57 protein-coding genes and 3 tRNA genes (2 of these 60 only partly in view) are annotated in these 54,981 nt (G+C 71.0%); 24 read left to right on the plus strand and 36 right to left on the minus strand.

All coding sequences use genetic code 11. From position 1 onward, the window contains the following. The 3 genes in view from N912_RS0140660 to N912_RS0140670 are tightly spaced (at most 1 nt apart) and all read right to left on the minus strand, a layout consistent with a single transcriptional unit that may run on beyond the window. On the minus strand, positions 1–614 hold the 5' end (the start) of the coding sequence (locus N912_RS0140660) for an MCE family protein (RefSeq protein ID WP_028926956.1). 916 nt of this gene lie to the left of the window's left edge; 614 of the gene's 1,530 nt are visible here — the first part of the coding sequence; its start codon is at positions 612–614; its stop codon lies beyond the left edge, outside the window. Beyond that, complete coding sequence (locus N912_RS0140665; protein WP_028926957.1) at positions 614–1,441, minus strand: MlaE family ABC transporter permease; 828 nt, start codon at positions 1,439–1,441, stop codon at positions 614–616. Before N912_RS0140665 ends, N912_RS0140660 begins: the two co-directional genes overlap by 1 nt. Before the next feature lies 1 nt (position 1,442). Then, positions 1,443–2,228 carry an MlaE family ABC transporter permease gene (locus tag N912_RS0140670; protein ID WP_028926958.1) on the minus strand — a complete coding sequence of 262 codons (786 nt, stop codon included), beginning with the start codon at positions 2,226–2,228 and terminating at the stop codon, positions 1,443–1,445. Between the two features lie 236 nt (positions 2,229–2,464). On the opposite strand from N912_RS0140670, the gene N912_RS0140675 reads away from it, so the two are divergent. Both N912_RS0140675 and N912_RS0140680 read left to right on the plus strand, forming a co-directional pair. Continuing rightward, on the plus strand, positions 2,465–3,571 hold the full coding sequence (locus tag N912_RS0140675; protein ID WP_028926959.1) for a CaiB/BaiF CoA transferase family protein: 1,107 nt from the start codon (positions 2,465–2,467) through the stop codon (positions 3,569–3,571). A gap of 101 nt (positions 3,572–3,672) precedes the next feature. After that, positions 3,673–4,290, plus strand: a complete 618-nt coding sequence (locus tag N912_RS0140680) for a TetR/AcrR family transcriptional regulator (protein ID WP_028926960.1) — start codon at positions 3,673–3,675, stop codon at positions 4,288–4,290. A gap of 93 nt (positions 4,291–4,383) precedes the next feature. On the opposite strand, the gene rplL is transcribed toward N912_RS0140680, so the two are convergent. From rplL to N912_RS0140715, 7 genes are all read right to left on the minus strand, one after another. Beyond that, on the minus strand, positions 4,384–4,773 hold the full coding sequence (rplL, locus tag N912_RS0140685) for a 50S ribosomal protein L7/L12 (RefSeq protein ID WP_028926961.1): 390 nt from the start codon (positions 4,771–4,773) through the stop codon (positions 4,384–4,386). A gap of 52 nt (positions 4,774–4,825) precedes the next feature. After that, the gene (gene rplJ / locus N912_RS0140690) at positions 4,826–5,356 is read right to left on the minus strand and encodes a 50S ribosomal protein L10 (protein WP_028926962.1); all 531 of its coding nucleotides are present in this window, start codon (positions 5,354–5,356) and stop codon (positions 4,826–4,828) included. Between the two features lie 332 nt (positions 5,357–5,688). Then, positions 5,689–6,405 carry a 50S ribosomal protein L1 gene (gene rplA / locus N912_RS0140695; RefSeq protein WP_028926963.1) on the minus strand — a complete coding sequence of 239 codons (717 nt, stop codon included), beginning with the start codon at positions 6,403–6,405 and terminating at the stop codon, positions 5,689–5,691. A 74-nt stretch (positions 6,406–6,479) separates the two neighbouring features. After that, entirely contained in the window at positions 6,480–6,914 is a 435-nt protein-coding gene (gene rplK / locus N912_RS0140700) for a 50S ribosomal protein L11 (RefSeq protein ID WP_028926964.1), read from the minus strand. A gap of 51 nt (positions 6,915–6,965) precedes the next feature. Then, positions 6,966–7,838 (minus strand): transcription termination/antitermination protein NusG, encoded by an 873-nt coding sequence (gene nusG, locus N912_RS0140705; RefSeq protein ID WP_028926965.1) that lies wholly within the window; start codon positions 7,836–7,838, stop codon positions 6,966–6,968. Positions 7,839–7,899: 61 nt separating this feature from the next. Then, on the minus strand, positions 7,900–8,199 hold the full coding sequence (gene secE / locus N912_RS57730) for a preprotein translocase subunit SecE (RefSeq protein WP_169748044.1): 300 nt from the start codon (positions 8,197–8,199) through the stop codon (positions 7,900–7,902). Between the two features lie 58 nt (positions 8,200–8,257). Next, positions 8,258–8,330: transfer RNA gene (locus N912_RS0140715), tRNA-Trp, on the minus strand. Positions 8,331–8,523: 193 nt separating this feature from the next. Between N912_RS0140715 and N912_RS0140720 the strand changes: the two genes are divergently transcribed. Next, positions 8,524–9,759, plus strand: a complete 1,236-nt coding sequence (locus N912_RS0140720) for a pyridoxal phosphate-dependent aminotransferase (protein WP_028926966.1) — start codon at positions 8,524–8,526, stop codon at positions 9,757–9,759. Between the two features lie 54 nt (positions 9,760–9,813). Here the strand turns inward: N912_RS0140720 and N912_RS57735 are convergent, their stop codons facing one another. Continuing rightward, on the minus strand, positions 9,814–11,523 hold the full coding sequence (locus N912_RS57735) for a BCCT family transporter (RefSeq protein ID WP_084211681.1): 1,710 nt from the start codon (positions 11,521–11,523) through the stop codon (positions 9,814–9,816). 257 nt (positions 11,524–11,780) lie between these two features. Next, positions 11,781–11,990: a hypothetical protein gene (locus N912_RS0140730; RefSeq protein WP_028926967.1), complete on the minus strand. Its 210-nt coding sequence runs from the start codon at positions 11,988–11,990 to the stop codon at positions 11,781–11,783. Between the two features lie 186 nt (positions 11,991–12,176). Between N912_RS0140730 and N912_RS0140735 the strand changes: the two genes are divergently transcribed. Continuing rightward, positions 12,177–12,653: a nuclear transport factor 2 family protein gene (locus N912_RS0140735; RefSeq protein WP_028926968.1), complete on the plus strand. Its 477-nt coding sequence runs from the start codon at positions 12,177–12,179 to the stop codon at positions 12,651–12,653. Here N912_RS0140735 and N912_RS0140740 read toward each other — a convergent pair. From N912_RS0140740 to N912_RS0140760, 5 genes are all read right to left on the minus strand, one after another. Further along, complete coding sequence (locus N912_RS0140740) at positions 12,650–13,111, minus strand: MaoC/PaaZ C-terminal domain-containing protein (protein ID WP_028926969.1); 462 nt, start codon at positions 13,109–13,111, stop codon at positions 12,650–12,652. The genes N912_RS0140735 and N912_RS0140740 overlap by 4 nt on opposite strands. Next, a complete protein-coding gene (locus N912_RS0140745) occupies positions 13,108–13,530 on the minus strand; it encodes an FAS1-like dehydratase domain-containing protein (protein WP_245645779.1) in 423 nt (140 codons plus the stop codon). Before N912_RS0140745 ends, N912_RS0140740 begins: the two co-directional genes overlap by 4 nt. 32 nt (positions 13,531–13,562) lie before the next feature. Then, positions 13,563–13,727 (minus strand): 50S ribosomal protein L33, encoded by a 165-nt coding sequence (rpmG, locus tag N912_RS0140750; protein ID WP_028926971.1) that lies wholly within the window; start codon positions 13,725–13,727, stop codon positions 13,563–13,565. A gap of 43 nt (positions 13,728–13,770) precedes the next feature. Beyond that, positions 13,771–13,846: transfer RNA gene (locus N912_RS0140755), tRNA-Met, on the minus strand. Positions 13,847–13,907: 61 nt separating this feature from the next. Next, positions 13,908–13,980: transfer RNA gene (locus N912_RS0140760), tRNA-Thr, on the minus strand. Between the two features lie 161 nt (positions 13,981–14,141). On the opposite strand from N912_RS0140760, the gene N912_RS57740 reads away from it, so the two are divergent. Next, positions 14,142–15,914, plus strand: coding sequence for a metallophosphoesterase (locus tag N912_RS57740; RefSeq protein ID WP_064745529.1), 1,773 nt, complete (start codon positions 14,142–14,144; stop codon positions 15,912–15,914). Positions 15,915–16,175: 261 nt separating this feature from the next. After that, positions 16,176–17,186, plus strand: coding sequence for a TAXI family TRAP transporter solute-binding subunit (locus tag N912_RS0140770; protein ID WP_245645781.1), 1,011 nt, complete (start codon positions 16,176–16,178; stop codon positions 17,184–17,186). Here the strand turns inward: N912_RS0140770 and N912_RS0140775 are convergent. After that, entirely contained in the window at positions 17,183–18,457 is a 1,275-nt protein-coding gene (locus tag N912_RS0140775) for an ATP-binding protein (protein ID WP_028926973.1), read from the minus strand. The two genes, N912_RS0140770 and N912_RS0140775, sit on opposite strands and share 4 nt — an antisense overlap. Positions 18,458–18,627: 170 nt before the next feature. Here N912_RS0140775 and N912_RS57745 point away from each other — a divergent pair, with 170 nt between their 5' ends. The 5 genes from N912_RS57745 (at position 18,628) to N912_RS64135 (ending at position 24,416) form a co-directional block, all read left to right on the plus strand. Further along, entirely contained in the window at positions 18,628–19,188 is a 561-nt protein-coding gene (locus N912_RS57745) for a tautomerase family protein (RefSeq protein ID WP_084211683.1), read from the plus strand. A 49-nt stretch (positions 19,189–19,237) separates the two neighbouring features. Continuing rightward, positions 19,238–20,011 (plus strand): 5-formyltetrahydrofolate cyclo-ligase, encoded by a 774-nt coding sequence (locus N912_RS0140785; RefSeq protein WP_028926974.1) that lies wholly within the window; start codon positions 19,238–19,240, stop codon positions 20,009–20,011. 57 nt (positions 20,012–20,068) lie between these two features. Further along, on the plus strand, positions 20,069–21,352 hold the full coding sequence (locus tag N912_RS0140790; protein WP_037069119.1) for a cytochrome P450: 1,284 nt from the start codon (positions 20,069–20,071) through the stop codon (positions 21,350–21,352). After that, positions 21,349–22,959: a class I adenylate-forming enzyme family protein gene (locus tag N912_RS0140795; protein WP_028926976.1), complete on the plus strand. Its 1,611-nt coding sequence runs from the start codon at positions 21,349–21,351 to the stop codon at positions 22,957–22,959. Before N912_RS0140790 ends, N912_RS0140795 begins: the two co-directional genes overlap by 4 nt. A gap of 110 nt (positions 22,960–23,069) precedes the next feature. Then, positions 23,070–24,416: a hypothetical protein gene (locus N912_RS64135; RefSeq protein ID WP_156994328.1), complete on the plus strand. Its 1,347-nt coding sequence runs from the start codon at positions 23,070–23,072 to the stop codon at positions 24,414–24,416. Between the two features lie 27 nt (positions 24,417–24,443). On the opposite strand, the gene N912_RS0140810 is transcribed toward N912_RS64135, so the two are convergent. After that, the gene (locus N912_RS0140810; protein ID WP_245645783.1) at positions 24,444–24,662 is read right to left on the minus strand and encodes a hypothetical protein; all 219 of its coding nucleotides are present in this window, start codon (positions 24,660–24,662) and stop codon (positions 24,444–24,446) included. A gap of 204 nt (positions 24,663–24,866) precedes the next feature. On the opposite strand from N912_RS0140810, the gene tenA reads away from it, so the two are divergent. Together tenA and N912_RS0140820 are read left to right on the plus strand one after the other, a co-directional pair. After that, positions 24,867–25,538, plus strand: coding sequence for a thiaminase II (tenA, locus tag N912_RS0140815; RefSeq protein ID WP_037069122.1), 672 nt, complete (start codon positions 24,867–24,869; stop codon positions 25,536–25,538). A gap of 63 nt (positions 25,539–25,601) precedes the next feature. After that, the gene (locus N912_RS0140820; protein WP_028926980.1) at positions 25,602–26,918 is read left to right on the plus strand and encodes a cytochrome P450; all 1,317 of its coding nucleotides are present in this window, start codon (positions 25,602–25,604) and stop codon (positions 26,916–26,918) included. A gap of 1 nt (position 26,919) precedes the next feature. Here the strand turns inward: N912_RS0140820 and N912_RS0140825 are convergent, their stop codons facing one another. From N912_RS0140825 to N912_RS0140835, 3 genes are read right to left on the minus strand one after another with little or no spacing between them, the layout of a single operon-like run. Beyond that, the gene (locus N912_RS0140825; protein WP_028926981.1) at positions 26,920–27,750 is read right to left on the minus strand and encodes an SDR family NAD(P)-dependent oxidoreductase; all 831 of its coding nucleotides are present in this window, start codon (positions 27,748–27,750) and stop codon (positions 26,920–26,922) included. A 1-nt stretch (position 27,751) separates the two neighbouring features. Continuing rightward, positions 27,752–28,153 carry a phage holin family protein gene (locus tag N912_RS0140830; protein WP_211261573.1) on the minus strand — a complete coding sequence of 134 codons (402 nt, stop codon included), beginning with the start codon at positions 28,151–28,153 and terminating at the stop codon, positions 27,752–27,754. Then, positions 28,153–29,382 carry a serine hydrolase domain-containing protein gene (locus N912_RS0140835; RefSeq protein ID WP_028926983.1) on the minus strand — a complete coding sequence of 410 codons (1,230 nt, stop codon included), beginning with the start codon at positions 29,380–29,382 and terminating at the stop codon, positions 28,153–28,155. The genes N912_RS0140830 and N912_RS0140835 overlap by 1 nt, the downstream gene beginning before the upstream one ends. Before the next feature lie 66 nt (positions 29,383–29,448). Here N912_RS0140835 and N912_RS0140840 point away from each other — a divergent pair, with 66 nt between their 5' ends. Further along, positions 29,449–29,838: a hypothetical protein gene (locus N912_RS0140840; protein WP_037069124.1), complete on the plus strand. Its 390-nt coding sequence runs from the start codon at positions 29,449–29,451 to the stop codon at positions 29,836–29,838. Here the strand turns inward: N912_RS0140840 and N912_RS0140845 are convergent. Next, entirely contained in the window at positions 29,835–30,713 is an 879-nt protein-coding gene (locus tag N912_RS0140845; protein WP_028926985.1) for a DMT family transporter, read from the minus strand. The two genes, N912_RS0140840 and N912_RS0140845, sit on opposite strands and share 4 nt — an antisense overlap. 240 nt (positions 30,714–30,953) lie before the next feature. Here N912_RS0140845 and N912_RS66145 point away from each other — a divergent pair, with 240 nt between their 5' ends. The 4 genes from N912_RS66145 (at position 30,954) to N912_RS57765 (ending at position 34,444) form a co-directional block, all read left to right on the plus strand. Further along, a complete protein-coding gene (locus N912_RS66145) occupies positions 30,954–31,310 on the plus strand; it encodes a nuclear transport factor 2 family protein (protein WP_028926986.1) in 357 nt (118 codons plus the stop codon). Positions 31,311–31,427: 117 nt separating this feature from the next. After that, positions 31,428–32,267, plus strand: a complete 840-nt coding sequence (locus N912_RS57760) for an SDR family oxidoreductase (RefSeq protein WP_084211689.1) — start codon at positions 31,428–31,430, stop codon at positions 32,265–32,267. A 111-nt stretch (positions 32,268–32,378) separates the two neighbouring features. After that, positions 32,379–33,824, plus strand: a complete 1,446-nt coding sequence (locus N912_RS0140860) for a glucose/sorbosone family PQQ-dependent dehydrogenase (RefSeq protein ID WP_028926987.1) — start codon at positions 32,379–32,381, stop codon at positions 33,822–33,824. After that, positions 33,821–34,444, plus strand: coding sequence for a M15 family metallopeptidase (locus tag N912_RS57765; protein ID WP_064745530.1), 624 nt, complete (start codon positions 33,821–33,823; stop codon positions 34,442–34,444). The genes N912_RS0140860 and N912_RS57765 overlap by 4 nt, the downstream gene beginning before the upstream one ends. Here the strand turns inward: N912_RS57765 and N912_RS57770 are convergent. After that, positions 34,365–35,813 carry a purine-cytosine permease family protein gene (locus tag N912_RS57770; RefSeq protein ID WP_051581489.1) on the minus strand — a complete coding sequence of 483 codons (1,449 nt, stop codon included), beginning with the start codon at positions 35,811–35,813 and terminating at the stop codon, positions 34,365–34,367. The two genes, N912_RS57765 and N912_RS57770, sit on opposite strands and share 80 nt — an antisense overlap. 53 nt (positions 35,814–35,866) lie before the next feature. Then, entirely contained in the window at positions 35,867–36,562 is a 696-nt protein-coding gene (locus N912_RS0140875; protein ID WP_028926988.1) for an ArsR/SmtB family transcription factor, read from the minus strand. A gap of 65 nt (positions 36,563–36,627) precedes the next feature. Between N912_RS0140875 and N912_RS57775 the strand changes: the two genes are divergently transcribed. After that, positions 36,628–37,023 (plus strand): nuclear transport factor 2 family protein, encoded by a 396-nt coding sequence (locus N912_RS57775; RefSeq protein WP_051581506.1) that lies wholly within the window; start codon positions 36,628–36,630, stop codon positions 37,021–37,023. Here N912_RS57775 and N912_RS0140885 read toward each other — a convergent pair. Then, on the minus strand, positions 37,020–38,063 hold the full coding sequence (locus N912_RS0140885; RefSeq protein ID WP_051581490.1) for a methyltransferase domain-containing protein: 1,044 nt from the start codon (positions 38,061–38,063) through the stop codon (positions 37,020–37,022). The genes N912_RS57775 and N912_RS0140885 overlap by 4 nt on opposite strands. A 511-nt stretch (positions 38,064–38,574) precedes the next feature. Here N912_RS0140885 and N912_RS61185 point away from each other — a divergent pair. After that, the gene (locus N912_RS61185) at positions 38,575–39,573 is read left to right on the plus strand and encodes a hypothetical protein (protein WP_051581491.1); all 999 of its coding nucleotides are present in this window, start codon (positions 38,575–38,577) and stop codon (positions 39,571–39,573) included. Between the two features lie 43 nt (positions 39,574–39,616). Here the strand turns inward: N912_RS61185 and N912_RS0140895 are convergent, their stop codons facing one another. From N912_RS0140895 to N912_RS0140905, 3 genes are all read right to left on the minus strand, one after another. Further along, positions 39,617–40,519 carry a 1-aminocyclopropane-1-carboxylate deaminase/D-cysteine desulfhydrase gene (locus tag N912_RS0140895; protein ID WP_245645785.1) on the minus strand — a complete coding sequence of 301 codons (903 nt, stop codon included), beginning with the start codon at positions 40,517–40,519 and terminating at the stop codon, positions 39,617–39,619. A gap of 63 nt (positions 40,520–40,582) precedes the next feature. Continuing rightward, positions 40,583–41,317, minus strand: coding sequence for an SDR family oxidoreductase (locus N912_RS0140900; RefSeq protein WP_028926991.1), 735 nt, complete (start codon positions 41,315–41,317; stop codon positions 40,583–40,585). Beyond that, positions 41,310–42,623, minus strand: coding sequence for an MFS transporter (locus N912_RS0140905; RefSeq protein ID WP_028926992.1), 1,314 nt, complete (start codon positions 42,621–42,623; stop codon positions 41,310–41,312). The genes N912_RS0140900 and N912_RS0140905 overlap by 8 nt, the downstream gene beginning before the upstream one ends. A gap of 125 nt (positions 42,624–42,748) precedes the next feature. Here N912_RS0140905 and N912_RS0140910 point away from each other — a divergent pair, with 125 nt between their 5' ends. After that, entirely contained in the window at positions 42,749–43,642 is an 894-nt protein-coding gene (locus N912_RS0140910) for an oxidoreductase (protein ID WP_028926993.1), read from the plus strand. Here N912_RS0140910 and N912_RS0140915 read toward each other — a convergent pair whose 3' ends face one another. Further along, positions 43,643–45,055 carry an amino acid permease gene (locus tag N912_RS0140915; RefSeq protein ID WP_156994329.1) on the minus strand — a complete coding sequence of 471 codons (1,413 nt, stop codon included), beginning with the start codon at positions 45,053–45,055 and terminating at the stop codon, positions 43,643–43,645. Positions 45,056–45,173: 118 nt separating this feature from the next. Here N912_RS0140915 and N912_RS64755 point away from each other — a divergent pair, with 118 nt between their 5' ends. After that, positions 45,174–45,584, plus strand: a complete 411-nt coding sequence (locus N912_RS64755) for a VOC family protein (RefSeq protein ID WP_028926995.1) — start codon at positions 45,174–45,176, stop codon at positions 45,582–45,584. A gap of 10 nt (positions 45,585–45,594) precedes the next feature. On the opposite strand, the gene N912_RS57785 is transcribed toward N912_RS64755, so the two are convergent. Genes N912_RS57785 through N912_RS57795 form a run of 3 tightly spaced genes read right to left on the minus strand, consistent with a single transcriptional unit; the run spans position 45,595 to position 49,570 of the window. Further along, positions 45,595–46,671 carry a mandelate racemase/muconate lactonizing enzyme family protein gene (locus N912_RS57785; RefSeq protein ID WP_051581493.1) on the minus strand — a complete coding sequence of 359 codons (1,077 nt, stop codon included), beginning with the start codon at positions 46,669–46,671 and terminating at the stop codon, positions 45,595–45,597. 23 nt (positions 46,672–46,694) lie between these two features. After that, a complete protein-coding gene (locus tag N912_RS57790) occupies positions 46,695–48,428 on the minus strand; it encodes an ABC transporter permease (RefSeq protein WP_051581494.1) in 1,734 nt (577 codons plus the stop codon). A 2-nt stretch (positions 48,429–48,430) separates the two neighbouring features. Then, complete coding sequence (locus N912_RS57795) at positions 48,431–49,570, minus strand: ABC transporter ATP-binding protein (RefSeq protein WP_051581495.1); 1,140 nt, start codon at positions 49,568–49,570, stop codon at positions 48,431–48,433. A 151-nt stretch (positions 49,571–49,721) separates the two neighbouring features. Between N912_RS57795 and N912_RS0140940 the strand changes: the two genes are divergently transcribed. Then, on the plus strand, positions 49,722–50,459 hold the full coding sequence (locus N912_RS0140940; RefSeq protein WP_028926996.1) for an IclR family transcriptional regulator: 738 nt from the start codon (positions 49,722–49,724) through the stop codon (positions 50,457–50,459). Positions 50,460–50,508: 49 nt separating this feature from the next. On the opposite strand, the gene N912_RS57800 is transcribed toward N912_RS0140940, so the two are convergent. From N912_RS57800 to N912_RS57805, 3 genes are read right to left on the minus strand one after another with little or no spacing between them, the layout of a single operon-like run. Next, positions 50,509–52,242, minus strand: a complete 1,734-nt coding sequence (locus tag N912_RS57800) for an ABC transporter permease (RefSeq protein ID WP_051581496.1) — start codon at positions 52,240–52,242, stop codon at positions 50,509–50,511. A gap of 2 nt (positions 52,243–52,244) precedes the next feature. After that, a complete protein-coding gene (locus N912_RS0140950) occupies positions 52,245–53,306 on the minus strand; it encodes an ABC transporter substrate-binding protein (protein ID WP_028926997.1) in 1,062 nt (353 codons plus the stop codon). Between the two features lie 36 nt (positions 53,307–53,342). Next, on the minus strand, positions 53,343–54,536 hold the full coding sequence (locus N912_RS57805; RefSeq protein ID WP_051581497.1) for an ABC transporter ATP-binding protein: 1,194 nt from the start codon (positions 54,534–54,536) through the stop codon (positions 53,343–53,345). Between the two features lie 179 nt (positions 54,537–54,715). Between N912_RS57805 and N912_RS0140960 the strand changes: the two genes are divergently transcribed. Beyond that, positions 54,716–54,981, plus strand: the 5' end (the start) of a protein-coding gene (locus N912_RS0140960) for a nucleotidyltransferase domain-containing protein (protein ID WP_028926998.1). It continues 487 nt past the right edge of the window; 266 of the gene's 753 nt are visible here — the first part of the coding sequence; its start codon is at positions 54,716–54,718; the stop codon falls past the right edge of the window.

Consider the following 54,981-nt stretch of genomic DNA (forward strand, 5'->3'; position numbering starts at 1 on the left):
ATGTCCTCGGTCAGGTCGGGCAGCGCCGGGTTGAACTTGGCCAGGTACTCGTGCAGCGTGGTCAGCGTCTGGCCGAGCTTCTCGCCGCGCCCGGTCAGCGCCTGGTCCAGCGCGCCCAGGGTGTTGGCCAGGTCCTGCGGGCGGACCGCCTGGATCAGCGGCAGCAGGTGGTTGAACAGCCGCTCGGTCTCCACCGCGTTGCCGCTGCGGTCGCGGGTGATCACGTCGCCGGCCTTGATCGGCGTCCTGGACGGGTTCGGCGGCGCCTGCAGTGCCACGTACCGCTCGCCGAACAGGCTCTTGGGCACCAGCATCGCCGTCACGTTGCTCGGGATGTACGCCACCTGGTCGGGCCGCAGGTCGATGGACACGATGGCCTCCCGGCCGTCGCTGGCCACCTTGGTGACGGCGCCGACGTCCACCCCGCGCAGCCGCACCTCGGCCTGCGGCAGGAAGGAGTTGTCCACCTGGTCGATCCGCATGGTCACCGGGACCGTCTTGGTGAACGTCTTGTTGTAGAACGCCCAGCACAGCACCAGCAGCGCGAGCATCACCACGACCATGGCGAGCCCCAGCAGCCGCCGGGGCAGGGGCGGGAGACGGTCGGCGGCCATCAGGCGATCTTCACCGTGGTCGTGGAGCCCCAGAGGGCCAGGCTCACCGCGATGTCCAGGACAAAGATCATCACCAGCGAGGCGCGCACCGAGCGGCCGACCGCGATGCCCACGCCGGCGGGCCCGCCGGTGGCGCGGTAGCCGTAGTAGCAGTGGATCAAGATGATCAGGATCGCGATGACCAGCACCTTGAAGAACGAGTACAGGATGTCGATCGGCGGCAGGAAGAGGTTGAAGTAGTGGTCGTAGATGCCGATCGACTGGCCGTAGAACAGCGAGACGGTCAGCCGGGAGGCCAGGTACGAGGTGAGCAGGCCGGCCGCGTAGAGCGGCACGATCGCCACGAAGCCGGCGATCAGCCGAGTGGTGATCAGGAACGGCAGGCTGGGCACCGCCATGACCTCCAGCGCGTCGATCTCCTCGGAGATGCGCATGGCGCCGAGCTGGGCGGTGAAGCCGGCGCCGACCGTGGCGGTGAGCCCGATCGTGGCCACCAGCGGTGAGATCTCCCGGGTGTTGAAGTACGCCGAGATGAACGCGGTGAACGCGGCCGCCCCGAGCTGGTTCAGGCCGGCGTAGACCTGCAGGCCCACCACCGAGCCGGTGAACGAGGTGAGCAGCGCGACGATGATCACCGTGCCGCCGACCAGCGCGAGGCCGCCGGCGCCGAAGGTGACCTCGGTCAGGATCCGCAGGACCTCTTTCTTGTACCTGGTCAGCGTGCGCGGGACCCAGCGCAGCGCGCGCAGGTACAGCCAGCCCTGGTCACCGAGCTCGTCCAGGGTGCGCAGCGGTGCCTCGACCGTCCGCTTCAGCTCGCCGGCCATCTCAACTCCCCTTCGCCGGGACGAGGGTCAGGTAGACGGTGGTGAGCACCACGTTGATCAGGTACACCAACACGAAGCTGATCACCACCGACTGGTTCACCGCGTCCCCCACGCCCTTCGGGCCCGGGGCCGGGTTGAGCCCCCGGTAGGAGGCCACCACCCCGGCGGCGATACCGAAGAACAGCGCCTTGATCGCCCCGATCACCAGGTCGGCCGGTTGCGCCAGCGCGGAGAAGCCGGCCAGGTACGCGCCGGGGGTGCCGTTCTGCAGCACCACGTTGTAGAAGTAGCCGCCGGCCACGCCGACGAACGTGATCAGCCCGTTGAGCAGGACGGCCACGATCGCGGCGGCCAGCACCCTGGGAACCACCAGGCGCTGGATCGGCGAGATGCCGAGCACCTCCATCGCGTCGATCTCCTCGCGGATGGTCCGCGCGCCCAGGTCGGCGCAGACGGCGGTGCCGCCGGCGCCGGCGATCAGCAGCGCGCAGATGATCGGCGAGGCCTGCTGGACGTTGGCCAGCACGCTCACCGCGCCGGCGAACCCGTTCGCGCCGAGCTGGCGCAGCAACGAGCCCAGCTGCAGCGAGATGACCGCGCCGAAGGCGATGGACACCAGCGCCGCGGGCAGGATCGAGACGCTCGCGATGAACCACAGCTGCTCGATCAGCTCGCGGAACTGGAACGGCCGCTTGAAGGTGAGGCGGACGACGTCCAGGCCCAGCGCGAAAATCCTTCCAACCTGCTGCAGGGCAGAGGTTGACCGCGCAATCAGCGGACTGCTCACTTCCGCTCTCCAGTGCTGTTTGGCTGTCTCTCGACGTTGAGTTCCGGCCGAGTCGACGAGCCGGGCCTACCAGGTGGTAGAGATCTCTTTTTTGGGATGAGGTCCTGGATGATGCAACGACCCGTCACACACTTCGGTTACTCACCAGTTCGTGCGACAGCTACGGTGTGGGCTCACTCGGTGTTCCCTTAGCGGACGTCAACCTTATGACCAGCGAAGATCGGGAGGAAGCCATCGTGACCGGACCGTTGACCGGGCTCAAGGTCGTCGAACTGGCGGGCATCGGTCCCGGGCCACACGCCGCGATGGTGCTGGCCGACCTGGGCGCCGACGTGGTACGGGTCGAGCGGCCGTCCGGGAGCCTGCACCTCGGCGACGGGCGGGATCATCTGCTGCGCGGGCGGCGCTCGATCGCGGCCGACCTGAAGTCGCCGGCCGGGCGGGAGACGGTGCTGCGGCTGGTCGAGCGGGCGGACGTGCTGCTGGAGGGGCTGCGGCCGGGTGTGACGGAGCGGCTCGGGGTCGGGCCCTCGGACTGCGCGGCCCGCAACCCCCGGCTGGTGTACGGGCGGATGACCGGGTGGGGGCAGGACGGGCCTCTCGCTTCGCGCGCGGGGCATGACATCAACTACATCTCCCTCACCGGCGCGCTGCACGCGATCGGCACGTCGGAGAAGCCGGTCGCGCCGCTGAACCTGGTCGGGGACTTCGGCGGCGGGTCGATGCTGCTGGTGGTGGGCATCCTGGCGGCGTTGTGGGAGCGCGAGCGGTCCGGGCAGGGCCAGGTGGTGGACGCGGCGATGGTGGACGGCGCGAGCCTGCTGGTGCAGATGGTGTGGTCGTTCCTGGGGCAGGGCGGCTGGCGGGACGAGCGGGCGGCGAACCTGCTGGACGGGGGCGCGCCGTTCTACGACACGTACGTGTGTTCGGACGGGGGCTGGGTGGCGGTCGGCGCGCTGGAGCCGCAGTTCTACGCCGAGCTGCTGCGCGGGCTGGGGCTGGACGGTTCTTCGGAGGAGCTGCCGGCGCAGATGGATCGTTCCGGGTGGCCGGTGCTGCGGGCGCGGTTCACCGCCGCGTTCGCGTCCAAGCCGCGCGACGAGTGGGCCGCCGTGTTCGCCGGCGTGGACGCGTGTGTGACACCGGTGCTCGGCTTCGACGAGGTGCCCGACCACCCGCACATCCGTTCCCGCCAGACGATCGTGGACGTGAACGGGGCTCGGCAGGCGGCGCCGGCGCCGCGGTTCTCCCGGACCCCGCCGGGGACGCCGGCCGCACCACCCGCGCGCGGTGCGGATACCGACGCGGTGCTCGCCGACTGGGGCGTATCGCCTGTGACGTGACATGACTCCATTCGGGTAACGAACTATCCACGCGGCGACACGCCCGGCCCGCTCAACGCGAGGAGATACCTCCACCAGGGTGAAGGTCGTACTGTCGCCCCATGAACGTAGGGTTACGTTCCGTGTCCGATTGGCGCACATTCCCCCCTTCGCCGGACTTTGACTCGGTTCTCGCCGCGGCGGCCGACAGCTTCGTCGCTCTCGGTTACCACGGCACGACCATGCGCGAGATCGCCAAGCGCGCCGACCTGTCGGTGCCCGGGCTGTACCACCACTATCCGAGCAAGCAGAACATGCTCGTGGCGGTGATGGACGCGGCCATGGCCGACCTGCGGGCGCGGCTCGAGGCCGCCGATGCCGAGGGCGAGGGCGACCCGGTGCGGCGGCTGGAGTTACTGGTCAGCGCGCTGGTGCTGTACCACTGTCACCGCAAAGGCTTCGGGATGATCGCGGCCAGTGAGATGCGCAGCCTGGAGCCGGCCAGCCGCAAGCGGATCGCCCGCCGGCGCACCGAGATACAGCGGATGGTCGACACGGCCGTGCTGGACGGGGCCGCGCGCGGGCTGTTCCGCACCCCGTTCCCGCTGGACGCCAGCCGCGCCGTGGTCACCATGTCCGCGGCCGTGGCCACCTGGTACCAGCTGACCGGCCCCATGACCCCCGAAGACGTCGCCGAGCGCTACGTCGACTACGCCCTCGCCGTCCTCGGCGCCGACTAGTCCGTACCCCGGCCACCACCCCCCGACGGGTAAACGAACGGGGGCGGGCTCGACCTTGGTGGTCGGGCCCGCCCCCGGGGGTGCGGCGTGGTGTCAGCTCAGGCTGACCTTGGCGCCGGCCTCCTCGAGCTTGGCCTTGGCCGCGTCGGCGGCGTCCTTCGGCGCGTTCTCCAGGATCGGCTTCGGCGCCGACTCCACCAGGTCCTTGGCCTCCTTCAGGCCCAGCCCGGAGACCAGCTCGCGGACCACCTTGATGACCTGGATCTTCTTGTCGCCGGCGGCCTCGAGGACGACGTTGAACTCGTCCTTCTCCTCGGCGGCCGGGGCGGCCTCACCGGCGGCGGGGCCGGCGGCGGCCACCGCGACCGGCGCGGCGGCGGTGACGTCGAAGACGTCCTCGAACTTCTTCACGAACTCGGAGAGCTCGAGCAGCGTCATGTCCTTGAACGCGTCGAGCAGCTCGTCGGTGGACAGCTTCGCCATGTCGGCGGTTCCTCTCTTGCTGTGGTTATGTGGTTCGGATACGGGCTGCTCGTCAGGACTCGGAGCCCTCGGCCGAGCGCTTGTCGGCCAGTGCCTGGGCGAGCCTGGCCACCTGGGACGCCGGGGCATTGAACAGGCCGGCGGCCTTGGTCAGGTTGCCCTTCATCGCGCCGGCCAGCTTGGCCAGCAGGACCTCGCGGGACTCCAGGTCAGCGAGCTGGTTGACCTCGGCGGGGCCGATCGGGCGGCCGTCCATCACGCCGCCCTTGATCACCAGGCCCTTGTGGTCCTTGGCGAAGTTCCGCAGCGCCTTGGCGGTGTCGACGGCCTCGCCGGTCACGAAGGCGATCGCCGTCGGGCCGACCAGCAGCTCGTCGATGCCCTCCACCCCGGCGTCGGCGGCAGCCCGCTTGACCAGGGTGTTCTTCGCGATCCGGTAGCTCGCCGAGCCGCTGAGCGACCGCCGCAGCTCGCCGAGCTGGGTCACGGTCAGGCCGCGGTACTCGGTGATCACCGACGCGGACGCGCCTCGGAACCGATCGGCGATCTCCTCGACGGCGGCCACCTTGTCGGGCCGTGCCATCGGGCCTCCTCATCTAGCGGGATCTACGGTGTGTGCCCACCGGTTCGACGGACCCGCCAGAGATGACGAACGCCCCGGCGCAGGCGCACGGGGCGGTGAGCGCGCGCTGGCTCAGACGCCAGGGCGCGCGACAACTACCTCGTCCTCCTGCGCGGGCCGCCCGCCGTTGGCGGGGCCTTCGTCGACGCACCCGGGGCGCGTCGAGACCTGCGGTCTTCGGTGGAACTCTTTCTAGGATAGCTCGCCCGCTCGTCGCGGGATCACGCCGGGGTCTATCGCGTCTGACAAAAGCCGCGACTCACCCTGACAAAATCCCCGACTCGCGGAAGGGTTTAGCCGGCCGGTTCGTCGACGGTCAGGTTTCGGGTGCGGTTGGGGTCGACCGGGATGCCGGGGCCCATGGTGGTGCTGAAGGTGACCTTCTTCAGGTACTTGCCCTTGGCGGCGGACGGCTTGGCGCGCATGATCTCGTCGAGGGCGGCGGCGTAGTTCTCCACCAGCTTGTCGGTGTCGAAGCTGGCCTTGCCGATCACCAGGTGCAGGTTGGACTGCTTGTCCACCCGGAAGTTGATTTTGCCGCCCTTGATGTCGGCGACGGCCTTGGTGACGTCGGGGGTGACGGTGCCGGTCTTGGGGTTCGGCATGAGGCCGCGCGGACCGAGCACGCGCGCGATCCGGCCGACCTTGGCCATCTGGTCGGGCGTGGCGATGGCGGCGTCGAAGTCCAGCCAGCCGCCCTGGATGCGGGCGATCAGGTCGTCCGAGCCGACCTCGTCGGCGCCGGCGGCGGCCGCCTCGTCGGCCTTGTCCCCGACCGCGAACACGATCACGCGCGCCGTCTTGCCGGTACCGTGCGGCAGGTTCACGGTGCCCCGGACCATCTGGTCGGCCTTGCGCGGGTCGACGCCCAGCCGCATGGCGACCTCGACGGTGGCGTCCATCTTGGCGCTGGAGGTCTCCTTGGCCAGCCCGGCGGCCTGCAACGGGCTGTACAGCTTCGCCCTGTCGATCTTTTCGTCCGCCTGGCGGTAGCCCTTGCTGCGCTTCATAGCTGTCTCCGTATATACGAGTCAGATGTGGTGACGAGCCGCGCCCGGCTCTCCCACGTGCTTCTGTGTAACGCTCAGCCCTGGACGGTGATGCCCATCGACCGCGCGGTGCCCGCGATGATCTTCGCGGCCTGGTCGATGTCGTTGGCGTTCAGGTCCGGCATCTTCTGTTGGGCGATCTCGCGCACCTGCTCCATGGTCACGCTGGCGACCTTGTTGCGGTGCGGCTCGCCGCTGCCCTTCTCCACGCCGGCCGCCTTGAGCAGCAGCTTGGCCGCGGGCGGGGTCTTGAGCGCGAAGGTGAAGGAGCGGTCCTCGAAGACCGAGATCTCCACCGGCACCACGTTGCCCCGCTGCGACTCGGTCGCGGCGTTGTAGGCCTTGCAGAACTCCATGATGTTGACGCCGTGCTGGCCCAGCGCGGGGCCCACCGGCGGCGCCGGGGTGGCCTGGCCGGCCGCGATCTGGAGCTTGATGATCGCGGACAGCTTCCTCTTCTTGGGTGGCATGTCCTTGTCGTTTCCCTTGTTACTTCGCCCGCGGCCTGCCGCCGTTGCGGGCTAAATCTTCGATACCTGGCTGAACGAGAGCTCGACCGGCGTCTCCCGGCCGAAGATCGACACCAGCACCTTGAGCTTCTGTGCGTCGACGTTGACCTCGTTGATGGTGGCCGGCAGCGTGGCGAACGGGCCGTCCATGACGGTGACCGACTCGCCCACCTCGAAGTCGACCTCGACGGCCGGCTTGCCGGGGGCCTCGGCCTTGCCCGGAGCGGGCTTGCGCGGCGCCTCCTGCTTGGGCAGCAGGAACTTGAGCACCTCGTCGATGGTCAGCGGGGAGGGCCGGGAGGTGGCGCCGACGAACCCGGTCACGCCGGGGGTGTTGCGCACCGCGCCCCAGGACTGGTCGTTGAGCTCCATCCGGACCAGGATGTAGCCGGGCAGCACCTTGCGCTGCACCTGCTTGCGCTGGCCGTTCTTGATCTCGGTGACCTCCTCGGTGGGCACCTCGACCTGGTAGATGAACTCCTCGACGTCCAGGGTCTGCACCCGGGTCTCGAGGTTGCTCTTCACCTTGTTCTCGTAGCCGGCGTAGGAGTGCACCACGTACCAGTCGCCGGGGGCGCGCCGCAGGGCCGCGCGCATCTCCTCGGCCGGGTCCACCTCGTCCTCGTCGACGACGTCTACTTCTTCGGTGGGTTCGTCGGCTTCGGCCTGATCGTCGGCGTCGTCGTCGGCATCATCGTCATCGGCGGCGTCGACGACGTCGGTCTCGACGTCGGCGCCCTCGTCCGCGCTCTCGGCGGCGACGTCGGCCTCGGCGTCATCCGACACGTCGACGGCGCCGGTCTCGTCGAGCTGGCCGGCCTGCCCGAGCACCTCGCTCACCGAGGTGTCGTCGGCGGGCCCCGAACCACCGTCGTGGGAGGTCACTGCTGTCTCGCTTCCTTTCCGTGCCTGGTTGGCCGCCCTCGGTTCGGCCCGGCCGAGGCGTTCACGTGCCGGTGCCGAACACCGCGAAAACGCCCTTGGCGAACACGAAGTCGAGCAACGCGACCAACGCCACCATGAAGGAGACGAAGACCAACACGACGATCGTGTACCCCACCAGGTCCTTCCGGGTCGGCCAGATCACCTTGCGAAGCTCGGCGACGACCTCCCGCAGGAACCGGGACAGCCTTCCGAACGGGCCCACCCGTGGGCCGCGCCCGTCCCGGGACGGCGTCGGTCGCCCCTTGCGGCCGCTGTCGAGCTCGGCCGCGAAGGATCGCTCCGACTCGCGCTCCTCGGTCACGTCCGCTGCTCCAACTGCTCGTTCCCGTCTGCTGATCTGGTACCCACGTACCCGGCGGCAGGGGTGACAGGACTTGAACCTGCAACCTGCGGTTTTGGAGACCGCTGCTCTGCCAGTTGAGCTACACCCCTATGGCTGCTTTCGACTCCTCGACACAACGGAGTATGACACGGCGTAGCTGACCATCAAGTCAACACCGTGCCAGCCGTTGGCGAGTGTACGGCACCGCGAACCGGCGCTCCCAACCGCGCCGGTCAGCCGCGCCCCGAGCAGGACCTGAGGTGGGCCGATACCGGCCCCGGCGGGGTTTGACAGGATGAACGGATGTCCTCCGCGAGCACCGCACCACACACGACCGAACGAGCCCGCGTCTCGGCGCGCATCGGCGGCATCGCCGAGTCCGCCACGCTGGCGGTGGACTCCAAGGCCAAGGCGCTCAAGGCGGCCGGCCGGCCGGTGATCGGCTTCGGCGCGGGCGAGCCGGACTTCCCGACCCCGGCGCACATCGTGGCAGCCGCCCAGGCCGCCTGCGCGGACCCGCGCAACCACCGCTACACCCCGGCCGCCGGCCTGCCCGAGCTCAAAGAGGCCATCGTGGCCAAGACCGCGCGCGACTCCGGGTACCAGATCGCCGCCAACCAGGTGATCGTCACCAACGGCGGCAAGCAGGCCGTCTACCAGACCTTCGCCACCCTGCTCGACCCCGGCGACGAGGTGCTGCTGCCGGCCCCGTACTGGACCACGTACCCGGAGGCGATCGCGCTGGCCGGCGCCACCGCGACGGTGGTGACCACCGACGACACGTCCGGCTACCTGCCCTCGGTGGCCGACCTGGAGGCCGCCCGCACCGAGCGCACCAAGGCGCTGCTGTGGTGCTCGCCGTCCAACCCGACCGGCGCGGTGGCGCCGCCCGAGCTGGTCGCCGAGATCGGCCGCTGGGCCGTCGAGAACAACATCTGGGTGATCACCGACGAGATCTACGAGCACCTGGTCTACGACGGCGTCCAGCACGTGTCCATGCCGGTCGCGGTGCCCGAGCTGGCGGACCGGTGCGTGGTGGTCAACGGCGTGGCCAAGACGTACGCCATGACCGGCTGGCGAGTCGGCTGGATGGTCGGGCCCACGGACGTGATCAAGGCCGCGAGCAACCTGCAGTCGCACCTGTGCTCGAACGTGGCGAACGTGTCCCAGCGGGCGGCCCTGGAGGCGGTGTCCGGGCCGCTGGACGCGGTGGCCGAGATGCGCGCGGCGTTCGACAGGCGCCGGCGGACGATCGTCGAGCTGCTCTCCGCCATCCCGGGCGTGAACTGCCCGACCCCGCACGGCGCCTTCTACGTCTACCCCTCCGTGCGCGAGCTGCTCGGCAAGGAGCTGCGCGGCCAGCGCCCGGCCACCAGCGTCGAGCTGGCCGCGCTCATCCTGGAGCACGCCGAGGTGGCCGCCGTTCCCGGCGAGGCCTTCGGCACGCCCGGCTACCTGCGGCTGTCCTACGCGCTCGGCGACGACGACCTGCGCACCGGCGTCGAGCGGATGGGCGCGCTGCTCGCCGAGATGCGCTGACGCGGACCCGTGAGTGGCTAGGGGCGCCATAGCACCCCTAGCCACTCACGGGTGTCAGCTGTTGTTGCCGTTCTTCGGTTCCACGCTCAGGTGGAAGTCCTCGCCGTACTTGCGATGCCCGTAGGTCACGGCGCTCTCCACCTTCTCCTGCGACCTGTCCACCCGCTGCACCAGCGGGTCGCTGCGCAGGTCCTTGGCCAGCGCCACGCACAACAGCACCATGACGATGGCGAACGGCGCCGCCGAGATGATCGTTATGTTCTTGATGCCGTTCAGCGCCTCGTCCCCGCCGACGAGCAGCATGATCACGGCGATCACGCCCATCACGGTGCCCCAGAAGATGACCACGCCACGGCCCGGATGGATCGAGCCGCGCTGGGACAGCGTGCCCATCACCACCGAGGCGGCGTCCGCGCCGGACACGAAGAAGATGGCCACCAGGATCATCGCCACCACGCCGAGCACCGCGCCGAGCGGGTAGTGGTAGAGCACGCCGAACAGCTGTTCCTCCTCGGTGCGGGAGGCGAGGTCGGTGCCGGCGCGCTGGATGGAGATCGCGGCGCCGCCGAAGATGGCGAACCAGATCAGGCTGACCAGGCTCGGGATGAGGATCACGCCGACCACGAACTGCTTGATGGTGCGGCCCCGGCTGATCCGGGCGATGAACATGCCCACGAACGGCGTCCAGGAGATCCACCAGGCCCAGTAGAAGACCGTCCAGCCGGACAGCCAGGTCTCCATGGCGTCGCCGCCGCTGGCCGCCGTGCGGGCGGACATCTCGGCCAGCTCTCGGAAGTAGTCGCCGATGGCCGTGGGCAGCAGGTTCAGGATCAGGATGGTCGGGCCGGCCACGAACACGAAGACCGCCAGCATCGCCGCCAGCACCATGTTGACGTTGGACAGCCACTGGATGCCCTTCGCGACCCCGGTCACGGCGGAGGCGATGAACGCGATGGTCAGCACCACGATGACGGTCACCAGCAGGGTGGTGCCGGCCTGCTCCATGAACCCGCCGGCGCGCAGCCCGCCGCCGATCTGCAGCGCACCCAGGCCCAGCGAGGCCGCCGAGCCGAACAGGGTGGCGAAGATGGCCAGGATGTCGATGGCCTTGCCCAGCGGGCCCTCGGTGCGCTTCGCGCCGAACAGCGGGCCGAACGCGCTGCTGATCAGCAGCGAGCGGCCGCGGCGGAAGGTGCCGTACGCGATGGCCAGCCCGACCACCGCGTAGATGGCCCACGGGTGCAGCGTCCAGTGGAACAGCGTGGTGGCCATCGCCACGTCCAGCGCGCCGCTCGAGCCGCCCGGCACGGTTCCCGGCGGCGGCTTGGTGAAGTGGGTGAGCGGCTCGTTCACGCCGTAGAACATCAGGCCGATGCCCATGCCGGCGCTGAACATCATCGCCACCCACGAGGACGTGCGGAACTCCGGGCCCTCGTCGTCGCGGCCGAGCGGGATCCGCCCGTACCTGCTCGCGGCCAGGTACAGCGCGAACACCACGAACCCGGTGGCGGCCAGCACGAACGCCCAGCCGCCGCCGTGCATCACGCCGTTGAGCACCGCCGTGCTGACGGCGCTGAGCGAGCTGGTGCTCGCCACGCCCCAGGCGATGAACGCCAGCACCAGCACGGCGGACACGCCGAACACCCAGCGGTCGGTGGGGTGCTCCTGGTCCGCTTTCGGCTCCGGCGGCTCGGGCGCGCCCGGTGGCGACTCCGGCGCGAGCGTCGGCCGATGGTCGTGGTGTTCGGAATCCGCGACAGTCATGCGTGGTGGCCCCGGCCAATGCCGGAACCTTCCCCCTTCCGGCTCGTCCCTCGGCGCTGGGTGACGTGACGGGTGACCAACTGATACATCAGCGGTTTTTCTAATCGCGCATCATGGCGCGTCATCCGCAACACCGTCAAGGACCTCTACTTCTCGGGTTGATCATTTAGTTCACCCCGAGGACAACACAACGCCCGACCGAGGGCAACCGGAAGCAACCTCCCGGTGCCCTCGGTCGGGCGTTGGTGTGGCGAGTACTACTTGTCGGTGTCCGCGAGGTCGGCCAGCGCACGGGCCCGCCGGGCGTACTTCCAGTTGGCGAGCTGGCCGATCGTCTTGATGCCGAACTCGGCGAGCTTCTCATCGTGCGCGGGGGTGAGGCCTTCCAGCGCGGAGGGCGGCGCGGCCAGGATCTCCTCGGCGGTCTTGTCCTCCCACGCCTTGTCCACCAGCTTCCCGAAGTTCACGACGGCCCCTTTCCGTTGCGGATCAGATATGACGGCAGCATGGCGGGGACGGTCCGCTTGTGCAACGGTCCCGCGCCGCACGTCGCGCGGTCGACCCCTGCCGTTCACCCGGTCGCGGCCGGGGCCTCGGGCACGAAGTAGAACGTGTTCTTGATTGGCGGCCGGCGCGGGTGAACACTGTGCGCCATGGATCTGGTCGCGCTGGTCGCCCTGGAAGAGATTCGCCGGCTCAAGCACAGGTACCTGCGCTGCGTGGACCAGAAGCTCTGGGACGAGCTGGCGGACACGCTGACTCCGGACGCCACCACCGACTACGGCACCCCGTCCGCCGGCGCGCCGCTTCGCTTCACCGGGCGCGAGGAGGTCGTCGACTTCATGCGGTCCAACCTCGGGCCGGAGATCATCACGGTGCACCAGGCGGGGCAGCCCGAGATCGACGTCGACGGCGACGCCGCGGTCGGGACGTGGGCGCTGCGGGACATCGTGATCGCGCCGGGGCATCGGGTGGTGATCGAGGGCGCGGCGTTCTACGAGGACCGGTACCGCCGGTGCGCGGACGGCGGCTGGCGGATCGCGCACACCGGGTACCAGCGGACCTACGAGGCCACGTTCTCGCTGGACGACATGCCGAGCTACCGGCTGACCGCGAACCGGTGGGCTTAGTTCGGGAGCCTGACCACCGCGGTGGCCCTGCCGAGCACGGACTGGCCGCCGGCGCGGGCCACGATGTTCACCTTGCCGGTGCGGCCCTCGCCGTCCACGGCGACCGAGACCAGCTTCCCGGACAGCTCGACCAGCGCGCGGCCGTCGTCGGCGGTGTCGTCGGCGGTGTCGTCAACGCCGTCCACCACGTCCGGAACCGGGATCGGCCTGGTGAACCGCACCTGGTAGGACAGCACGGCGCCCGGGTCGCCCACCCAGTCCGTGACCAGCCGCCCGCCCAGCGCCATGGTGAGCATGCCGTGCGCCACCACGCCGGGAAGGCCGACGCCGCCGGCCACCCGGTCGCTCCAGTGGATCGGGTTGAAGTCGCCGGACGCGCCGGCGTAGCGCACCAGGTCGGTCCGGCTCAGCCGCACCTCCAGGGCGGGCAGCTCGGTGCCTTCGGTGTACTCGGTCACGAGTCCGCCTGGCTGAGCAGCAGCGCCTCGGTGTCGCACACCGGCTCGCCCTCGACCGTCGCGCAGGTGCAGCGCAGCGTGAGCATGTGGGTGCCGGCGCGGGTGCGCAGCGACTCCACGTGCACGGTGGTCACCAGCTCGTCGCCGGCGTGCACCGGCCGGTGGAAGGCGATCTTCTGGTCGCCGTGCACGGTCCCCTCGAAGCGCCAGCCGAAGCCCGGGTCGCGCAGCAGCGCCTCGATCCGGGGCATGGTGAACACCACCGGGAACGTCGGCGGGGCCACCAGGTCCGGGTAGCCGGCCGCGCGGGCGGCTGCCACGTCGTGACAGCGGGGGTCGCGCTCGCCGACGGCGGTGGCGAAGTCGCGGACCTTCTCCCTGGCCACCTGGTAGGGCGGCGAGTCGAAAGCCCTGCCCACGTACGACTCGTCGAGGGGCACGCCCGGCCGCGTCAGCGGGTCTCGCGGTGCGCCTGGTGCGCGTTGCAGTTCGGGCAGTACTTCTTCATGGTCAACCGGTCGGGGTTGTTCCGCCGGTTCTTCTTGGTGATGTAGTTGCGGTGCTTGCACACCTCGCACGCCAAGGTGATCTTCGGACGAACGTCGGTGGCGGCCACTGGTGTCTCCTGCTCGAATATGTCGGTCGGCCTGTTGCTGGCCTGGTAGCGGTGGCCGGACTTGAACCGGCGACACAGCGATTATGAGCCGCTTGCTCTACCGACTGAGCTACACCGCCGTACGGATCACATGTGACCCGTTCGCCCGGGTGCCGGGTCAGGTGACCCATCCGAGCACCGAGCCCCTTTACGGAATCGAACCGTAGACCTTCTCCTTACCATGGAGACGCTCTGCCGACTGAGCTAAAGGGGCAGGTCGGCCTGACGGGGATGCCCCCGCCGAAGCCCTGTCGATGCTACACAACCCCGCGAGCGCCTTCCGTCGGCGGGGTCCACGCTCGGCGCCGGCGGGGTTCACCCAGCGTTCACTGGGGCGCGGCTGACAGCGGGGAGTGGTGTGGCGACGATGCAGCTATGACGCGACCGATCAACCCGCCCGGCGAGACACCCGGCGTCGGTGTGCCCGCCGCGCTGGCCATGCACATGAGCGTCGGCGAGCAGCGCGACTGGGTGCGCCGGTTCGTGCGCGCGCGGCCGGTGAGCCGCCGCGCCGCGCTGCGGGGGGCGGCCGGTGGGCTGGCCGGGCTGGGGCTGGCGTCCGGGCTCGGGTCGGCGCTCGCGGCGTGCGGTTCGGCCGGGACCGCGCCGTCGGGGGCGCCGCCGGCCGTGACCGGGAGGCACCTGTCGTTCGGCGCCGACCCCGGCCGGCAGATGGCCATCGCCGGCGAGCTCACCGCGAAGCCCGCCGGCAAGGTGCTGATCGACGTCGGGGCGGACGCGAGCTACGGCACGACCATCGAGGCCGAGGTGCGCGAGCTGGTCAGCACGGTGCCGCAGGGCGACGGCTCGATCCGGGCCGCCGACCAGTTCTTCGTGCACGGGCTGGCCGGCTCGCTGGCCCCCGGCCAGCGCTACCACTACCGGTTCCGGCTGCCCGGCGGGGCGACCACGCCGGACGCCGTGTTCCGCACCGCGCCGGGCGCGCGCGAGCCGTTCGGCTTCACCGCGTTCGGCGACCAGGGGGTGAACACGGCGGCGCCGGGGTTCTCCGACGACTACTACAAGCCCGACGACACCCGCCGCACGCCCGCGCCGGCGACCTCGCTGGTCGGGCTGGTGGCGAGGCGGCAGCCGGCGTTCCACCTGCTGGCCGGGGACATCTGCTACGCGGACCCGAGCGGCGACGGCGAGCCGATCCGCAACGTGGCGCCCAAGGACGCCGACCAGGGCTTCGACAACTTCGACCCGACCACCTGGACGGCGTACTTCGCCAGCATCGAGGCCAGCGCGGCCACCACGCCGTGGATGTTCGCCACCGGCAACCACGACATGGAGGCCGTCTACGACGACAACCGGGCGCCGGGCGGGGCGACCCACGGCTACGGCGGCCACCTGGCCCGGCTGGACCTGCCGAGGACCGGCCCTGGCAACTGCCCGTCGGTGTACTCGTTCCGCTACTCCAACGTGGGCGTGCTCAGCCTGGACGCGAACGACCTGTCCACCGAGATCACCACCAACGCCGGCTACAGCGGCGGCGCGCAGGCGACCTGGGTGCGCCAGACGCTGGCCGCGCTGCGCGCGGACCCCGGCATCGACTTCATCGTGGCGTTCTTCCACCACTGCGCGTACGCGACCAGCAAGTCGCACGCCTCCGACGGCGGGGTGCGCTCGACGCTCGCGCCGCTGTTCGACGAGTTCGCCGTGGACCTCGTGGTCCAGGGGCACAACCACCAGTACGAGCGGACCAACCCGATCCGGGGCGGGCGCACGGTCACCGCCGCGCCGGACGGGGCCACCGTGCGCCCGGCCACCGACGGGACCACGTACATCTGCGTCGGTTCCGGCGGGCGGCCCCGGTACTCCTGGCAGGCCGGCGAGACCGACCGCTACCGGGGCAACCCCGGCCCGGACAGCGGCACCGTGGTGGCCAGCTTCGTCAACACTGCGGACGGCGCGGAGACGCCGGAGACCGTCGACTGGTCGCAGGCCCGCTACCTGGACTACGCGCTGCTCGCGGTGGACGTGGTCCCCGGCGCGCCCGGCACCGACTCCACCATGACCGTGCGCGCGATCAGCGACACCGGGCAGGAGATCGACGCCGTGACCCTGGTCCGGCGCACGGGCGCCAAGGCGTCGGCGCTCGGTGGTTGGCAGCGCACCCCGAGCGGCCTGTCCGTGCCCGCTTAACCCCGTGAGTGGTTAGCGTTGTCATAGCAACGCTCACCACTCACGGGTTCTGAGCTGCGGTAACTGTGGGCGGGGTGCGCGGACCACCACTGCTCGAACGGGGTCGCCAGTGCTCAGGCCATCTCGGCCAGCTCGCTGGCGCCGTTCGGCCCGGGCGCGGTCGGTAACCGACGGCACACAAGTCGGGCGCGGTTCGGCTCCGGCCGTTGCTCGGGCGACCCCATGAGCACGAGTGTTGGCGCACCTGAGGAGGTGTCGCCGGTGAGGTATGCGCGTGCGCTGGCCGTCATGTTGCTCGCCACGTTGGTCGGTAGCGCGCTGACCGGGTGCGGCGGGCGCCAGGACACGGCTCCGGCACAGAACGCGAGCGGGGGCTGCGAGGCGCCGGCCGACACCACGATCACGATCGCGACCGGGAACGCCGGCGGGGTGTACGACGTGCTCGGCACCCGCCTCGCCGAGCTGCTCACCCAGGCCACCGAGAACAAGGTGCGGGCCAGCGCGACCCAGACCGGCGCGTCGGTGCAGAACATCCAGGACCTCGCCGAGGGCCGGCACCAGGTGGCGTTCGCGGTGGCGGACGCGGCGGCCGACGCGGTCAACGGCGTCGGCGCGTTCCGGGGCAGACCGCAGCGGATCGCCGCGCTCGGCCGGCTCTACCCCAACTACACCCAGGTCGTGGCCCGCGCGGACACCGGCATCAACTCGGTGGTCGAGCTGCGCGGCCGGCGGGTGTCCACCGGTTCGCCGGGGTCGGGGACCGAGCTGGTCGCAGAGCGCGTGCTGGCCGCGGCCGGCCTCGACCCGGCGCGGGACGTCAAGGTCCGGCGGCTGGACCTGGCGGCGAGCGTGGACGGCATGAGGTCGGGCTCGGTGGACGCGCTGTTCTTCTCCGGCGGGCTGCCCACGCCGGGCATCACCACCCTGTTCACCGGCCTGCGCGGGAAGGTCAAGCTGCTGGACACCGCCCCGCAGCTGGCCGCCCTGCACCGGAGCAGCGCGGCGTACCAGGTGGCCACCATCCCCGGCGCCACCTACCCCGGCGCGGCGAACACCCAGGCGATCGTGGTGCCCAACCTGCTGCTGGTCGCCGCCGACATGGACGCCGGCCTGGCCTGCGCGCTGACCAGGGCGCTCTACCAGCACACCGCAGAGCTGGCGGCGGCCAACCCGGCGGCCAGGGAGATCAAGCAGGCCAACGCCCGGCGCACCGAGCCGGTGCCGCTGCACCCCGGCGCCCGGCGCGCGCTGGACATGCTGGGCACGCGCTAGCCGTCCGGGGTCGGGAGCTCCCAGAGCGCGGCGACCGGCACGGCGCGCAGCCGGGGCCCGAACGGGAGCGTCTGGCCGCCGGTGTAGAGCACGTATCCGGCCACGAAGTCGTCGCCGAGGCGATCGGCGAGGTGCCGCAGGCCTCGGAAATCCTCGGCGCGCACCGTCGAGGACGCCTTCACCTCGATGCCGACCACCCGCCCCCGCCGGTCCTCGAGCACGGCGTCGACCTCGGTGCCGTCCTTGGTCCGGTAGTGGAACAGCTCGACCCGGCGCCGCGCCCACGTCAGCTGGCGCGCGAGCTCCATCAGCACGAACGCCTCCAGCAACTGGCCGAACGGCGCGCCCGGCCGGGTCAGCGACCTCGCATCGACGCCGAGCAGGTTGGCCGCGACGCCGGAGTCCACGAAGGCGAGCTTGGGGGTGCCGACGGCCCTGCTGGAGATGTTGCGCGACCAGGCGGGGATCCGCTTGATCAGGAAGACCTCGTCCAGCAGCCCCAGGTAGCGGTGCACGGTCCGCGCGGACAGCCGCAGGTCGTTGCTCAGCGCGTTGCCGACCAGCGGCTGGGCGGAGCGGGCGGCCAGCAGCCGCAGCAGCGCGCGCATCTGGGCCGGGCGCTCGATCTCGGACAACTGGCTGACGTCCCGCGCGACGAGATCCGCGACGTACGAGTCGAGGAACCGCTCGCGCCGCCTGGGGTTGGTCCGCGCCACGGACTCCGGGAAGCCGCCCCGCACTACCCGCTCGGCGTACTCGCGGCGGGTTCTGGTGCTGGCGTGGCTGAGCGGGCCGTCGTCGAAGGCGGCGTCCACGAAGCCGTCCCCGGTGCCGTCGATCTCTCCCTGGGAGAACGGCCACAGCTCGATGGTCTCGGTGCGTCCGGGCAGCGTGTCGGGCAGCGCGCGCAGGCCGAGCACCCGCGCCGAGCCGGTGAGCAGGTAGCGTCCCGGCCTCGGGTCGGCGTCCACCTGCTCCTTGATCGACAGCAGCAGCTCGGGCGCGCGCTGGATCTCGTCGATGACCATCAGGTCCTCGGAGTCGACGAACCCGCTCGGGTCGGCCCGCGCCGCCTGCCTGGCCGCCGCGGCGTCGAGGTTGCGCCACTCGGCCCGCCGGCCCGTGGCCAGCACCCGTACCAGGGTGCTCTTGCCGCACTGGCGGGCGCCGGTCACCAGGACCACCCGGGTGTCGCCGAGCGCGTCCGCCACCGACGAGGCGGCGCGACGAGGGAGCACGTGTCCGAGGGGTGTGCTGCCCAGGCCGACCATCCGCACATCATCGCAGACAGAGAGGCTGTGGTGGCACGTTGGTCGCACTGGTGCTGGCACGTTGGTCGCCTGGGTGCTGGCACGCTGGTCGCTTGTGACGTGGCACGCTCGTCGCTCCGTTGCCGGCACGGTGGTCGCGGGCCGGGGAGCGCGACGAGAACCTCGGTGGGATGTGGATCACCGGCCCGGCCGCGACATCGAGCGTTCTTCCCGGCCTGCGGTTCAAAGGTCTTGACTATTGCTCCGCCGGAGCGCTACCTGAGACTGAGGGCATTACGACAGTCGGCGAAGTAGCCACCGAAGGGGTTTCCATGCCGTTCGTCCGGATCACGTTGAGTACGGACCGTCCCGAACCGACGCGCGCGGCCGTCGGCGAAGGCGTGCGCCGCGCGCTGGTCAGCGCCATCGGCGTCCCCCAGGACGACCGGTTCCAGATCATCGACGCGCAACCGGCCAGCGCCTTCCACGTGGACCGCCACTTCCTCGACGGTGATCGGCGCGATCCGGTGGTGGTGGAGATCAGACTCACCAGCGGGCGGACCCGGGACATGAAGCTCGCGCTCTACCAGACGATCGTGGCCAACCTGTCCGAAGTCGGCGTGCGACCGGACGATGTGGTGATCCTGCTGCAGGAGTCCGAGCGGGAGGACTGGTCCCTCGGCGGCGGGAAGATGCAACTGCTCGACGAGGAGCTGATCCGCAAGTACGGCTGGTCACCACCGGAGGCGTGATCCCGACCCGGCGGCGCTCGCCCGGCCCCCCGTCCTAAGGTCACCGTTCGTGCGCGGACGACGGCACGACCACGATGCGGGCGGTGACCCGGAGCTGCTCGCCGCCAAGGCCGAGCTGCGCGAGCGGGTCTGGACGGCGCTGACCGAGGCCAAGGCGTCGCGGTTCCCCGGCGCCCGCAACCGGATCTCCAACTTCGTCGGCGCCGAGCGGGCGGCGCAGCGGCTGCGCGACACCGAGTTCTGGCGGGCCGCGCGGACGGTGAAGGCCAACCCGGACTCCGCGCAGCTGCCGGTGCGCCAGCGCGCGCTGGAGGACGGCAAGACCGTCTACATGGCCGTGCCCCGGCTCGCCGAGGACGACCCGTTCTTCCTGCTCGACCCGGACGACCTCGCCGACACCCCGCGCAGGTCGGCGTCCATCTCGGGGGCCACCAGGTCGGCGCGCCGGGTCCCGGTCACCGCGCTGGAGCCGGTCGACCTGGTGGTCAGCGGGTGCGTGGCGGTCGGCGAGGACGGCGCGCGGCTGGGCAAGGGCGGCGGGTTCGCCGACCTGGAGTTCGCGCTCGCCCGCGAGGCCGGGCTGATCGGGCCGGACACCCTGGTCGTGACCACCGTGCACGAGCTGCAGGTCCGCCCGCCCGGCGCGGTGCCCACCAGCGCGCACGACGCGCCCGTCGACCTGATCGTCACCCCGGATCGCGTGATCGACTGCCGCACCGCCCGCACGCAACGCCCCGATGGCGGCATCAGGTGGTCCGAGCTGACCGAGGAGAAGATCGCCGCGATCCCGCTGCTGCGCGCGCTGCGCCCTCACGTCACGTGACGTACACCGTACGTTTGGCGGATGGCGCGGGTCACAGTTTCCGGGCAGGGTAGGCCCATGAGCGCGCAGCCGACCACCACGGACATCGACCCGGCGAGCATCGACCTCTCGGACATCGAGTCGTTCTGGGCCAAGCCGATCGACTACCGGCACGCGGCGTTCGACGTGCTGCGCGAGGGCCCCGGCCTGCCGTTCTACGCCGAGCCCCAGCTCGCGTTCCTGCCGCAGGGGCCGGGCTACTACGCGCTGACCAAGCTGGACGACATCGTCACCGCCAGCCGCACGCCGGGGGTCTACATCTCGGGCAAGGGCGCGACCGGCGCGGTGGACCAGCCCGTCGAGTTCCGCGAGTTCTACGGTTCGATGATCAATATGGACGATCCGAGGCACGCCCGGCTGCGGCGGATCGTGTCGCGGGGGTTCACGCCGAAGATGCTGGACGCGCTCACCGAGAACGTCTCCCGGGTGGCCACCCGGATCGTCGACGAGGTGATCGAGTCGGGCGAGTGCGACGCGGTCGCGGACATCTCCGCGCGGCTGCCGCTGACGATCATCTGCGACATGATGGGCATCCCGGCCAGCCAGCACCGGTTCGTCTTCGACACCACGAACGTGATCCTCGGCGTGCAGGACCCGGAGTACGTGCCGGACAAGGACAACATCATCCAGGCGCTGCTGGACGCCGGGAAGGACATGGCCGACCTGGTGCGCGGGCTGGCCAAGCTGCGCGCCGAGAAGCCCACCGACGACCTGATCTCCAAGCTCACCAACGCCGAGATCGACGGCGAGTCCCTGACCCCGGACGAGCTGGCCTCGTTCTTCATCCTGCTCGTGGTCGCCGGCAACGAGACCACCCGCAACGCGATCAGCTGGGGCATCGAGCTGCTGACCAAGCACCCCGAGCAGCGCGCCGCCTGGCTGGCCGACCTGGACGGCGTCACCCCCACCGCCGTGGAGGAGATCGTCCGCTGGGCCTCGCCGGTGATCTTCATGCGGCGCACCCTCGCCGAGCCGGCCGTGCTGAACGGGCAGCGGCTCGAGCCCGACGACAAGGTGCTGATGTTCTACTGGGCGGCCAACCGCGACCCGGCCCACTTCGACCACCCCGAACGATTCGACGTCCGCCGCTCACCCAACCCGCACATCGGCTTCGGCGGCCCCGGCCCGCACTTCTGCCTGGGCGCGCACCTGGCCCGCCGGGAGATCACCGTGATGTTCCGCGAGCTGCTCACCCGGATCCCGGACATCCACGCCACCGCCGAGCCGACCCGGCTCAAGTCCGCGTTCATCAACGGCATCAAGCGGCTGCCCGTCGCCTTCACCCCTGGAGTCGCGAAGTGATCGTCAGCTCGCCGGCAAGCCTGGACGTCCCCGAGGTTCCCGCCGGCGCGGTGCTGGCCGGCGCGGCGGCGCGCTGGGGCGACCGGGCGGCGCTGCACCGCGACGGCGAGGAGCTGAGCTTCGCCGAGCTGTACCGGCGGGCCTGCCGGTTCGCGCACGCGCTGGGCGCCGAGGGGGTCGGCCGGGGCGACGTGGTGGCCGTCCACCTGGCGAACGGCCCCGAGTTCGCCGTCGCCTACCACGGCATCCTGCTCTCCGGCGCCACGTTCACCCCGGCGAACCCGCTGCTGCCGCCGGCCGACCTGGCCGCCCAGCTTGCCGACTCCGGCGCGGTGCTCGCGGTCAGCTTCGACCCGGCGTCGAAGGCGCTCGCGGCGATACAGGCCCAGACCTCGGTGCGGCGCGTCGTGCTGGCCGGCGAGGACTTCGAGCGGTTCCTGGACGGTCAGCCGGCCACCCGCCCGGCGGTGGACATCGACATCCACCGCGACCTCGCCCACCTGGCCTACACCGGCGGCACCACCGGCCGCTCCAAGGGCGTGCGGATCCCGCACCGCAACGTGGTGGTGAACGCGCTGCAGTACGCCTTCTGGGGCTCCGGCTCGGTGCCGAAGCTGGATGCGGACGGCGGGCTCTGGCTGGACCAGGTCGGCTCCGCCGAGGAGTACCCCGGGCGGCTCGGCACCGGCATCGCGATCAACCTCACACCGTGGTTCCACGCCATGGGCACGATCGGCGGGCTGAACGTTCCGATGCTCACCGGCCTGACCCAGGTGCTGCACGCGCGGTTCGACCCCGAGCGTTACCTCGCCGACGCCGAGCGGTTCCGGGTCACCACGATGACCGGCGCGCCGCCGCTGTTCGCCGCGCTGGTCGCGCATCCGGACTTCGCCACCCGGGACCTCTCCAGTGTGCTGGGCATCACCTCGGGGGCGGCGCCGCTGGCCGTCGAGCTGATCAAGGCGTTGCGCGCCCGGCTGGGCGAGGACACGGTGGTCGGTGAGGGGTACGGGCTGACCGAGGTGACCATGGGAGCGACCGCGGGCCCGGCCGCCCGCTCGGCGGTGCGCAAGGTCGGCACGGTCGGGCTTCCGGTGGCGAACACGCAGGTCAAGCTCGTTGCGGAGGGGTCGGAGGAGCCACTGCCGGTGGGCGAGCACGGCGAGGTGTGCGTGCGCGGGCCGCAGGTGATGGCCGGGTACCTGGACCGGCCGGAGGAGACCGCCGCCGCGCTGGTGGACGGCTGGCTGCACACCGGCGACATCGGCGTGCTGGACGAGGACGGCTACCTCTCGATCGTGGACCGCAAGAAGGACATGCTGCTCTACAAGGGCTACAACGTGTACCCGCGCGAGCTGGAGGAGCGGCTGTTCGCCCAGCCGGGGGTGCGGGCGGTGGCCGTGGTGGGGCGGCCCGACCCGGCGGTCGGCGAGCTGCCGGTGGCGTTCGTGGTCGGCGACGGGATCGATCCGGAGAAGTTGCGGGAGGCGGTCAACGCCGAGCTGGTTCCGTACAAGAAGATCAGGGAGATTCGCCTGGTCGACGCGATCCCGGTGTCCGCGGCGGGCAAGGTTCTCAAACGAGAGTTGAGATCTCTGTTGACTTGACGGCGGCCCCCGTGTATCGCTGCGCACCGCCATCATGAGACGGTGGAAGCTGCTCGCGTTAGATAGGCTCGGCTCGCCGGGTCTGACGACAACCGGGGGCGGCAGAGTCGATGGCTAACGAGAAGGCGCGGGGGACGGACGGGCGGCTGGATCTTTCCGACCTCCCGGGGATCATTACGCCAGGCGAGAAGGACGGGGACACCGAGGGACGCGACGGCTCGTCGGAGCAGGCTCCTTCGGACGCCGAGCGGCGGGCTCCCAGGCCGGCGGCCGAGCGCACCTCGTCGACCAAGGCATTGTCCTCGAACGAGCCCTCGAACGAGCCCTCGACCGGCGCGAGCAAGCCCGTCACGAACGGCACCACTCCCGGCAGCGCCAAGCCCTCCTCCGCCGCGGCCGCCGCGGACAAGGGCGAGCCCGAGCCGAGCGGGCCAGACACCGACGCCGCGCCGACCTCCACACCCAAGGCGACCTCCACACCGAAGGCCCCCTCCAAACCCAAGGCGAACGCCAAGGCCAAGGCGAACGCCAAGCCCACCGCGAACGCCGAGGCCACCGCGAACGTCAAGCCCGCCACGAGCCCCGAGTCCGGCGCGGACGCCAAGCCCACCGCGAAGCCCACCGCGAACGCCAAGCCCGCCGCGAGCACCGAGGCCACCGCGACCCTCAAGTCCGCGCCGAGCCCAACGCGCGCCGCGAGCGCGAACGCCAAGATCGCCGAGGAACGAGCCCGGGCGAACGCCTCGAGGCCGCCGGCCAACGCCAACGCCAACGCCAACAACGACGACGACGACCACGACTCGGTCGACGCCGCCTCGGCACGGACCACCGCCGTCCCGATCCCACCCAGCGCACACGCCCCACCCGTTCGCACCAGCGACAACGCCGCCAACCCGCCGGCCCAACCCGAGCGCCCAAAGGGACCCGACCCTGACTGGGACGGCCAGCCCACCGCTAAGATCCCCGTCATCCGCGAACCGATCCCCGCTCGCCACTTCGAGGCCGCACCCGAGCGGCCGCGCGCCGCCGATGTGGCGACATCCCAGGCGAACCGCAAACTGGCATGGCTTCTCGCCGGTGTGGTCGCGATCGCCGGCGGCCTGCTCATCGGCACGGTGCGGGCCAACTCGCCCGTCGACATCCCGGTTCCGATGGTGACCCCGCAGCCCCCGGCCGCCGAGCAGAACGCGTCCGCCGACAACGCGCTGTCCCAGCCGCTCGCGCCCACGCCCGAGCCGGCCGCCACTCAGGCCGCCCCGCCACCCACCCCGGCGCCGGTCGCGCCCGCGCCGACGCCGGTCGCCGTCAAGCCGGTGCCGAAACCCCCGGCCCGGACGATCCGTCGGGAACCGGTCCAGGTCCCGACCACGAAGACGACCAAGACCACCAAGAAGTCCGAGTCGAACTCGAAGAAGGACGACAAGTCCGACAGCAACAAGAAGCGCCGCAACGACTGACCTCGGCGACCGGCCGAGGCACCGCCGTCAAGCCGCGTCGGACTGCTGGACCTCCGCGCTCATCACCGCGTCCACGATCCCCATGATCAGTCCCTGGGAGCCGAGCCGGTAGCCGAACTCTTCCCAGGACAGCAGCTCGCGGGACAGCAGCTCGCCGACCGGACCGGGGTACACCCGGGTGGCCCGGAACGCGGCCGCGCGCAACCGCATCCGCTCGTGGTGGTCCATCGGAACCTGCATGCTCATGTCAGCACCTCCGCCTGGTGGAGAACTTCGGCGGCGGCTCGGCACTGAGGCGCGCTCCCCGAAGCATTCATGGTTACCCAGGAATCGGGTCTACCTACCGTCGTGAGACGAGCGACTCACTCCTGGCTCAACGAGCCGGCGGCCGAACCGGAACTCCCCGCTCGGCGAGCAGGCGCCCGCCGGCGTCGCCTACCGTTGCTGACCATGGCCTCCTCGGAACCGCTGTCCGCTCGCCTCTGGGCCGACATCGAGCACATCTACCAGGCAGTACTGGCCCACCCGTTCCTCACCGGGCTGACCGACGGGTCCCTGCCGGCCGAGTCGTTCCGGCATTTCATCGTCCAGGACGCGCACTACCTGCGCGGCTACGCCCGCGCGCTGGCGGTGTGCGCGGCCAAGGCCCCGACCGAGCAGGACACCGTCATGTTCGCCGAGCACGCCGCCGGCGCGATCGCGGCCGAGCAGCAGATGCACGCCGAGCTGGCCTCGGCACTGGGTTCCTCTTCGGACGAGTCGGCCGCTCCTGTCGCCCCGACGACCAGGGCGTACGTCAGCTACCTGTTGGCCACCGTGCACGGCGGTTCGTTCGCCGAGGGGTTGGGCGCGGTGCTGCCGTGCTACTGGATCTACGCCAGGGTCGGCGACGAGCTGCTCGCCCGCTCCTCGCCGGACCCGCTGTACGCGCGGTGGATCTCGATGTACGGCGGCGAGGAGTACCAGTCGGTGGTGAACGCCGTGCTCACCCTCACCGACCGCATCGGCCCCACGCTCGCGCCCGACGAGCTGGACCGCGTCCGCGAGCACTTCGTCACCACGTCGCGGTACGAGTGGATGTTCTGGGACGCCGGCTACCGCCGCGAGGCCTGGCCGATCTGATCCTGTCGTTTCCCCGCGCCCGGACGTACGGTGTACGTAACGATCGGGAACGGGGAGGCGCGCATGCGGGTTCCGGACACCGTCAGGTGGCTGTCGACACACGGGCTGGCGCGGACGGTGCTGCGGCGCGAGGCGCGGCGCGGCAACCTGAACGCCCGGCTGCTGATGGACCCGGCGATGCGGGCGAACCCGTATCCGCACCTGGAGCGGCTGCGCGCGGAGTACCCGTTCACGAACGCGCTGACCGGCAAGCTCACCGTGCACCACGACATCGGCACCGAGGTGCTGCGCTCGGACGACTTCGGCACCGCGTCCTACGGCGGCGCGCCCCGCTCGGTCCGCCAGGTGCTGCACTGGATGGCGCCGCAGTCCGCGCGCAGCGTGATCGAGCCGCCGTCCATGCTCGCTTCGGACCCTCCCGAGCACAGCCGCTACCGCAAGCTGGTCACCCGCGCGTTCACCGTCAAGGCCGTCAACGCGCTGCGCGAGCGCGCCGAGCAGATCGCCGCCGAGCTGCTCGACGACCTCCCCGCGAACGGCGCGAGCGGCCCGGTGGACCTGGTGCAGGCCTACGCCGCGCCGCTGCCGGTGATCGTGATCTGCGAGATCCTCGGCGCGCCGACGTCGATGCGCGAGCGGTTCCTGGCCTGGGGCGACGACGCGGCCAGCTCGCTGGACCTGGGGCTGGACCGGCGCGCGTTCGCCCGCGCCCAGCGCGGCATCGACAGCCTGCTGGACTGGCTGCGCGGCCACTTCGACACGCTGCGCCGCTCGCCCGGCGAGGACATCCTGTCCCAGCTGGTCACCGCCTCGGACGCGGACAACGAGGGCCTCAACGAGACCGAGCTGCTGGCCACCAGCATGCTCGTGCTCGCCGCCGGCTTCGAGACCACCGTGAACCTGATCGCCAACGGCATCGCCCTGCTGGAGGAGCACCCCGACCAGCGCGCCCTGCTGGCCGAGCGGCCCGACCTGTGGCCCACCGCGGTGGACGAGATCCTCCGCTTCGACTCCCCGGTCTCCCGCACCGCGCGGCGGGCGCTGCGCGACACCGAGGTGGCCGGCGTCCGGATCCGCCGCGACGAGATAGTCGTCATCTCCCTCGCCGGGACGAACCGTGACCCTCAGGTCTTCGAGGACGCCGCACGGTTCGACGTGACGCGGCCGAACGCGGGCAAGCACCTGGCGTTCTCCAGCGGGATCCACCACTGCCTGGGCGCGTCGCTGGCACGGATGGAAGGGACCGTGGCGCTGCGGGGGCTGTACGAGCGGTTCCCCGACCTGACCCTGGTCGGGCAGCCTCGACGGCGCCCGACGTCGAACCTGCGCGGCTACCAGGCGATGTCGGCCGAGCTGTCCGGGACGACGGTCGCCCGGTAGGTCAGGGCTCGTCGAAGGCGGTGGCCCGGCTCACCGGCTCCCAGGTGTCCAGCTCTACGGCGATCCGGTCCAGCCGGCCGCGGATGCCGTCCACGGCGTCGGCGCCGAGGACCAGGCGCAGCGGGGTGTGGTCGGCGTTCAGGGCGGTCAGGATCGCGGCGGCCGCCTTGGCCGGGTCGCCGGCCTGCGAGCCGTCCCCGCCGGTCACATAGTCGCGGATCGGGCCGACGGTGCCGGCGTACTCGGGCAGCGGCGCGGACATGTACGCGGATCCGGGGTTGAACAGGCCGGTACGGAACGCGCCGGGTTCCACGATCAGGAACCGGACGCCGAAGTCGACCTCCTGGGCCAGCGTCTCGGTCAGGCCCTCCAGCGCGAACTTCGTGGCGCAGTACGCGCCGAACCCGGGCGCCGTGACCTGGCCGCCCACGCTGGACATCTGCACCACCGCGCCACCGCCCTGGCGGCGCATGTGCGGCAGGACGGCCTTGGTCAGCGCGGCCGGCCCGAAGAAGTGCAGGTCGAACAGGTAGCGCAGCTCGTCCTGGGTGGTCTCCTCCAGCGCGCCGACCTGGGTCCGGCCGGCGTTGTTGACCAGCACGTCCAGCCGTCCGTGCCGGGTCACCACGTCGTCCACCACCGCGGCCGCGCCCGGCGCCGTGACGTCGAGCTGGACGGAGTCGACCCGGCCGGGGTGCGCGGCGGCCAGGTCGCCCAGCGCGCCGGGCCGGCGGGCGGCGCCGACCACCGTGTCCCCGGAGTCCAGCGCGACCTCGGCGATCGCCCTGCCGAACCCGCTGCTCGCGCCCGTAACCAGCCAGACCCGGGACATCTCAGCCGACGCCCCCGCGCTCGTCGAACCGGTCCGGGATGATCAGGTGCAGCACGAAGCCGATCACCGCGACCACGATGGCGCCCCAGAAGCCCGCCCAGAAGCCGTCCACGTGGAACTCCAGCCCGAGCTTCTCGGACAGCCAGCCGACCAGCAGGAACAGCAGCGCGTTCACCACCAGCCCGATCAGCCCCAGGGTGAGCAGGTAGAACGCGCAGCCGAGCGTCTTGACCACCGGTTTGATCACGGCGTTCACCAGGCCGAAGATCAGCGCGACCACCAGCAGCGTGCCGATCTTGCCACCGCCGCCGGAGCCGCCCAGGGTGATTCCGGAGACCACCAGGGTGGCCACCCACAACGCGACAGCGTTGACCACCACCCTGATGGCGAACACCAGAGCCATCAGTCCACCACCGCCTGATAAACGAGCGTACGCAGCTGAGATCGAATGGGATGAGTGCTGGACGGTAGCAGTTGCGTGAAGAACAGCGCCGTCAGCTCCTGCACCGGGTCCACCCAGAACGCCGTGCTGGCCGCCCCGCCCCAGGCGAACTCGCCCTCGCTGGACAGCACCCGCGTCGCGGCCGCGTCCAGGATCACCGAGAAGCCCAGCCCGAACCCGGTGCCGGCCATCGTCGACTCGGAGAAGATCGGCCGCCCGAAGCTCTCCAGGTCGGCGCCGCCGGGCAGGTGGTTGCGGGTCATGTAGGCCAGCGTGCGGCTGCCCAGCACGCGTGCCCCGTCCAGCGCGCCGCCGCCGAGCAGCATCTGGGTGAACCGGTGGTAGTCCGCCGCGCTGGACACCAGCCCACCGCCGCCGGACAGGCACGCCGGCTGGCGGGTGCCGGTGACGCCCATCGCGTCGTTGCGCACGATCTTCCCGGTGTCCGGGTCCGGGCCGTAGAGCGCACCCAGGCGCTCGGGGTCGACGGCCGCGAACGCCGTCTCCGTCATGCCCAACGGGTCGAAGATCCGCTCGGCGAAGAACTCGTCCAGCCGCCGCCCGGAGACCACCTCGACGACCCGGCCGAGCACGTCGGTGGCCACCGAGTAGTTCCACTCCGTGCCGGGGTTGAACAGCAGCGGGAAGCCGGCCCACGCCGCGCAGCTGCCGGCCAGGTCCAGCCCGCGCGGGTTGCCCCACTCGAACCCGCCGCGCCGGTAGATCTCGTCCACCGGGTGCGCGTGCAGGAAGCCGTAGGTCAGCCCGGAGGTGTGGGTGAGCAGGTGCCAGAGCCGGATCGGCTCGGTCGCGGGCACGGTGGCCGGCTTGAGCGCCGAGCCCTTGGCGTACACCCGCATGTCGGCGAACTCCGGGATGTACCGCGCGATCGGGTCGTTGAGCTCCAGGCGCCCCTCCTCGACCAGGATCATCGCAGCCACCGAGGTGACCGGCTTGGACATCGAGTAGATGCGCCACAGCGTGTCGCTCTGCACCGGCAGCCCGGCCTCGACGTCGCGCTGCCCGCGCACGCCGAGGTGCACGATCTTGCCGCGCCTGGTCACCAGGGCCAACCAGCCGGCCAGCCGGCCGTCGTCCACATAACGGGCGAAGTGTTGGTCGATCCGGGACAGCCGATCGGCGTCCATTCCGACCTCGCCGGGATCGATCTCGGGGGTCAACTCGGCCACGACCGCTGACCCTACCGGCCCTATGCCGCTCCGGCCGTCCGTAAATCCGTGCGCTAAGTTGCCGCCGTGGCCACCTCCTGGATCGACCTGGTCGGATACGTCAGGGTGCGGTACGAGATCTTCCAACAGACCAACGGGACGCTCCGGTTCCACCTGCCCACCAGCGGCGACCGGACCCAGCGCGTCGCCGTGCACCACATCGAGTCCGACGGCACCGAGTGGATCCTGATCGAGTCCGCGATCGCCCGCGCGGACGACGTGGACCTGAAGCAGCTGCTGGAGCTGGCCGGCCGCTCGGTGATCGGCGGGGTGGTCGTGGTGGACGGCGTGGCGCTGCTGCGGCACGCCACCACGCTGGCCGACCTGGCGCTCACCCAGTTCGACCAGCCGTTCCGGTTGGTGGTGGAGCGCGCCGATGCGCTCGAGCACGAGCTCACCGGCGCGGACCAGTTCTAACCCGCACGTAGCGCGGCCACCACCGCGGCGGCGCAGAGCAATCCGGCGCCCACCGCGCCGGCCGCCCCGAGCCGCTCGCCGAGCAGCAGCACGCCGAGCACCGTCGCGGTGACCGGTTCGAGCACCGCGACCACCGCCGCCGAGGTGGCCGACACCCCGCGCAGCCCGGTGAAGAACAGCCCGTAGGCCACCGCCGTCGGCACCCAGGCGAAGAACAGCAGCACGCCCACCGACGCCGCCGTCGGCGCGAACCCGACGCCCACCCCCGGCACCGTGATCACCCCGAGCATCACCGCGCCGGCGGTGAACCCGAACCCGATGGTGGCCGGGCCGTCCAACCCGGGCACCGGCCGGCGCCCCAGCAGCGTCAGCGCGGCGAACCCGGCCGCCGACACCAGCGCCAGCGACGCCCCGAGGGCGAGCGCGCCGCCGTCGAACCCGCCGGGCACGCCGAGCAGCAGCGCCAGCCCGAGCACGGCAAGGCCGATCGCCGCGCTCGGCACCAGCCCCGGCCGCCGCCGGGCCCGCGCCGCCTCCACCGCGAGCACCAGCACCGGCGCCGCACCCAACGTCACCAGCGTGGCCACCCCCACCGAGGTGAGCGAGACCGCCGCGAAATAGCAGGCCTGGTACGACGCGGTCAGCCCGCCCACGGCAAGCACCCGCCCCAGCCCGGCCCTGGTCAACGGGGCGACGCCGGAGGTCAGGGCCATCACCGCGAGCACCGTCAGCCCGCCGCCGGCCAGCCGGTAGGTGGCCACGGCCAGCGGCTGCAGCTCGGTGAGCCGGCCGAGCACCGCGCCCGCCAGCCCGCCGGTGCCCCACAGCATCCCGGCGGCAACGACCCGCATCAGGTCGTTTCGAAACAAAGACATGAACGCTCCTGCGACTGGATACGAATGGGTCGCGGAAGCGGGCACACCGAAATAAGGCCCAGTTCAGACAGAACCGTGCCGGCCGATCCGCCCGCTCAGGAGGCGGGCGGCGGGGTGATCGGGAAACACCGGTGCACGACGTGCACGTTACCCCGACCTCGAATCCATTACCTCCCAGGGAATCGCGCGGACTACCTCCGACTGGCACCGTGGACCGCGTCAACCCACCGAGGAGGAACCGTGAACACCCTGGTCAAGCGCTACATCGAGGCCTGGAACGAGACCGACCCCACCGCCCGCCGCGCCCTCATCGACGCCCTCTACACCCCCGATGCCAACTACACCGACCCCATGGCCGACGCCCGCGGCCGCGACCAGATCGACGCCACCATCGCCGCCGTCCAACAGCAGTTCGCCGGCCTGACCTTCACCCTCGCCGGCGAGCCCGACGCCCACCACAACACCGCCCGCTTCCACTGGCACCTGGCCGCCCCGGGCGCCACCGACCCCCTGGTCATCGGCTTCGACGTCGCCGTAGCCGAAAACGACCGCCTCCGCCACGTCTACGGCTTCCTCGACAAGGTCCCCCAGACCTGACCCAACCGCCCGCGAGTCGGGATTTTTGTCAGGGTGAGTCGCGGATTCCGTCAGCCGACGGGATCCGCGACCCAAACCCGATTGCCCGCTGCCCGCGCCCTCCGGCACCCTCGCCGGATGATCAGACCGAGGCGCGCACTGGTGACAGGGGTGAGCCGGCGGCGCGGCATCGGGTTCGCAATCGTGCGCCGGCTGCTCGAAGACGGCGCCAGCGTGTTCGCCCAGTCCTGGACCCAGCACGACGCCACCCAGCCGTGGGGAGCCGACCCCGTCGGGATCGACGGCGTACTCGCCGAGCTCGGCGGTGTGGGCGACCGGCTGGCGCACGCCGAGTACGACCTGGAGCGCCCGCAGGCCCCCGCCGAGCTGGTGGCCGAGGCGACGCGGCGGTTCGACGGCGTGGACACCCTGGTGGTCAACCACGCGCGCAGCTCGCTCGGCCGGCTCGACGAGCTGGACGCCGACGAGCTGGACAGGTGCTGGGCGGTGAACGTGCGGGCGACGCTGTTGCTGGTCAAGGCGTTCGCCGAGCAGTTCACCGGCTCGGAAGGCCGGGTGGTGCTGTTCACCTCCGGCCAGCACCTGGGGCCGATGGCCGACGAGATCCCGTACGCGGTCAGCAAGGGCGCCCTGCATCAGCTCACCCTCACGCTCTCCGAAGCGCTGGCCGACCGGGGCGTCACGGTGAACACCGTCAATCCCGGCCCCACGGACACCGGGTGGTCCGGCCCCGAGCTTGCCGACCTGGTGGGCCGGTCGATGCCGAAGGGGCGGTGGAACACGCCCGACGAAGCGGCCGGAGTGGTCGCCATGCTGCTCGGCGCGGACGCGGCACCGATCACCGGCCGGGTGATCGACGCCGAGGCGGGTTTCCGGCGTTGGCCCCTCATGGCGGACGTCCCGAACCGTGCCGAGGGCACCCCGACTCGCGCCGACGGATCCGCCGGCTCGTCCTGACGAAATCCCCGACTCACCCTGACAAAAACCCCGACTCGCGGGCCTACGCGCGGGGGGCGGGTGGGGCGGGGATAGGTTGGCACGGACTTGAGCGGGTTAAGGGGGGCTCACGTGAGGCAGTCCGTGGTGTTCACGGCGCTGGTTCTGGCGTCGGCGGTGGTGGTTGCGGCGTGTTCGTCGGCGCCGGCGGGCAAGAGCGGCGGTGAGGGTGAGGCGCGGTCGGAGAACCCGCCGGCCGCCTCGCTGGGGCCGCCGCCGGCGATGCGGGTGGTCACGACCGGGCTGGACCACGCGTGGGACATGGTCTGGGGGCCGGACAACTTCATCTGGGTCACCGAGCGCGTCGGCAAGCGGGTGACCAGGATCAACCCGGCGGACGGCGCCAAGACCACGGCGGTCACCGTGCCGGACGCGGCGGACGGGTCGCACGGGCAGCAGGGGATGCTCGGGCTCGCGTTCGGCGACCGGGTGGCGTACCTGGCGTACAGCTACAACACGGCCCAGCCGCCCACGAACGAGAACCTCCGCGGCAAGATCGTCCGCTTCACTTACGACCAGGCGGCGGGCACCCTGCGCGACCCGGTGGACGTGATCACCAACCTGCCGGCCAGCCCGGACCACAACGCCGGCCGGCTGCTGCTCGGCCCGGACCGGAAGCTGTACTACTCGATCGGCGACCAGGGCCACAACCAGTTCAAGAACGCCTGCCTGCCGATCCGCGCGCAGGACACCCCCACCGCCGCCCAGGTCGCCGCCAAGGACTGGAGCACGTACCAGGGCAAGATCCTGCGCCTCAACCCGGACGGCACCGTCCCGGCGGACAACCCGACCATCCGGGGCGTGCGCAGCCACGTGTTCAGCTACGGCCACCGCAACCCGCAGGGGCTCACGTTCGGGCCGGGCGGACGGCTGTTCTCCGACGAGCACGGCCCGAAGAGCGACGACGAGATCAACCTGGTCAAGGGCGGGAAGAACTACGGCTGGCCGTTCGTCGCCGGGTTCCGGGACAACCAGTCGTACTGGTACGCGAACTGGTCCGCGGCGCCGAACTGCGCGGGCCTGGAGTACGACGACTACGACATCCCGGCCGGCGTGCCGCACGGCCCGCACGAGCTGGAGTGGAACGACCCGGACTACACCGAGCCACTCAAGACCATCTACACCGTGCCGACCGGCCACAACTTCAAGGACGAGGCCTGCGGGGAGAACCTGGACCTGTGCTGGCCGTCGATCGCCCCGTCCAGCCTGGTCTACTTCCCCGCCGACAAGGCGCCGAACCCGGCACTGGCCAACGCGCTGCTGGCGACCAGCCTGAAGAACGGCGCGCTGTACGTGCTCAAGCTGTCCCAGGACGGCAACTGGGTGAACGGTGACATCGTGCAGCTGTTCCGTACCCGCAACAGGTACCGGGCGGTGACGGTCAGCCCGGACCGGACGAAGGTCTACATCACCACCGACAGCGAGGGCCTCGCCGGGCCGGGCTCGGGCTCGCAGAGCGGCGAGCTGGACAACCCGGGCGCGCTGCTGGAGTTCGCCCTGGCCGTGCCGGGCAAGTGATCACCGCCATCGCCACGGTGGCCGCCGTGCTGCTCCTCGCCGGGCCGGCGCTGCCGCCGTACACCTCGGAGGTCGCCCCGGTGACCCAGGAGCGGCTCGGGCCGAGCTGGCGGGCGGGCTGCCCGGTGGGCGCGGACCAACTGCGGCTGGTGCGGGTGGACTACGTCGGCTTCGACGGGGCCGCGCACCGGGGCGAGCTGGTGGTGGCCGACGCGGTGGCGCGGGAGGTCGCGGACATCTTCGGCGAGCTGTACCGCGACCGGTTCCCGATCGAACGAATGGACACCGCCGAGAAGTTCGCCGCCGACGACGACAGGTCGATGGCCGCGGACAACACCTCGGCGTTCAACTGCCGCCCGATCGAGGGCACCAGCCGCTGGTCGTACCACGCCTACGGCCGCGCGGTCGACATCAACACGTTGCGCAACCCGTACATCTCGAAGTCCGGCGCGGTCTCGCCACCGGCCGGCGCGCCCTACGCGGACCGCAACCGCACCGACCCCGGCATGATCCACGCCGACGACGCCACCGTCCGCGCGTTCAAGCGCCGGGGCTGGAGCTGGGGCGGGGACTGGACGTCACCGAAGGACTACCAGCACTTCGAGAAGCCACCGGCGTGAGCGCCCGGCGGCGCATGAGGACGTAGTACAGCGCCCCGGAGACCAGCGCGCCGACGATCCAGGAGATGTCGCCGCCGTCCAGCAACCGCGCCACCGCACCTTCGTAGTAGTGGTTGTTCATGAACGGAAGCTGGACGGCGAACCCGACCAGGTACGAGCCCATCCCGGCCGCGCTGACCCGCCCGTAGATCCCGTTCGGCCGGTACATCGCGTCCACGTCGTACTCGCCGCGCCGCACCAGGTAGTAGTCCACCAGGTTGACCGCCGTCCACGGGCTCATCGCCGCGAGCACCAGCACCAGGAACGTCTCGAACGACGCCAGCAGGTTGTCCTTGTACAGAAACCCCAGGTAGGTGGCCAGCACCGCGACCGGAATGATGTACGCCAGCCGCACCCGCAGGCCGCCGCGCCAGCGCCGGTAGAACGTGGTCACCAGCGTCATCGACGACATGTAGCCGCCGTAGATGTTCAGCGCGTTGATGCTGAACACGCCCAGGATCAGCGCCAGGTAGGTGATCGCGGCGAACCAGCCGCCCGCGCCGCCCGCCACCGTGCCGATCGCGGCCACCGGCCCGCCGGTGAACTGACGCTGCAGCGACGCTCCGAGGATCATCAGCCACGCGCCGCTGACCCCGACGCCGGCGTAGGTGTACCAGAACACGCTGGCGATGGACGTGCTCGCCGGCAGGTAGCGCGCGTAGTCGGCCACGTAGGGCGCGAACCCGAGCTGCGAGATCGCCGGCACCGAGACCGCGAGCAGGAACGGCCCCAGCTCGAACCCGGGCTCGGGCGCGGCCGCCGGGGCGGCGTGGGGGACGGTCAGCATCAGCACGGTGAGCACCGCGAACACGGCGGCGACCAGGTACGACAGGTACCGCTCGAACCTGTGGATCAGGTTGTATCCGAAGATCGCCACCAGCGCGCTGAGCACGGACAGCACGATGATCCCGGCGGAGAGCGGCAGCCCGGTCAAGGCGGTGAGCGCCTCCGCCCCGAGCACCACCCCGGCGGCGTAGAACCCCAGGTACATGACGACGACGAAGACCAGCGGGATGGCCGCGCCGTAGTAGCCGAACTGCGCCCGGCTCTGGATCATCTGCGGGAGCCCGAGGTGCGGCCCCTGCGCGGAGTGGCTGGCCATCAGCAGGGTGCCGACCACCACCCCGATCAGGATGCCGACCACCGCCCAGCCCAGGCTGAGCCGCCCGCTGGCCACCGTGGTCGCGCCGGCCGCCACCACCGGCAGCTCCATGTTCGCGCCGAACCAGACGTACATCAGGTCCGACGGCTTGCCGTGGCGCAGCTCGTGCGGGATGAACTCGATGCTGCGCTGCTCGACCAGGAAGTCGGGGCGCTCCTGACGATCCATGCCCGGGGACAGTAAGGCAGATTGTCGACAATCGCATGACTGACAACTCGGGGTCAGGCCGGTGCAGAGAGCCAACGCTCCAGTTCGCGGTCGTAGCCGTCCGCCACCCGCAGGTCCCTGCCGCTCCGGCGCACCAACCAGCCTCGGGTGAGGAACTCGCTGGTCAGGGCGGCCGGTAAGGCGCCGGCCAGGTGTGGGCGGCGGTGCGTCCAGTCCACGCAGCTCCGGGCGAACACCCGCCTGCTTTTTGTGATGCGTGTCACGTCGAGGCCGAGGGCGGTGACCAGGTGGTGACCGCGCGCGGTGAGCTCGTGGTCGGTGTCGTCCAGCTCGCGCAGTGCCCCGGCCGCGAGCAGCCGCTCCCGCAGCTCCACCCCGCGCCGGCCGGCCAGGTGGTCGTAGCAGGTGCGCGCCTCGGCCAGGGCAGTGGCGGTGCGGTGCGCGCGCAGGGAGCGGACCGGGGCCGGCGGCGCCAGTTGGGCCAGCGCCTCCAGCGCCGCGCCGACCGCCGGCCCGGCAAGCTCGTGGTAGCGGTGCCGGCCCTGGGCACGGACCCGCACCAGGCCGGCGTCGACGAGCTTGCGCAGGTGCACGGTGGCCGTCGCCGGCCGGATCCCGGCGACCCTGGCCAGCTCACCGGCCGGCAGCGCGTGCCCGCCGGCCAGCGCGCCGAGCATCGCCGCCCGCGCCGGGTCACCGAACAACACGGCCACGGCGGCCAGGTCACGATCCCTCTGCTCATCCGCCATACGTCGAGCATGCCGCAACCACTGTTAGGCCTGCGGCTAAACGTCAGCGCCTTAGCGTCGTGGACATGACAGAACACATCTTCAAGGCCTGGGACGACGCCCTCGGCGCCAAGGACCTGGACGCCGCCATGGCGCTCTACACGCCCGACACCACACTGGAGAGCCCGCTCGTGCGCCACCTGCTCGGCACCGACCAGGGCGTGGTGCGCGGCCGCTGCGACCTGCGCGCGTTCGTACGCCAGGTGTTCGCCAGCCAACCGCCCGAACGCCGCCGCTTCCGCCACGGCCTGCTGACCGACGGCACCCGCCTGACCTGGGAGTACCCCCGGGTCTCCCCCGACGGCGACCAGATGGACATCGTCGAGGTGATGGACCTGCGCGACGGCCTGATCGCCGCGCACCGGGTCTACTGGGGCTGGAACAGCGTCCGCCTCCTCCAGTCCGGCGCCCACCCCCGCTAGTCCAGTGCGAGCCGCTGACCGTCCGGTCCAACCGTGATCCGCCAGTCCGCGACCTCGGGCCGCCCGCGCAGCCGCCACCAGCGGTACGCAGCTTCGACCTCGTCGAAGAGCCTGCGCGGGCCGGCCTGCGCGACCGGATAGGGCGGCCGCTCGGTGACCTCGACGGACGCCCAGGACCGGGACTCGGGGTCGAGCAGCCATTGGACGCCGGTACGTCCGGAAGCCGGTTGCCAGACCTTGTGGACGTCCTTGACCCGTTGGCCGATGGCGACGGCCGCCGCCCGGTGACTGACCCACCGATAGGGGTGCACGTCGGTGCTGGACCGTCGCTCGGCCTCCCCGATGAACGCACCGCCGTTGAACCTGGGCGTCCGCTGCGCGCGCAGGGCCATGAACGCGGCCGGTCCAGCGAGCCGTCCGCTCGCGCCACCGCCGGGGAGACGGGTGAGCACAGCGATGCCCGGCGGCTGGTAGCTGTTGCTCAACGGCGCCACGATGATGCCGCCGGGCATGGTCTGCTCGATCCAGGAGTAGGGAACCCGGCGCGAGCCGACGGTGGCGATCACTCGGTGGTACGGAGCCCCCGGCGGCCATCCGTGCGCGCCGTCCGCCGTGACGGTCCGAACCGCGTCGTAGCCGGCCCGGTTCAGCGCCATCCGGGCACGCAGCGCCACGGCGGGGTCGATCTCCACGGTGGTGACGTTCTCCGCGCCGACGCGGTGGGCGAGCAGCGCGGCGTTCCACCCGGTGCCGGTCCCGATCTCCAACACCCGCTCACCGGGTCGCGGATCGAGCTCGATGAGCATCTCGGCCACCACCGTCGGCTGCGACGCCGAGGACGTCACCTCGCGCCCAGTCCCGTCCAGGGCCGGCCGACCGTCGTTGACCTGCGTGTTGACGGCCTCGTCGGCGTAACACAGCTCCAGCCACCTGTCAGGGTCGTCGGAACGCCGAAGCGGTACCAGGTCGTTGCCCGGACGGCCGTACTCGTACAGGTAGATCGTGTCCGGCAGGAACAGGTGGCGGGGCGCCATCCTCATGGCGTCTGCCCAATGGCCTGGGATCTTCTTCTTCACGACCAACGCCGACACCATGGACTCACACAGCGGCTCGGGATCCGTCACTTCTTGCCGTGCTTTCCCGGGTCCGGGTCCGCCGGAATGGGACCGGGTGGGGCCTGCCCGTCGTTCTCCGGGTTGGGCTGCGGATCTGGCTTGTCATGCTCACCCATGACGTCTCCTCTCGTGGTGGCCGGCCCGTCGCAGGCCGCGACTGGTACGCCAACACGTCAAGCGAAAGCGCAGCAGATCAGCGACCGTGATCGAGCCGTACCGCGCCCGCAGGGTTATCGGCCACGCGGCCCTCGGCTCGTCCTGGCGCTTCGAACCGTGGTCATAGGCATCGGATTGTTGCTCGAAGTCCATCGCTCGCTGTCCCTTCGACCGTACGTGCTGACCGCGTCAGCGTCCGCCATGCGCCCGACCAGGAACACCCCGCACAACCACCTATTCACTGCGTAATTCCCCGTGCCGCAGGGAGTACCTTTGGCGCATGACCAGCCGCTCGGTCCGCCGGCAGGAACAGCTCGGCCTCGCTCGCTCTCTGCGCTCCGACGGCCAGCCGTGGTCCGCCATCGCGGCGGTGCTGCGCGACCGGTACGAAGTGAACGCACGGGTAGCGATGCGACTGGCGCACGGCTGGGGCCAGGCCGACGCGGCAGCCGAATGGAACCGACGGTGGCCCGACGAACCGAAGACGTTCAAGAGCTTCTCTTATTGGGAGAACTGGCCCGGCGACACCGGCTACACGCCGTCGATGATCGTGCTAGATCGCCTTGCCGAGCTGTACGAATGTGACGTCACCGATCTCCTCACCGACTGGGGCAGTTACCGAGACCGCGATTCGGCCCACCTCGGCCAAGCGGCCACAGAATCGTCGATTGCGGACTCGGCGCTGGAATCGGCGACGCTCGCATGGCACGTACGGAACCTCGACCTCCAAGAGCTCACGCATGCCATCGGCGAATGGGCACAACGAATTCCCCTGGATGACCGCCGCTCATTACTTCTCAAGCTCAGCACCGCCACCGCATTCTCGGCGTCCTCACTCCCGGAGGTCCAATCACCGACGAGCGCCACACCCGCCACGCGGCCTTCGACGCTGGCCGGTTACTGGACCAGTCGCTACACGTACTGGAGCAGCGGGCGCGACACCGAGCTGGCTGGCGAGCATCGAGTGCGTCTGACGGTCGAGGACGGCCGGCTGCTCGGCCGGAGCCTGCCGCACCCGGAGGGCAGCGAACTGGACCTATCCCTGGCAGTCGAGGGCACAGTCGCCACTGGGACATGGACTGAGCGGACTTCGCCGATCGGCTACTACCGTGCGGCTACCTACCGTGGTGTCTTGCAGCTCGTAGTCGATCCAACCGGCCGTTCGATGGCCGGGAGATGGCTGGGCGTCAGCAAGAGGTTCACCGTGAAGTCCGGTGAGTGGCGCCTCAGCTGGGACGGCCCATCGGAGCACCCGGACGCCCATGTCAGCCCTGCGTGAGCGGCTACCGCACACGCGACCTTTGGGGCCATCGAGTGGAATGTCAACCCTGCTTGGTCATGGGGCCGGTCACCACGAATACGACGGTTGCACCCGACCCGACAACGCCCTCCTCAACACATGCATAGAGTCCATACAGCGCCTTGGCGACATATACCCAATCGAGCGCGATCCCGTGCCGGTCGCGGAACTCGGCAATGAAGTCATCCAGCTCCGACTTTCGCCGGGCGAAGCCTCCGAAATGGAAACGGTGATTGATCGACCAGTTGTCCAGCCGCTTCCCGATCGCCTCAACCTGGATTCCAGCAACCTCGTCATCCAGATACTCCGCTCCCCGGAGTACCGAGAAGCCCAAGGCCCGCTGCCCACCCGTCAAACCCGCCGAGAGTCCGGCCAGCGTGCCACCCGTGCCCACCGGACAGACAACGAGATCGAAACGCTCTTGAATCTCCGCGATCATCTCGCTACATCCGCGTAGCGCGAGCGGCGCGCTCCCGCCCTCCGGAACCAGATAGAAGTCGCCGAACTTCTGACGCAGGCCATCGAGCACGTCAGGTGCTGTCTTGGCGCGGTAAGTTGCGCGATCGAGATAGTGCAGCCGCATGCCGTCCGCCACCGCCGCCGCCAACTGATCGTTGAACGGCTGCTCCTCGCCTCGGATCATTCCGATCGTGGCGAAGCCGAAGCGACGACCGGCTGCGGCCACAGCGCGAACATGATTGGAATAAGCACCGCCAAACGTCAACAATGTTGTCGCGCCGCGAGACCGCGCATCGACCAGTTGGTACTTCAGCTTGCGCCATTTGTTGCCGGACAATACCGGGTCGATCAGGTCGTCCCGCTTCATCAGCACGCGCACCGAACCGAGCCGGTCGTCCGACAGCTCGGTCAACGGCGACGGCAGTCGCAACGAGCGCTCGAAGTCCTCCAGCAGGACAACCACCACCAAGCCAACCCTTGACGCACCTGCCAGCGAACCGTAGTCCGTCCCGATGCGTCAGAGCGCGGGCTAGTCCATGAGCAGGCCGCCGTTGACGTCCAGGACCTCGCCGGTGATCCACGCCGCCTCCCGGGAGGCCAGGAAGCAGACGGCGGCGGCGACCTCGTCGGGGCGGCCGTAGCGGCCCAGCGGGACCTGGGCGAGCACGCGCGCGGCCGCCTCCGGGGGCATCGAGGCGATCAGGCCGGTGTCGACCGGGCCGGGGGCCACGGCGTTCACGGTGATCGCGGACTGCGCCAGCTCGCGGGCCGCGCTCTTGGTCAGGGCCAGCAGCCCGGCCTTGGCGCTGGCGTACGCGGACGTGCCGAACAGCCCGCCGCCCACCTTGCCGGCCACCGAGGCGACGTTCACGATCCGCCCGCCGCCGGCCGCGCGCATCACCGGCGCGGCGGCCTGGACGGCCACGAACGCGGCGTCCAGGTTCACCTCGTGCACCCGCCGCCAGGTCGCCGCGTCCAGGTCGGGTAGCGGCTCGGTGTTCAGCAGCGCGGCGTTGTTGACCAGTATCGGCAGGTCGGCCCCGGCCAGGCCCTGGGCGACCGCGGCACGCAGGGCGGGATGGTCGGTGACGTCCAGCGCCACCGTCGAGTGCGGCGGGCCGAGCGCGGCGGCTCCCAGCGCGGCGGCGTCGCGGTCCAGCAGGGTGACCCGCGCGCCCTGGCCGGCCAGGGTCCGCGCCACGGCCAGCCCGATGCCGCGCGCCGCCCCGGTCACCACGGCGGCGGCACCGTCCAGCTCAAGCACGGGTGTCCAGCGGGAGCGAGCCGAGGCCGTCGGAGAAGTCGGCGTCCTTGGTCTCGCGCAGCAGCGCCAGGCTCGCCAGGCATACCACCGCGATCCCGATCAGGTACACCGACACCCACGTCGAGGACCCGGTGCTCTCCAGCAGCTTGGTGGCCACCAGCGGGCTGATCCCGCCGCCGACGATGCCGCTGGCGCTGTACGCGAACGACGCGCCCGAGTACCGGTAGCGGACCCGGAACAGCTCCGGCAGGTACGCCCCCATCGGCCCGTAGAGCAGCGCGAACACCAGCAGCCCGACCACCATGGCCAGCCCGATCAGGATCGGCTCGCGGGTCTGGATCAGCGCGAACAGCGGGAACGCCCACACCGCGGCGAGCACCGCCGCGCCCATGCACATCCACCGCCGGCCCACCCGGTCGGAGATCAGCGCGAACCAGAGCGTGGCCAGGCCCATCACGGCGGCCGCCACGATCGCGCCGACCAGCAGCGTGCCGCGCGGGATCTTCAGCGTGGTCGCGCCGTAGGACAGGCAGAACGTGGTGATCATGTAGAAGGTGGTGTGCGCCAGGATGAACGACAGCGTGGCCAGCGCGAGCACGCCGGGCTGGTGGCGCAGCAGCTCCAGGAACGGCACCTTGACCGGCTGGTGCGCGGCGGCCGCCGCCTGGAACACCGGCGTCTCCGCGATCTTCATCCGGATGTAGTAGCCGACCGCGAGCAGCACCGCCGAGGCCAGGAACGGGATCCGCCAGCCCCACGCCTCGAACGCCGCCGGGCTCATCACGGCGTTGAGCAGCAGGAACAGCGCGTTCCCGAGCACGAACCCGACCGCCGGCCCGAGCTGCGGGAACGCCGAGTACAGCCCGCGCTTGCCCGGCGGTGCGTACTCGGTGGCCAGCAGCACCGCGCCGCCCCACTCCCCGCCGAGCCCGATGCCCTGGGCGAACCGCAGCACCACCAACAGCAGCGGCGCCGCCACCCCGATCGTGGCGTACGACGGCACCAGCCCGATCGCCACCGTGGACAGGCCCATCACCAGCAACGACGCGATCAGCATCCGCTTGCGACCGATCCGGTCGCCGAAGTGGCCGAACAGGATCGCCCCCAGCGGCCGCGCGATGAACCCCACCGCGAACGTGGCCAGCGACGCCAGCGTGCCCGCCGTGTCGGAGAACGACGGGAAGAACAGCTTGCCGAACACCAGCGCGGCGGCGGTGCCGTAGATGTAGAAGTCGTAGAACTCGATCGCGGTCCCGATGAAGCTGGCGATCGCAATGCGGCTCCGCGACGGTGTAGCTGCGGTCATGCCGCGGATCCTCGCAGGTCGAGCCGCATCGCGCGCGCCCGATCGCGGTGATATGCGCGACCGGCATCGCGCTCAGCCCGCGCTCAGCCCGCGCGCGGCCCGACGGCGCGACGCAGGATGGAGGCATGACGGATGTGACGGTTGCGGTGGTCGGGCCGGGGGCGATCGGGGCGACGTTCGCGGCGGTGGCCCGGCGGGCGGGGGTGCGGGAGCTGACGCTGTGCGGGCGGACCCCGGTGGAGCGGATCACGGTGCGCGCGGACCGGGGCGAACCGGTGGTGCTCGAGGACGGCGTACGGACCGAGCCCGGCGGCGTCCGGGGACCCGTCGACTGGGTGCTGCTCGCGGTCAAGGCGCACCAGACGCCGGGCGCGGGCGAGTGGCTGCGCGCGCTCACCGGGCCGGACACGGTGGTCGCCGTCCTGCAGAACGGGGTGGAGCACCACGAGCGGGTGGCGCCGTTCGTGGACGGCGCCGCCGTGCTGCCCGCCGTGGTGTGGTGCCCCGCCGAGCCGCTGGACCGCGAGACCGTGCGGCTGCGTGGCGAGCCCGCACTGACCGTGCCGGACCGCCCCGAGGGCCGCGCGCTGGCCGACCTGCTCCGCCCCGGCGGCGCGCGCGTCGACCCGGCCCCGGACTTCCGCACCGCGCTGTGGCGCAAGCTGACCATGAACGCGGTGGCCGGCCTCCAGGTCCTGACCGGCCGGCGCGCCGGCATGTACCGCCGCCCGGACATGCGCCGGCTGACCGTCGAGCTGGCCAGGGAGTGCATCGCGGTGGCCACCGCCGAGGGCGCCAACCTGGCCCCGTCCGTCGCCGAGGACATCGCCGCCGAGCTCGCCGCGATGCCGCCCGACCTCGGCTCCTCCATCCTGTTCGACCGCGCCGCCGGCCGCGTCCTGGAATGGGACGCCCGCAACGGCGTGGTCCAGCGCTTCGGCGCGCGCCACGGCGTGCCCACCCCGGTCAGCGACGTGCTGGTCCCCCTGCTCGCCGCCGCCAGCGACGACCCGAACTGATCACCGACCGCCCGAGGCAACCCGCGCGGCATTGCGGCGCCCGTACCCGAAGTACACCACCAGCCCGACGACCACCCAGATCGTGAACGCGGCCCAGGTCAGCCCGGCCAGGGTCACCGCGAGCGCGACACAGCCCGCCAGCGCCAGCAGCGGCACCACCGGCATGAACGGCACGCGGAACGGCCGTTCCCGGTCCGGCTCCAGCCGCCGCAGCATCATCACCCCGACCGCCACCAGCGCGAACGCGCTCAGTGCCCCCAGGTTCACCAGCTCGGCGACCACGATGATCGGGGTCAGGCCGGCGATCAGCGCGCTGGCCGTACCGAGCAGCAGGGTCAGCCGCAGCGGCGCCCCGGAGCGGCTGGTGGTGGCCAGCCCGGCCGGCAGCAGGCCGTCGCGGCACATCGCATAGCTCAGCCTGGTCTGGCCGTAGACGATCATCAGCAGTCCCTTGGCCAGCGCGACCACCGAGGCGACGAAGATCAGGTCGCCGACCCAGCCGAGGTTCAGCGCGCCGAACGCGGTGGCCACCGGGGCCGAGGTGTTCAGGGTGGGGTACGGCGCCACGCCGGTCAGCACCGCGCTCACGGCCGCGTACAGCACGGCGGCGATGAGCACCGTGGCGATGATCCCGAACGGCAGGTCGCGGCGCGGGTTGCGGCACTCCTCGGCCGAGGTGGCCACGATGTCGAAGCCGAGGAACGCGAAGCAGCCCAGCGCGGCCCCGCCGACGATCCCGGACAGCCCGAACGGCGTGAACGGCGTCCAGTTGACCGGGTCGATGTGTGGCGCGCCGATCGCGATGATCAGCAACAGGACCCCGATGGTGATCGCGACCAGCACCTTGGTCACGCGGGCGGTCAGCTTGACCTCGCCGGCCAGCACCGCGACCACCGCCAGGATGACCAGCACGGCGGGCAGGTTGATCACGCCGCCCTCGGCCGGCGACGAGGTGAGCGCCGCCGGAAGCGTGACCCCGAACAGCGCCTTCAAGGTGGCCACGAACATCCCGGACCATCCGATGGACACCGCCGAGCTGGCCACCACGTACTCCATGATCAGCAGCCAGCCGACGATGAACGCGGGTATCTCACCGAGCGTCGCGTAGCTGTACGTATAGGCGCTCCCGGACACCGGCACCATCGAGGACAGCTCCCCGTAGCACAGCGCGACCAGCACGAACACCAGGCCGGACAGCACGAACGACAGCACGATGGCCGGGCCTGCCTTGGTCGCGGCGGCGACCCCGGTGACCACGAAGATCCCGGACCCCACGATGGTGGCCACGCCCATCGCCGTCAGGTCCAGCCGACCCAGGCTGCGCCGCAGCTTCCCCTCTCCGGCGGCACTGGCCGCCATCACCTCCGACGTGCTCCGCCGGCGCCAGTTCGCCGTATTCAGTGCAGGCCTCATCGGCACAGCGACTCCCCCTCGAGTCCTACGCGGTTCGATCTGTGTCCCCTTACCTTGCCGCGGAACCCGAGACGGCGCCGACGGGAATGCCACGGCGGCCCAGACCGTCCCAACAGACGTGACGACCGATGCCGGGCTCAGAAACGTCTTCGCCGAAGTGATCTACGAGGACCTCCCCGCCGCCATCACGTGGCTGGCGGACGCGTTCGGGTTCGCGCCCGGCAGGCAGGCGACGGACGACGAGGGCACCGTCGTCTTCGCCGAGCTGCACGCCGGCGCCGGCACCCTCCTCGCGCGCGTTCCGGAGCGAGACGGGGAGCTGAGCCCTCGCTCCCTCGGCGGCACCAGCCAGCAGCTCTACGTCCTCGTCGACGACCCCGACGCGCACTACGCCCAGGCCACAGCCCGGGGCGCCGAGATCGTCCTCGAGCCGACGGACATGCCCTTCGGCGCCCGCCTGTACTCCGTGCGCGATCCGGAAGGCCACCTGTGGACGTTCGGCACCTACCAGGTGCGGGCGGGTTCGTGAACCGGCGAACTCACGCGGTCCGGTAGGTGTCCCAGACCTTGGCGCGGAACTCGATGCCGTGCCCGGGGCGATCCGGCACGAGCACCGACCCACCGTCCGTACGCAGCGGCTCGGTGACGAACTCGTCGAGGAACGGGAAGTACTCCAGGTAGCTGGTGCCGGCCAGCGCGGCGGCCAGGTGCACGTGCAGCTCGGTGAAGAAGTGCGGGGCGAAGCCGAGGCCGTGCGCGGCGGCCAGCTCGCCGACCCGCAGCGCCTCGGTGATGCCGCCGACCATGCAGGCGTTGGGCTGCAGCACGTCCAGGGCGCCGGCGGTCACGAACGGGACGAACTCGCGCGCGCTGCACAGGTGCTCGCCCGCCACGATCGGCATCGGCAGCGCGTCCGCCAGCCGGCGGTGCGCGTCGACGTCCTCGCTGCTGACCGGTTCCTCCAACCAGTAGACGTCGAAGTCGGCCAGCCGGCGGCCCAGCCACAGTGCGGTCGGCAGGTCCAGCCGCTCGTTGGCGTCACACATGATCCGGACCCGGTCGCCGAGCGCCTCGCGGACGGCGCCGACGCGCGAGACGTCCGCCACCGGGTCCAGCCCGACCCGGACCTTGACCGCGTCGAAGCCGTCCTCCACGTAGCCCACCGACAGCGCCACCAGCTCCTCCGCCGGCAGCAGCGGGGATGCCTTGCCCGAGCCGTAGGCCGGCACCCGGTCGTGGACCTGGCCCAGCTCGCGGGCCAGCGAATGCCCGTGCAGCCGTGCCCGCAGGTCCCACAGCGCGATGTCCACGGCGGCGATCGCGAACGAGTTCAGCCCCCGCCCCATCCGGTGCGTGATCGCCGCCAGCTCGTGCCAGATCTTCTTGGCCTCGAACGCCGAGCGCCCGACCACCCTGGCCAGCAGCACGTCGTCCAGCAGTGCCTTGACCGCCGTGCCGCCGCCGAAGTCGGTCACCCACGCGAAGCCCATGCCGGTCTCGCCGTTCTCGGTGTGCAGGGTGACGCCCACCAGCTCGTGGTGAGCGTCCTCGAAGTCCCTGCTGGTCCGAACGAACGGCAGCCGTAAGATCCAGGTTTCCGCCTTGCTGATCAGCAACTATCGACCTCTCCGCTCAAGAACTACTGGGTAAGGCGCACGCCGAGCAGCCGCCGGGCCAGGAGAACCACGCCCAGGTTCACCGCCAGCATGACCACCGACAACGCGCCCATCAGCTGGAACCTCGACTCCGAGGCCAGGTTGTAGAGGATGACCGGCGCGACGCCGTTGCCGCCGGTGTAGAGGAAGATCGAGACGTCCAGCTCGCGGAACAGCAGCACGAAGTTGAGCACCCCGATGGACAGGATCGGCCCGCGCAGCAGCGGCACGGTGATCCGGCTCATCGACTCCGTCCAGGTGGCGCCCAGGCTGCGGGCGGCCTCCTCGGTCTCGGAGTTGAGCTGGGTGAACCCGGCCTGGACGTAGGTGAACGACTGCGGCACCACCCGGATCACGTAGGCCAGCAGCATGATCCCCAGCGTGCCGCCGAGCCAGAACGGGCCCGCGGCGTAGGTGACGATCATGGCGATGCCCAGGATCGCGCCGGGGAAGGCCAGCGGCGCGAGCATGGCCGGGGAGATGGACGGCCGCAGCCACGCCAGCCGGGCCCGCTCGCGCAGCCAGCCCGCCAGCACCGCCACCGCCAGCGCCAGCACGGTGGCCACCAGCGAGATCCACAGGCTGTTGGCGAACGAGAGCAGGATCTCCGGCTGCTCCAGCAGCGCCCGGTAGTTGTCGAACAGCACCAGGTTCTCCGGGCGCAGCGGCAGCCCGATGGCCTTGCGGAACGAGGTCAGCAGCAACACCCCGAACGGGAGCACCACGCTGACCATCATCACCGCCACGCCGAACAGCCACGCCGGCCAGCGCCACCGGCCCAGCGCGGTGACCTGCCGGTGCGCCGGCTTGCCGCCCAGCGTGGTGTAACGCCGCCGTCCGTACACCCTCCGCTGCACCACTAGCAGCGCGCCCAGCACCACCAGCACCGGCAGGCCGAGCACGGCGGCCAGCTCGATGCGCGGCGGGAACGACATCAGCTTGAGCATCGCGGTCGGGATGGTCTCGAACCCGACGGGGCCGCCCAGCAGCGCGACCGGGCCGAAGATCACGAACGCGCTGATGAACACCAGCAGGCTGCCGGAGAACATCGGCGGCGTCACCAGCGGCAGGGTCACCCGCCGCAGCGTGCGCAGCCGGCCGGCGCCCAGCGACTCGGCGGCCTCCTCCAGCCGGGGGTCCATGTTGTCCAGCGCGTCCGCGACCGGGAGGAACACCAGCGGGTACAGGAAGAACACCAGGACCAGCACGATCCCGCCGGCGCCGAACACGTCGAACGTGGGCAGCCCGAGCGGCGCCAGCACGTACTCGTTGATCAGGCCGCCGCGCGGGCCGAGCAGCAGGATCCAGCCCATGGCCGCGATGAAGCTGGGCGCGGCGAAGGTCAGCACCGCCACCGAGCGGAACATCCGCCGGCCGGGCATGTCCGTGCGGCTGACCAGGAACGCGAACGGCACCGCGATCACCAGCGAGCCGACGGTGGTGGCCACGCCGATCCACAGCGAGTTGAACACCGCGGTGGGGATACCGGCCTCGGAGAGCACGGCGGTGTAGTTGCCCAGCCCGATGGCGCCGGTCTCCGGGTCGAGCAGGCTGCGCCACAGCATCCCGCCCACGGGGACCGCGACCAGGAACACCGCGGCGACGATCCACAGCCAGGGCAGCCCGGGCTCCACGCTGAACCGCTGGGTGCGCTGGCGCATCGGCCCGTCGGCCGGCTCCATGGTGTTCATGGGGTCGGTCAGCGAGACGGCCGGCATCCTCAGGTCCCTACCGTCGCGAGCCCGCGCGGCAGCGAGGTGGCCGCGCCGTCCACGAGCACGCTCGCGGTGTTCTCCCGGACCTCCAGGGCCACCCTGGTGCCGCGCTGCAGCGTGTTCTCGCCCCGGTCCACCACCCGCACCGGCTCGGGCAGCGCCGGCACGTCGATCAGGTAGTGCACCTCGTCGCCGAGGTACACCGCGTCGCGCACCAGGCCCGACCACGCGTCCATCGGGCCGTCCAGCGGCCGGGGCACCAGGTCCGGCGGGCGCACGCAGACGGTCACCGTCTCGCCCTGCTGGTCGGCGGCGCCGGCGTCGGCGGTCGCCTTGATGAGCTGGCCGGTGTCCAGGCGCACGGTCGGCGAGTGCCCGGCGGTGTGCACCACGCCGGGCAGGAAGTTGGCGGGGCCCAGGCTCAGCGCGACGAACCGGCTGTGCGGCACCCGGTAGAGGTGCTCGGGCGGGCCGACCTGCTGGATCTGGCCCTTGTTCAGCGTGACGATCCGGTCCGCCAGCGCCAGCGCCTCGGTCCGGTCGTGCGTGATGTAGATCATCGTGATCTTGAACTCGCGCTGCAGGCGGCGGATCTCCAGGCGCATGTCCTCGCGCAGCCTGGTGTCCAGGTTGGACAGCGGCTCGTCCAGCAGCAGCACCCGGGGCCGGGTGATCAGCGCGCGGGCCAGCGCCACCCGCTGCTGCTGGCCGCCGGAGAGCTCGTGCGGGTACCGCTTGCCCAGCCCGGGCAGCTGCACCTGCTCCAGCGCGGTCTCGACCCGGCCGGAGACGTTCCCGGAGCGGCGGCCCTTGACCCGGCGGCGGCGCACGCTCAGCCCGAAGCCGACGTTCTCCGCCACGGTCATGTGCGGCCACAGCGCATAGCTCTGGAACACCACGCCCACGTCGCGCTGGTTGGGCTGCACGAACACGTCGGGGCCGGCGACCGTGCGGCTGCCGATCGCGATGCGACCCCAGGTCGGCCGCTCGAACCCGGCGACCATCCGCAGCGTGGTCGTCTTGCCGCAGCCGCTCGGCCCCAGCAGCACGACGGACTCGCCCTGGTCGACAGTCAGGTCGAAGTCTCGGACGGCGACGACCGGCCCGAAGTTCCTTCCTACGCCCTCGAAGGTGAGACGCGACAAGACTCAGGCCTCTCGTTCGTGGTTGTTCTTGAATCACTTTGTGCCGTAAGGTGGCACATTGATCTGATGGCGTTCCTTAAGATGGCACAGCGATCATCGGGGTAAAGCCGCTGGAAGTCAACCCCGGGCGGCATGGACAACAGGAGCGGCAATGCGGGTCGTGACCACGGCGTTCCGGGTCTTGGAAGAGGTCGCCGTGCACCAGCCGGTCGGGGTCAGCGAGCTGGCCCGGCTGCTGGATGAGCCGAAGAGCACCGTGCAGCGGGCGCTGGGGGCACTGCGCGAGGTGGGCTGGGTGGAGCAGGAGCCCGGCGGCACGCGGCGATGGCGCCAGACCACCAAGCTGCTCGCGCTGGCCAGCCGGGGCGGCGGCGTCGACCTGCGGGAACGCTCGCTGGCGGTGATGCGCGAGCTGTCCGACCGGACCGACGAGAACGTCCACCTCTCGGTGCGCAGCGGTCACTTCATCACCATCGTGGAGAAGCTGGAGTCCACCAAGGTGGTTCGCCCGCACGACCCACTGGGCGTGCTCGCGCCGATCCACGCCAGCTCCACCGGCAAGGCGATCCTGGCCTGGAGCGACCCCGAGGACGTCGAGGAGGTCATCGCCGCCGGCCTGTCAGGATTCACCCAACAGACGGTCACCGATCCGGATGCATTGCGCCGAGAACTGCGCACCATCCGTGAGGTCGGCTACTCGGTGAACACCGGTGAGTGGCGCGACGAGATCCGAGGCGTGGCCGCCGCCATCATCGAGGCCGACGGCAGAGCGCGCGCCGCAATCAGCCTCGCCGTCCCCACCCACCGCCTCCCGGACGCCGACATCCCCGCCCTGGGCCTGCTCGTCAACTCGATCGTCGCCCGCCTTTGCGCTGGTCAGAACCCGTGAGTGGCTAGGGCCATCATAGCGGCCCTAGCCACTCACGGGCGGTGACCAGCTAATACGTCAGGCGTACGCGCAGGAGTCGGCGGGCGAGCAGTACGACGCCGAGGTTGACCGCGAGCATGACCACGGACAGGGCGCCCATGAGCTGGAAGCGGGACTCCGAGGCGAGGTTGTAGAGGACCACGGGGGCGACGCTGTTGCCGCCGGTGTAGAGGAAGATCGACACGTCCAGCTCGCGGAACAGCAGGACGAAGTTGAGCACGCCGATGGACAGGATCTGGCCGCGCAGCAGCGGCGTGGTGATCCGCCGCATGGTCTCCATCCAGGACGCGCCGAGGCTGCGGGCGGCCTCCTCGGTCTCGGAGTTGAGCTGGACGAACCCGGCCTGCACGTAGGTGAACGACTGCGGCACCACCCGGATCAGGTAGGCCACCACCATGATGGTCAGCGAGCCGCCTATCCAGAACGGCGAGCCGGCGTAGGTGACCAGCGCGGCGATGCCCAGGATCGCGCCGGGGAAGGCCAGCGGGGCGAGCATGGCCGGGGCGATCACGGGCCGCAGCCGGGACCGGCCGCGCTCGCGCAGCCAGGCCGCGACCAGCGCCACCACGATGCTCAGCACGGTGGCCAGCAGCGAGGTCCACAGGCTGTTCCAGAACGACTCCAGGATCTCCGGCTGGCGCACCAGCTCCCGGTAGTTGTCGAACAGCACCAGGTTCTCCGGGCGCAGCGGCAGCCCGATGGCCTTGCGGAACGACGCCAGCAGCAGCACCCCGAACGGCAGCACCAGGCTGACCATGGTGATCGCGATGCCGAACAGCCAGGCCAGCCAGCGCCAGCCGCCGAGCTTGGTGATCCGGCGCCGCCCCGGCTGGCCGGCCAGGGTGGTGTAGCGGCGGCGGCCGTAGATGCGCCGCTGCAGGATGAGCAGCCCGCCGATCACGATCAGCACCGGCAGGCCGAGCACGGCGGCCAGCTCGATGCGCGGCGGGAAGGCCATCATCTTCAGCAGCGCCGTCGGGATGGTCTGGAACCCCACGGGCGTGCCGAGCAGCGCCACCGGCCCGAAGATGATGAACGCGCTGATGAACACGATCAGGCTGCCGGAGAACATCGGCGGCACGATCAGCGGCAGGGTGACCGCCCGCAGGGTGTGCCACTTCGTCGCGCCCAGCGACTCGGCGGCCTCCTCCAGCTTCGGGTCCATGTTGTCCAGCGCGTCCGTCACCGGCAGGAACACCAGCGGGTACAGGAAGAACGTCAGCACCAGCACGATCCCGCCGGCGCCGAAGATGCTCAGCCGGGGCAGCCCGAGCGGGTCGAACACGTACTCGTTGAGGAACCCGCCGCGCGGCCCGAGCAGCAGGATCCAGCCCAGCGCCGCGATGAAGCTGGGCGCGGCGAAGGTCAGCACCGCCACCGAGCGGAACATCCGCCGGCCCGGCATGTCCGTGCGGCTGACCAGGAACGCGAACGGCACCCCGATCACCAGCGTGGCCGCCGTGGTGGCCAGCCCCACCCACAGCGAGTTCAGCGCCGCCTGCCAGATGCCCGGCTCGGTGGCCACCGTGATGTAGTTGTCCAGGCCGATGGCGCCGGTGTCGGCCACCACCAAACTGCGCCATACCAGCCCGCCCACCGGCACCGCGACGATGAACACCGCCGCCGCCGTCCACAGCCAGGGCAGCACCGCCTCCAGCCGGGGCCGGTCGGCCCGCCCGCCCGTGGGCCGGGCATAGCGCCCCGGATCCCTCGGGCGGACGATGATGCTGGACGAGGAGGACATGCTCAGCGCCCGACCGCGGTGGCGAAGGTGCGCTTGAGGTCCTCCTTGCGCGCCTTGACGTCCTTCGCCGGGATGACCACCAGGCGGTCCTCGGTGATCGGGGCCGCGCCGGTGGGCACGGGCGCGCCGTTCAGCACCGAGCGCGAGCCGATGCCGGCCTGGGCGGCCTGGAACTCGGGGCTGAGCTGGAAGCGCACCAGCAGCCGGGCGGCCGCCGGGTGCTGCGCCTGCTCCAGCGCGGCCACGTAGGACGGCAGCGCGCCGATGCGGCCGGTCGGGTAGCCCATGGCCAGCGGCTCGCCGCCCTTCTTGGCGGTCGCCACGTCGGCCTCGATGCCCGGGATGCCGAAGTCGGCCTCGCCGGTCGCGAGCAGCTGGGTCAGCGCCAGCGCGGAGTCGGCGACCAGCGTCTTGCGCTGGCGCAGCGCGGGCATGAAGCCCGGGTTGATCTGCTCCATGGCCGCCACGTAGGTCAGCGCGGCGCCGGACGAGCCCGGGTCGGCCACGCCGAACGCGCCCTGCCGGGCGGCCAGGTCGTCCCAGGTGGTCGGGGCGGTCTCCGGCTTGGTCTTGGCCGCGTTGTAGGAGTAGCCCAGCGCGCCCCAGGTGAACGGCAGGTACTTGTTCTGCGGGTTGGACAGCGGCTTGAGGATCTGGTCCCGGTTGGCCACGGCGGGGTCGGCGAGCACCTTGGCGTCGGTCCAGACCCGCAGCGTCGCCTCGTCGTTGAGGCTGACCGCGTCGAACTCCAGCGCGTGCGCGGTGATCTGGGCCTGGGTCTTCTGCGCGATGTCCCCGGAGGCCTCCCGGACGAACGTGACCGGGATGCCGTACTTCTCCTTGAACTTGTCCGCCAGCAGCTGGGCCTGCTCACGGGTGTGCCCGCCCGCGCCGAGCACCACCTTGCCTTCCTGCTTGGCCTTCGCGATCAGCTGGTCCTCGTTGGCGGGCAGGCTGGCAGAGCCACCTCCGCTCGGCGGCGGCGCGCAGCCGGTGAGCGCCAGCGCGGCGAGCGCGGCGGCCAGCAGGCCGGCACCGACGGTCCTGCGTAGGGCTCTTGTCATCGAACACCTCATGTTGTGCGTTGGTAGGGAGCGGGGTCAGCGGGCGTGGCTCGGTCGATGTACGGGCGGGGCCGCCGGTGGCGGGAGGTCGGTCTCGTCCTCGGGTTCGAGCAGGTGGCCGTCCGCGTCCCGGCTGTCGTCCGCGAGCAGGCTCGCCCCGCCCTTGGCCACCGCAACGCTCACCCGCGCGCCCCTGGCCAGCGGCCGGATGCCCCGGTCCACCACCCGACACGGTTCGCCCAGCGCCGGCACGTCGACCAGGTAGTGCACCTCGTCGCCGAGGAACACCGCGTCGCGGACCACGCCCGACCACGGCGTCATCGGGCCGTCCAGCGGGCTCAGCTCCAGGTCCGGCGGGCGCACGCACAGGGTGACCACGTCGCCCGGCCGCCGCTGCGACCCGGCGTCGACTACGCCGGTGAGCAGCTGGCCGGTACCCAGTCGGACCGCGGGCTGGTCGGGGCCGTCCTGGATCACGCCCGGCAGGAAGTTGGCCGAGCCGAGGCTGCGCGCCACGAACCGGTTGCCTGGCGCGCGGTAGAGGTCCTTCGGCGGCCCGACCTGCTGGATGTTGCCGGCGTTCAGCGCGACGATGCGGTCGGCCAGCGCCAGCGCCTCGGTCCGGTCGTGGGTGATGTAGATCATCGTGATGGCGAACTCGCGCTGCAGGCGGCGGATCTCCAGGCGCATCTCCTCGCGCAGCCGGCTGTCCAGGTTCGACAGCGGCTCGTCCAGCAGCAGCACCCTCGGCGTGGTGACCAGCGCCCTGGCCAGCGCGACCCGCTGCTGCTGGCCGCCGGAGAGCTCGTGCGGGTACCGGCTGCCCATCTCGTCCAGGCGCACCTGCTCCAGTGCGCGCGCGACCCGGCCGCCGAGGTTCGCCGAGCGCTTGGCCCCGGAGCGGCGGCGCCGCACGGTCAGCCCGAACCCGACGTTGTCCGCCACCGTCATGTGCGGCCACAGCGCGTAGCTCTGGAACACCACGCCGACCTCGCGCCGGCTGGGCGGAACGAACACATTGGGGCCGGCGACGAGGTTGCTGCCGATCCGGATTTGTCCTTCGGTGGGCCGCTCGAACCCCGCTACCATGCGAAGCGTCGTCGTCTTGCCGCAGCCGCTCGGGCCGAGAAGAACGATCGCCTCTCCGGAGTCGACCTTCAGGTCGAACTCGGCGACGGCCGTGACCCGCCCAAAGTCCTTCCGCACGCCCTCGAAGCTCAGACGCGACATGGGGACCCTTCATCAGTTGCGCCGCCCCCTAAGAGTGCACTGAACCACCCGCCACAACGGCACGCGGTGTCGTCCAACGCCCCCCTAGGGCACGAAAGGAAATTGCGTTACCTAGATGCAGTGATCTTCGATCTCGCCGTCACAGAAAGTCAAGGGCACCCGCGTCTACCATCCTTCCGATGGACGTCTTGGGAGAATTGGTACCCCAGTTGGCCCAATTGCCTGGTGTGATCACTGTGGCGCTTGGGGGTAGTCGAGCCAAAGGAACGCACCGTCCGGACAGCGATTGGGACCTCGGCGTCTACTACCGGGGAAAATTCGACGCGACGGTTCTCACTCGATTGGGTTACCCCGGTAGTGCGGCTCAGCCGGGTGAGTGGGGACGCATCGTGAACGGCGGGGCGTGGCTGTCGGTGCACGGTCAGCCTGTCGACGTACTCCTGCG

The sequence above is a fragment of the Actinospineispora acaciae DSM 45401 genome, assembly GCF_000620785.1.
Lineage (GTDB): Bacteria > Actinomycetota > Actinomycetes > Mycobacteriales > Pseudonocardiaceae > Pseudonocardia > Pseudonocardia acaciae.

Excerpts from the sequence above, each read along its gene's own strand:
- N912_RS0140665 (WP_028926957.1), bottom strand. The coding sequence starts at position 1,441 with ATGGCCGGCGAGCTGAAGCGGACGGTCGAGGCACCGCTGCGCACCCTG.
- N912_RS0140680 (WP_028926960.1), top strand. The coding sequence starts at position 3,673 with ATGAACGTAGGGTTACGTTCCGTGTCCGATTGGCGCACATTCCCCCCT.
- rplL (WP_028926961.1), bottom strand. The coding sequence starts at position 4,773 with ATGGCGAAGCTGTCCACCGACGAGCTGCTCGACGCGTTCAAGGACATG.
- rplJ (WP_028926962.1), bottom strand. The coding sequence starts at position 5,356 with ATGGCACGGCCCGACAAGGTGGCCGCCGTCGAGGAGATCGCCGATCGG.
- rplA (WP_028926963.1), bottom strand. The coding sequence starts at position 6,405 with ATGAAGCGCAGCAAGGGCTACCGCCAGGCGGACGAAAAGATCGACAGG.
- rplK (WP_028926964.1), bottom strand. The coding sequence starts at position 6,914 with ATGCCACCCAAGAAGAGGAAGCTGTCCGCGATCATCAAGCTCCAGATC.
- N912_RS0140720 (WP_028926966.1), top strand. The coding sequence starts at position 8,524 with ATGTCCTCCGCGAGCACCGCACCACACACGACCGAACGAGCCCGCGTC.
- N912_RS57735 (WP_084211681.1), bottom strand. The coding sequence starts at position 11,523 with ATGACTGTCGCGGATTCCGAACACCACGACCATCGGCCGACGCTCGCG.
- N912_RS0140735 (WP_028926968.1), top strand. The coding sequence starts at position 12,177 with ATGGATCTGGTCGCGCTGGTCGCCCTGGAAGAGATTCGCCGGCTCAAG.
- N912_RS57740 (WP_064745529.1), top strand. The coding sequence starts at position 14,142 with ATGACGCGACCGATCAACCCGCCCGGCGAGACACCCGGCGTCGGTGTG.
- N912_RS0140775 (WP_028926973.1), bottom strand. The coding sequence starts at position 18,457 with ATGGTCGGCCTGGGCAGCACACCCCTCGGACACGTGCTCCCTCGTCGC.
- N912_RS57745 (WP_084211683.1), top strand. The coding sequence starts at position 18,628 with ATGTGGATCACCGGCCCGGCCGCGACATCGAGCGTTCTTCCCGGCCTG.
- N912_RS0140790 (WP_037069119.1), top strand. The coding sequence starts at position 20,069 with ATGAGCGCGCAGCCGACCACCACGGACATCGACCCGGCGAGCATCGAC.
- N912_RS64135 (WP_156994328.1), top strand. The coding sequence starts at position 23,070 with ATGGCTAACGAGAAGGCGCGGGGGACGGACGGGCGGCTGGATCTTTCC.
- N912_RS0140810 (WP_245645783.1), bottom strand. The coding sequence starts at position 24,662 with ATGAGCATGCAGGTTCCGATGGACCACCACGAGCGGATGCGGTTGCGC.
- tenA (WP_037069122.1), top strand. The coding sequence starts at position 24,867 with ATGGCCTCCTCGGAACCGCTGTCCGCTCGCCTCTGGGCCGACATCGAG.
- N912_RS0140820 (WP_028926980.1), top strand. The coding sequence starts at position 25,602 with ATGCGGGTTCCGGACACCGTCAGGTGGCTGTCGACACACGGGCTGGCG.
- N912_RS0140825 (WP_028926981.1), bottom strand. The coding sequence starts at position 27,750 with ATGTCCCGGGTCTGGCTGGTTACGGGCGCGAGCAGCGGGTTCGGCAGG.
- N912_RS0140830 (WP_211261573.1), bottom strand. The coding sequence starts at position 28,153 with ATGGCTCTGGTGTTCGCCATCAGGGTGGTGGTCAACGCTGTCGCGTTG.
- N912_RS0140845 (WP_028926985.1), bottom strand. The coding sequence starts at position 30,713 with ATGTCTTTGTTTCGAAACGACCTGATGCGGGTCGTTGCCGCCGGGATG.
- N912_RS57760 (WP_084211689.1), top strand. The coding sequence starts at position 31,428 with ATGATCAGACCGAGGCGCGCACTGGTGACAGGGGTGAGCCGGCGGCGC.
- N912_RS57770 (WP_051581489.1), bottom strand. The coding sequence starts at position 35,813 with ATGGATCGTCAGGAGCGCCCCGACTTCCTGGTCGAGCAGCGCAGCATC.
- N912_RS0140875 (WP_028926988.1), bottom strand. The coding sequence starts at position 36,562 with ATGGCGGATGAGCAGAGGGATCGTGACCTGGCCGCCGTGGCCGTGTTG.
- N912_RS57775 (WP_051581506.1), top strand. The coding sequence starts at position 36,628 with ATGACAGAACACATCTTCAAGGCCTGGGACGACGCCCTCGGCGCCAAG.
- N912_RS0140885 (WP_051581490.1), bottom strand. The coding sequence starts at position 38,063 with ATGAGGATGGCGCCCCGCCACCTGTTCCTGCCGGACACGATCTACCTG.
- N912_RS61185 (WP_051581491.1), top strand. The coding sequence starts at position 38,575 with ATGACCAGCCGCTCGGTCCGCCGGCAGGAACAGCTCGGCCTCGCTCGC.
- N912_RS0140905 (WP_028926992.1), bottom strand. The coding sequence starts at position 42,623 with ATGACCGCAGCTACACCGTCGCGGAGCCGCATTGCGATCGCCAGCTTC.
- N912_RS0140910 (WP_028926993.1), top strand. The coding sequence starts at position 42,749 with ATGACGGATGTGACGGTTGCGGTGGTCGGGCCGGGGGCGATCGGGGCG.
- N912_RS0140915 (WP_156994329.1), bottom strand. The coding sequence starts at position 45,055 with ATGAGGCCTGCACTGAATACGGCGAACTGGCGCCGGCGGAGCACGTCG.
- N912_RS57790 (WP_051581494.1), bottom strand. The coding sequence starts at position 48,428 with ATGCCGGCCGTCTCGCTGACCGACCCCATGAACACCATGGAGCCGGCC.
- N912_RS0140940 (WP_028926996.1), top strand. The coding sequence starts at position 49,722 with ATGCGGGTCGTGACCACGGCGTTCCGGGTCTTGGAAGAGGTCGCCGTG.
- N912_RS57800 (WP_051581496.1), bottom strand. The coding sequence starts at position 52,242 with ATGTCCTCCTCGTCCAGCATCATCGTCCGCCCGAGGGATCCGGGGCGC.
- N912_RS0140950 (WP_028926997.1), bottom strand. The coding sequence starts at position 53,306 with ATGACAAGAGCCCTACGCAGGACCGTCGGTGCCGGCCTGCTGGCCGCC.
- N912_RS57805 (WP_051581497.1), bottom strand. The coding sequence starts at position 54,536 with ATGTCGCGTCTGAGCTTCGAGGGCGTGCGGAAGGACTTTGGGCGGGTC.